55 protein-coding genes, 3 pseudogenes and 1 riboswitch (1 of these 59 running past the window's edge) are annotated in these 55,205 nt (G+C 71.4%); of the genes and pseudogenes, 31 read left to right on the top strand and 27 right to left on the bottom strand.

Going from position 1 to position 55,205, the window contains the following annotated elements:
* Positions 1–64 precede the first annotated feature (64 nt).
* Both ACH54P_RS43265 and ACH54P_RS43260 read left to right on the top strand, forming a co-directional pair.
* Positions 65–1,510 carry an alpha/beta hydrolase gene (locus ACH54P_RS43265; RefSeq protein WP_489909092.1) on the top strand — a complete coding sequence of 482 codons (1,446 nt, stop codon included), beginning with the start codon at positions 65–67 and terminating at the stop codon, positions 1,508–1,510.
* 85 nt (positions 1,511–1,595) lie between these two features.
* Positions 1,596–3,560 (top strand): ATP-binding protein, encoded by a 1,965-nt coding sequence (locus tag ACH54P_RS43260; RefSeq protein WP_489909091.1) that lies wholly within the window; start codon positions 1,596–1,598, stop codon positions 3,558–3,560.
* A gap of 3 nt (positions 3,561–3,563) precedes the next feature.
* Here ACH54P_RS43260 and ACH54P_RS43255 read toward each other — a convergent pair.
* The 3 genes and pseudogenes from ACH54P_RS43255 to ACH54P_RS43245 all read right to left on the bottom strand — a co-directional run.
* A pseudogene (locus ACH54P_RS43255) lies at positions 3,564–3,971 on the bottom strand (transposase); the annotation flags it as partial.
* Positions 3,972–4,001: 30 nt separating this feature from the next.
* Positions 4,002–5,234 (bottom strand): styrene monooxygenase/indole monooxygenase family protein, encoded by a 1,233-nt coding sequence (locus ACH54P_RS43250; protein WP_489909090.1) that lies wholly within the window; start codon positions 5,232–5,234, stop codon positions 4,002–4,004.
* A 63-nt stretch (positions 5,235–5,297) separates the two neighbouring features.
* Complete coding sequence (locus ACH54P_RS43245; RefSeq protein WP_489909089.1) at positions 5,298–6,632, bottom strand: aminotransferase-like domain-containing protein; 1,335 nt, start codon at positions 6,630–6,632, stop codon at positions 5,298–5,300.
* A gap of 62 nt (positions 6,633–6,694) precedes the next feature.
* Here ACH54P_RS43245 and ACH54P_RS43240 point away from each other — a divergent pair, with 62 nt between their 5' ends.
* The 3 genes from ACH54P_RS43240 to ACH54P_RS43230 all read left to right on the top strand — a co-directional run bounded on the left by ACH54P_RS43240 (position 6,695) and on the right by ACH54P_RS43230 (position 8,672).
* Positions 6,695–7,300, top strand: a complete 606-nt coding sequence (locus ACH54P_RS43240) for a DJ-1/PfpI family protein (protein WP_489909088.1) — start codon at positions 6,695–6,697, stop codon at positions 7,298–7,300.
* Between the two features lie 63 nt (positions 7,301–7,363).
* Positions 7,364–7,558: a hypothetical protein gene (locus ACH54P_RS43235; protein ID WP_489909087.1), complete on the top strand. Its 195-nt coding sequence runs from the start codon at positions 7,364–7,366 to the stop codon at positions 7,556–7,558.
* A gap of 73 nt (positions 7,559–7,631) precedes the next feature.
* The gene (locus ACH54P_RS43230) at positions 7,632–8,672 is read left to right on the top strand and encodes a restriction endonuclease (RefSeq protein WP_489909086.1); all 1,041 of its coding nucleotides are present in this window, start codon (positions 7,632–7,634) and stop codon (positions 8,670–8,672) included.
* On the opposite strand, the gene ACH54P_RS43225 is transcribed toward ACH54P_RS43230, so the two are convergent.
* From ACH54P_RS43225 to ACH54P_RS43210, 4 genes are all read right to left on the bottom strand, one after another.
* Positions 8,651–9,880 carry a serine hydrolase domain-containing protein gene (locus ACH54P_RS43225; RefSeq protein WP_489909085.1) on the bottom strand — a complete coding sequence of 410 codons (1,230 nt, stop codon included), beginning with the start codon at positions 9,878–9,880 and terminating at the stop codon, positions 8,651–8,653. The two genes, ACH54P_RS43230 and ACH54P_RS43225, sit on opposite strands and share 22 nt — an antisense overlap.
* Positions 9,881–9,889: 9 nt before the next feature.
* Entirely contained in the window at positions 9,890–10,702 is an 813-nt protein-coding gene (locus ACH54P_RS43220) for a siderophore-interacting protein (protein ID WP_489909084.1), read from the bottom strand.
* Between the two features lie 63 nt (positions 10,703–10,765).
* Complete coding sequence (locus ACH54P_RS43215) at positions 10,766–11,101, bottom strand: hypothetical protein (RefSeq protein ID WP_489909083.1); 336 nt, start codon at positions 11,099–11,101, stop codon at positions 10,766–10,768.
* Positions 11,098–11,502, bottom strand: a complete 405-nt coding sequence (locus ACH54P_RS43210) for an SgcJ/EcaC family oxidoreductase (RefSeq protein ID WP_489916962.1) — start codon at positions 11,500–11,502, stop codon at positions 11,098–11,100. Before ACH54P_RS43210 ends, ACH54P_RS43215 begins: the two co-directional genes overlap by 4 nt.
* A gap of 178 nt (positions 11,503–11,680) precedes the next feature.
* On the opposite strand from ACH54P_RS43210, the gene ACH54P_RS43205 reads away from it, so the two are divergent.
* The gene (locus tag ACH54P_RS43205; RefSeq protein WP_489916960.1) at positions 11,681–12,295 is read left to right on the top strand and encodes a TetR/AcrR family transcriptional regulator; all 615 of its coding nucleotides are present in this window, start codon (positions 11,681–11,683) and stop codon (positions 12,293–12,295) included.
* Here ACH54P_RS43205 and ACH54P_RS43200 read toward each other — a convergent pair.
* The 3 genes from ACH54P_RS43200 to ACH54P_RS43190 are packed head-to-tail and all read right to left on the bottom strand — an operon-like array spanning position 12,292 to position 14,969.
* Entirely contained in the window at positions 12,292–13,212 is a 921-nt protein-coding gene (locus ACH54P_RS43200; protein WP_489909082.1) for an NADP-dependent oxidoreductase, read from the bottom strand. The genes ACH54P_RS43205 and ACH54P_RS43200 overlap by 4 nt on opposite strands.
* Before the next feature lie 60 nt (positions 13,213–13,272).
* The gene (gene hemW / locus ACH54P_RS43195; protein WP_489909081.1) at positions 13,273–14,505 is read right to left on the bottom strand and encodes a radical SAM family heme chaperone HemW; all 1,233 of its coding nucleotides are present in this window, start codon (positions 14,503–14,505) and stop codon (positions 13,273–13,275) included.
* Positions 14,506–14,552: 47 nt separating this feature from the next.
* Positions 14,553–14,969 carry a VOC family protein gene (locus tag ACH54P_RS43190; protein WP_489909080.1) on the bottom strand — a complete coding sequence of 139 codons (417 nt, stop codon included), beginning with the start codon at positions 14,967–14,969 and terminating at the stop codon, positions 14,553–14,555.
* Positions 14,970–15,077: 108 nt separating this feature from the next.
* On the opposite strand from ACH54P_RS43190, the pseudogene ACH54P_RS43185 reads away from it, so the two are divergent.
* From ACH54P_RS43185 to ACH54P_RS43130, 12 genes and pseudogenes are all read left to right on the top strand, one after another.
* Positions 15,078–15,622, top strand: a pseudogene (locus tag ACH54P_RS43185) (TetR/AcrR family transcriptional regulator).
* 37 nt (positions 15,623–15,659) lie between these two features.
* Positions 15,660–15,770: a putative leader peptide gene (locus ACH54P_RS43180; protein WP_489909079.1), complete on the top strand. Its 111-nt coding sequence runs from the start codon at positions 15,660–15,662 to the stop codon at positions 15,768–15,770.
* Positions 15,771–15,878: 108 nt separating this feature from the next.
* Positions 15,879–17,573, top strand: a complete 1,695-nt coding sequence (locus ACH54P_RS43175; protein WP_489909078.1) for a nitrite/sulfite reductase — start codon at positions 15,879–15,881, stop codon at positions 17,571–17,573.
* Complete coding sequence (locus ACH54P_RS43170; protein WP_400876472.1) at positions 17,570–17,719, top strand: eL43 family ribosomal protein; 150 nt, start codon at positions 17,570–17,572, stop codon at positions 17,717–17,719. Before ACH54P_RS43175 ends, ACH54P_RS43170 begins: the two co-directional genes overlap by 4 nt.
* Positions 17,716–18,411, top strand: a complete 696-nt coding sequence (locus tag ACH54P_RS43165; protein WP_489909077.1) for a phosphoadenylyl-sulfate reductase — start codon at positions 17,716–17,718, stop codon at positions 18,409–18,411. Before ACH54P_RS43170 ends, ACH54P_RS43165 begins: the two co-directional genes overlap by 4 nt.
* Before the next feature lie 11 nt (positions 18,412–18,422).
* Positions 18,423–19,343 carry a sulfate adenylyltransferase subunit CysD gene (gene cysD / locus ACH54P_RS43160; RefSeq protein WP_489909076.1) on the top strand — a complete coding sequence of 307 codons (921 nt, stop codon included), beginning with the start codon at positions 18,423–18,425 and terminating at the stop codon, positions 19,341–19,343.
* Entirely contained in the window at positions 19,343–20,605 is a 1,263-nt protein-coding gene (locus tag ACH54P_RS43155) for a sulfate adenylyltransferase subunit 1 (RefSeq protein ID WP_489909075.1), read from the top strand. The genes cysD and ACH54P_RS43155 overlap by 1 nt, the downstream gene beginning before the upstream one ends.
* Positions 20,602–21,339 (top strand): sirohydrochlorin chelatase, encoded by a 738-nt coding sequence (locus ACH54P_RS43150; RefSeq protein WP_489909074.1) that lies wholly within the window; start codon positions 20,602–20,604, stop codon positions 21,337–21,339. Before ACH54P_RS43155 ends, ACH54P_RS43150 begins: the two co-directional genes overlap by 4 nt.
* A gap of 195 nt (positions 21,340–21,534) precedes the next feature.
* A complete protein-coding gene (locus tag ACH54P_RS43145) occupies positions 21,535–22,164 on the top strand; it encodes a cyclase (RefSeq protein WP_489909073.1) in 630 nt (209 codons plus the stop codon).
* Positions 22,165–22,259: 95 nt separating this feature from the next.
* The gene (locus ACH54P_RS43140) at positions 22,260–23,033 is read left to right on the top strand and encodes an enoyl-CoA hydratase family protein (RefSeq protein WP_489909072.1); all 774 of its coding nucleotides are present in this window, start codon (positions 22,260–22,262) and stop codon (positions 23,031–23,033) included.
* 316 nt (positions 23,034–23,349) lie between these two features.
* The gene (locus ACH54P_RS43135; RefSeq protein ID WP_489909071.1) at positions 23,350–23,673 is read left to right on the top strand and encodes a trypco2 family protein; all 324 of its coding nucleotides are present in this window, start codon (positions 23,350–23,352) and stop codon (positions 23,671–23,673) included.
* A gap of 17 nt (positions 23,674–23,690) precedes the next feature.
* Entirely contained in the window at positions 23,691–27,911 is a 4,221-nt protein-coding gene (locus tag ACH54P_RS43130) for a tetratricopeptide repeat protein (RefSeq protein ID WP_489909070.1), read from the top strand.
* A 115-nt stretch (positions 27,912–28,026) separates the two neighbouring features.
* Here the strand turns inward: ACH54P_RS43130 and ACH54P_RS43125 are convergent, their stop codons facing one another.
* Positions 28,027–29,340: an MFS transporter gene (locus ACH54P_RS43125; protein ID WP_489909069.1), complete on the bottom strand. Its 1,314-nt coding sequence runs from the start codon at positions 29,338–29,340 to the stop codon at positions 28,027–28,029.
* Between the two features lie 102 nt (positions 29,341–29,442).
* Here ACH54P_RS43125 and ACH54P_RS43120 point away from each other — a divergent pair, with 102 nt between their 5' ends.
* A complete protein-coding gene (locus ACH54P_RS43120; RefSeq protein ID WP_489909068.1) occupies positions 29,443–30,420 on the top strand; it encodes an Lrp/AsnC family transcriptional regulator in 978 nt (325 codons plus the stop codon).
* Here ACH54P_RS43120 and ACH54P_RS43115 read toward each other — a convergent pair.
* Genes ACH54P_RS43115 through ACH54P_RS43105 form a run of 3 tightly spaced genes read right to left on the bottom strand, consistent with a single transcriptional unit; the run spans position 30,395 to position 31,424 of the window.
* Positions 30,395–30,754, bottom strand: coding sequence for a barstar family protein (locus ACH54P_RS43115; RefSeq protein ID WP_489909067.1), 360 nt, complete (start codon positions 30,752–30,754; stop codon positions 30,395–30,397). The two genes, ACH54P_RS43120 and ACH54P_RS43115, sit on opposite strands and share 26 nt — an antisense overlap.
* The gene (locus tag ACH54P_RS43110) at positions 30,751–31,209 is read right to left on the bottom strand and encodes a guanyl-specific ribonuclease (RefSeq protein WP_489909066.1); all 459 of its coding nucleotides are present in this window, start codon (positions 31,207–31,209) and stop codon (positions 30,751–30,753) included. Before ACH54P_RS43110 ends, ACH54P_RS43115 begins: the two co-directional genes overlap by 4 nt.
* An 11-nt stretch (positions 31,210–31,220) precedes the next feature.
* Positions 31,221–31,424, bottom strand: a complete 204-nt coding sequence (locus tag ACH54P_RS43105) for a hypothetical protein (protein WP_489909065.1) — start codon at positions 31,422–31,424, stop codon at positions 31,221–31,223.
* A 59-nt stretch (positions 31,425–31,483) separates the two neighbouring features.
* Between ACH54P_RS43105 and ACH54P_RS43100 the strand changes: the two genes are divergently transcribed.
* From ACH54P_RS43100 to ACH54P_RS43090, 3 genes are all read left to right on the top strand, one after another.
* A complete protein-coding gene (locus ACH54P_RS43100) occupies positions 31,484–32,449 on the top strand; it encodes a quinone oxidoreductase family protein (RefSeq protein WP_489909064.1) in 966 nt (321 codons plus the stop codon).
* A gap of 149 nt (positions 32,450–32,598) precedes the next feature.
* On the top strand, positions 32,599–33,645 hold the full coding sequence (locus ACH54P_RS43095) for an alpha/beta fold hydrolase (protein WP_489909063.1): 1,047 nt from the start codon (positions 32,599–32,601) through the stop codon (positions 33,643–33,645).
* Between the two features lie 91 nt (positions 33,646–33,736).
* A complete protein-coding gene (locus tag ACH54P_RS43090; protein WP_489909062.1) occupies positions 33,737–35,185 on the top strand; it encodes an amino acid permease in 1,449 nt (482 codons plus the stop codon).
* Between the two features lie 81 nt (positions 35,186–35,266).
* On the opposite strand, the gene ACH54P_RS43085 is transcribed toward ACH54P_RS43090, so the two are convergent.
* The gene (locus ACH54P_RS43085) at positions 35,267–35,629 is read right to left on the bottom strand and encodes an aldo/keto reductase (RefSeq protein ID WP_489909061.1); all 363 of its coding nucleotides are present in this window, start codon (positions 35,627–35,629) and stop codon (positions 35,267–35,269) included.
* 154 nt (positions 35,630–35,783) lie between these two features.
* Positions 35,784–36,833, bottom strand: coding sequence for an NAD(P)H-dependent flavin oxidoreductase (locus ACH54P_RS43080; RefSeq protein WP_489909060.1), 1,050 nt, complete (start codon positions 36,831–36,833; stop codon positions 35,784–35,786).
* A gap of 127 nt (positions 36,834–36,960) precedes the next feature.
* Here ACH54P_RS43080 and ACH54P_RS43075 point away from each other — a divergent pair, with 127 nt between their 5' ends.
* The 5 genes from ACH54P_RS43075 to ACH54P_RS43055 all read left to right on the top strand — a co-directional run bounded on the left by ACH54P_RS43075 (position 36,961) and on the right by ACH54P_RS43055 (position 40,869).
* Positions 36,961–38,733, top strand: coding sequence for a beta-N-acetylhexosaminidase (locus tag ACH54P_RS43075; RefSeq protein ID WP_489909059.1), 1,773 nt, complete (start codon positions 36,961–36,963; stop codon positions 38,731–38,733).
* 67 nt (positions 38,734–38,800) lie between these two features.
* Complete coding sequence (locus tag ACH54P_RS43070) at positions 38,801–39,331, top strand: hypothetical protein (RefSeq protein ID WP_489909058.1); 531 nt, start codon at positions 38,801–38,803, stop codon at positions 39,329–39,331.
* Between the two features lie 23 nt (positions 39,332–39,354).
* Positions 39,355–39,771, top strand: a complete 417-nt coding sequence (locus ACH54P_RS43065; protein ID WP_489909057.1) for an HIT family protein — start codon at positions 39,355–39,357, stop codon at positions 39,769–39,771.
* A gap of 40 nt (positions 39,772–39,811) precedes the next feature.
* A complete protein-coding gene (locus ACH54P_RS43060; RefSeq protein WP_489909056.1) occupies positions 39,812–40,258 on the top strand; it encodes a pyridoxamine 5'-phosphate oxidase family protein in 447 nt (148 codons plus the stop codon).
* Positions 40,259–40,284: 26 nt separating this feature from the next.
* Positions 40,285–40,869 (top strand): hypothetical protein, encoded by a 585-nt coding sequence (locus tag ACH54P_RS43055; protein WP_489909055.1) that lies wholly within the window; start codon positions 40,285–40,287, stop codon positions 40,867–40,869.
* Between the two features lie 72 nt (positions 40,870–40,941).
* Here the strand turns inward: ACH54P_RS43055 and lepA are convergent, their stop codons facing one another.
* Positions 40,942–42,783, bottom strand: a complete 1,842-nt coding sequence (gene lepA / locus ACH54P_RS43050; RefSeq protein WP_489909054.1) for a translation elongation factor 4 — start codon at positions 42,781–42,783, stop codon at positions 40,942–40,944.
* A gap of 115 nt (positions 42,784–42,898) precedes the next feature.
* On the opposite strand from lepA, the gene ACH54P_RS43045 reads away from it, so the two are divergent.
* Complete coding sequence (locus tag ACH54P_RS43045; protein WP_489909053.1) at positions 42,899–43,519, top strand: class I SAM-dependent methyltransferase; 621 nt, start codon at positions 42,899–42,901, stop codon at positions 43,517–43,519.
* Here the strand turns inward: ACH54P_RS43045 and ACH54P_RS43040 are convergent.
* Together ACH54P_RS43040 and ACH54P_RS43035 are read right to left on the bottom strand one after the other, a co-directional pair.
* Positions 43,516–43,889, bottom strand: a pseudogene (locus tag ACH54P_RS43040) (VOC family protein). The gene ACH54P_RS43045 and the pseudogene ACH54P_RS43040 sit on opposite strands and share 4 nt — an antisense overlap.
* Before the next feature lie 23 nt (positions 43,890–43,912).
* The gene (locus tag ACH54P_RS43035) at positions 43,913–44,776 is read right to left on the bottom strand and encodes a DMT family transporter (RefSeq protein WP_489909052.1); all 864 of its coding nucleotides are present in this window, start codon (positions 44,774–44,776) and stop codon (positions 43,913–43,915) included.
* A 328-nt stretch (positions 44,777–45,104) separates the two neighbouring features.
* On the opposite strand from ACH54P_RS43035, the gene rpsT reads away from it, so the two are divergent.
* A complete protein-coding gene (gene rpsT, locus ACH54P_RS43030) occupies positions 45,105–45,365 on the top strand; it encodes a 30S ribosomal protein S20 (protein WP_013228460.1) in 261 nt (86 codons plus the stop codon).
* Between the two features lie 265 nt (positions 45,366–45,630).
* On the opposite strand, the gene holA is transcribed toward rpsT, so the two are convergent.
* Positions 45,631–46,611: a DNA polymerase III subunit delta gene (gene holA, locus ACH54P_RS43025; protein ID WP_489909051.1), complete on the bottom strand. Its 981-nt coding sequence runs from the start codon at positions 46,609–46,611 to the stop codon at positions 45,631–45,633.
* Between the two features lie 147 nt (positions 46,612–46,758).
* Positions 46,759–46,892, top strand: a riboswitch (SAM riboswitch).
* Between the two features lie 13 nt (positions 46,893–46,905).
* Here holA and thrC point away from each other — a divergent pair.
* Positions 46,906–48,171, top strand: coding sequence for a threonine synthase (gene thrC / locus ACH54P_RS43020; RefSeq protein WP_489909050.1), 1,266 nt, complete (start codon positions 46,906–46,908; stop codon positions 48,169–48,171).
* 42 nt (positions 48,172–48,213) lie between these two features.
* Here the strand turns inward: thrC and ACH54P_RS43015 are convergent, their stop codons facing one another.
* From ACH54P_RS43015 to nadD, 7 genes are all read right to left on the bottom strand, one after another.
* On the bottom strand, positions 48,214–50,586 hold the full coding sequence (locus tag ACH54P_RS43015) for a ComEC/Rec2 family competence protein (protein WP_489909049.1): 2,373 nt from the start codon (positions 50,584–50,586) through the stop codon (positions 48,214–48,216).
* On the bottom strand, positions 50,583–51,299 hold the full coding sequence (locus tag ACH54P_RS43010; protein ID WP_489909048.1) for a ComEA family DNA-binding protein: 717 nt from the start codon (positions 51,297–51,299) through the stop codon (positions 50,583–50,585). Before ACH54P_RS43010 ends, ACH54P_RS43015 begins: the two co-directional genes overlap by 4 nt.
* Before the next feature lie 165 nt (positions 51,300–51,464).
* Positions 51,465–52,322 (bottom strand): DegV family protein, encoded by an 858-nt coding sequence (locus ACH54P_RS43005; RefSeq protein WP_489909047.1) that lies wholly within the window; start codon positions 52,320–52,322, stop codon positions 51,465–51,467.
* Positions 52,323–52,326: 4 nt separating this feature from the next.
* The gene (octT, locus tag ACH54P_RS43000) at positions 52,327–53,055 is read right to left on the bottom strand and encodes a diglucosylglycerate octanoyltransferase (protein WP_489909046.1); all 729 of its coding nucleotides are present in this window, start codon (positions 53,053–53,055) and stop codon (positions 52,327–52,329) included.
* Positions 53,056–53,058: 3 nt separating this feature from the next.
* The gene (locus ACH54P_RS42995; RefSeq protein WP_489909045.1) at positions 53,059–53,673 is read right to left on the bottom strand and encodes a histidine phosphatase family protein; all 615 of its coding nucleotides are present in this window, start codon (positions 53,671–53,673) and stop codon (positions 53,059–53,061) included.
* Positions 53,670–54,065, bottom strand: a complete 396-nt coding sequence (gene rsfS, locus ACH54P_RS42990) for a ribosome silencing factor (RefSeq protein WP_489909044.1) — start codon at positions 54,063–54,065, stop codon at positions 53,670–53,672. The genes ACH54P_RS42995 and rsfS overlap by 4 nt, the downstream gene beginning before the upstream one ends.
* 59 nt (positions 54,066–54,124) lie before the next feature.
* A complete protein-coding gene (nadD, locus tag ACH54P_RS42985) occupies positions 54,125–54,718 on the bottom strand; it encodes a nicotinate-nucleotide adenylyltransferase (protein ID WP_489909043.1) in 594 nt (197 codons plus the stop codon).
* A 173-nt stretch (positions 54,719–54,891) separates the two neighbouring features.
* Here nadD and ACH54P_RS42980 point away from each other — a divergent pair, with 173 nt between their 5' ends.
* Positions 54,892–55,205, top strand: the 5' end (the start) of a protein-coding gene (locus tag ACH54P_RS42980; protein WP_489909042.1) for a RecQ family ATP-dependent DNA helicase. 1,798 nt of this gene lie beyond the right edge of the window; 314 of the gene's 2,112 nt are visible here — the first part of the coding sequence; it begins with the start codon at positions 54,892–54,894; its stop codon lies off the right edge, out of view.

Raw genomic sequence — 55,205 nt, 5'->3', positions numbered from 1 at the left:
CCACCCCGGTTCCGGGGGTGCGCACCAGCGCGCCCCCGGTCCCGGCGGCGGGACGATCGGGGCCATGAATTCTCCGAAACTCCGTGCCGCGCTGGCTCTGGGGGCCGCCGCGAGCGTGGTCGCCTTGAGTGCGCCCGCAGCCGCGGCGGGCCCCGCCGGAATCGTCTGGGAATCCGCGTGCGCCGCCGGGTACCAGTGCGGCCACCTCGACGTCCCGCTGTCCTATCAGGACTCTTCGGCGGGCACGGTGTCGATCGCCGTCGGCCGGTTGCCCGCCACCGACCAGGCCCGCAAGCTGGGCACCATCTTCTACAACCCCGGCGGTCCCGGCTCTTCCGGCCGCTTCGCCCCCGCGTTGACGCCTTTCCTGCACGCGCGTTACGACATCGTCGGGTTCGACCCGCGCGGCGTCGGCGCGAGCTCGAAGATCCACTGCTTCACCGATCCTTCGCAGCTCGAGGTCCTGCAGCGGGCGCTCGGCACGTTCCCGCTGACCCGCGAGGCCGAGCGGCAGCAGATCGCCGACACCCGCACGGTCACCGACCTCTGCGAGCAGAACGCGGGCCCGCTGGCGAACCACCTGTCGACCGGCACGATCGCCCGCGACCTCGACCGCCTGCGGGCGGCGTTCGGCGAGCCGAAGCTGCGGTACTACGGGAAGTCGTACGGCACCTACCTCGGCGAGACGTACGCCAACCTGTTCCCGGGCCGCGTCGGCTCCCTGGCGCTCGACGCCGTCGACGACCCGGTGCGGTGGACGTCCGGCACCGCACCGATGAGCTACCGCCTGCGCGGCTTCGAGGACGGACCACGGGCTCTGGAGTCCTTTTCGGACGCCTGCGGCTCGCGGTGCGCCTTCGGCTACGACGAAATCCTCGACCGGCTCGAACGCGGCCCGATCACGGTGACGGACACGGCCGGACGCCAGGTCGTCGTCACCTACCAGGGCGCGATCAGCCGGATCCACAACTTCCTGACCGACGCCCAGGCGGCGCCCCGGCTGGCGGCGTTCCTCCAGGCACTGGCCGACCCGGCGAGCCGGGCCCCCGTGGCGGACGGCGGCCCACCCGACGTCGACTCGATGCTGGGCGGCGGCGCCACGCTCTGTTCGGACGCGGCGAACCCGCGTGATCCGGCGGCCTGGTGGGACTACGCCCAGCGCGCGGACCAGGTCGGGCGCGGCTTCGGACCGTACGACGTCTACAAGACGCTCCCGTGCGCCACCTGGGACGTCGCGGACACCGGCCGCTTCACCGGACCGTGGAACCGCCCGACGGCACCGGTCCTGCTGCTCGCCAACCGCCAGGGCGACCTCGAGACGCCGTACGCGGGCGCCCAGCGAACGGAACGGCTGCTGGGCAACGCCCGCCTGCTGAGCCTGGACACCTACGGCCACGGTTCGCGCGGCAAGAGCGCCTGCGTCGACGCGTGGCTCGACCGCTACTTCGTCACCGGCGCCGTTCCCGCGTCCGGCACGCTCTGCGCTCCGGATCGAGGTCCCTTCGGCTGATCGTCCGGACGGCCGGCCTTCCGCTACAGTGGCCCCTGGAAGTGATGCGCGTCACGCCGGGAGGCCGGCCGGTCAGGGGAGGACCATGCCGTCGACACCGCAGCAGCTGCCACCGGACGTGGCCCGGTTCACCGGCAGGCTGTCCGAGCTGGGCAAGCTGAACACCACGGAGGCGCACGGCACAGCCGTCGTCATCTCGGCGATCGCCGGCGCTCCCGGAATGGGCAAGACCTCGCTGGCCGTGCACTGGGCCCACCAGGCGCGGGACCGCTTCCCGGACGGCGAGCTCTACGTGAACCTGCGCGGCTTCGACCCCGGCCCGCCGGTTTCGCCGGAACAGGCGCTGAACGGCTTCCTGCACGCGCTCGGCCTGGAGAGTGAGCAGATCCCGCGCACGCCGGAAGCGATGAGCGGAATCTACCGCTCACTGCTCGCCGACCGCCGGATGCTGGTGCTCCTGGACAACGCGGCCACCGCCGAACAGGTCCGGTCGCTCCTGCCCGGCTCTCCCACCTGCATGGTGATCGTGACCAGCCGGAACCGGCTGTCGGGACTCGTCGCCCGGGAGGGGGCCCAGCGCATCACCCTGGACGTCCTGTCGCACACTGAAGCGACGTCGCTCCTGCGAAGCATCATCGGCAGCAGCCGCGTCGACGAGGAGCCGGCCGCGATCGCCGCCTTGGCGCAGCGATGCGCTTATTTGCCCTTGGCGTTGAGGATCGCGGCGGAGCGGGTGCTGTGCCGGGCGCACGTCCCGATCTCGCACCTCGTCACCGAGTTGTCGTCGGAGCACGATCGCCTGGACGCGCTCGCCTCGGACGACGACGAGGCCACCGCGGTCCGTGCGACCTTTTCCTGGTCCTACCACGCGCTCAACCCGGAGGCGGCACGGATGTTCCGGCTGCTGAGCCTGAACCCCGGCCCCCACATCTGCCTGCCGGCGGCGGCCGCACTGGCGGACAGCACCGAAAAGGCGACCAGGCGGCTGCTCGACACGCTCGTCAGCGTGCACCTGCTCAGCGAAATCGAGCAGGACAGGTTCCAGTTCCACGATCTCCTGCGCGACTACGCCGCGGAGTGCGGTGCCAAGGGGCGCGAATACGACGAGGCGACCACGAGACTGCTGGAGTGGTACCTGCACAGCGCCCACAGCGGGTCGTTCAGCCTCTACCCCCAGCATCCCGTTGTCCCGCTCGCGCCGCTCACCACCCGCATCACGCCCGTGGTCATCAAAGACCGCCCCGCGGCGATCCGGTGGTTCGACGCCGAATACCTCAACCTGATGGCCGTCATCCGCAAGGTCGCCGACCACGGCAACCACACCGTCGCCTGGCAGCTGCCGAACATCATCGACTGCTACCAGTGCGAGCGCGACTACATCGACGACCGGTTCGAAGTCCATCGGGCCGGGCTGGCCGTCGCCCGGAAAATCGGGCACAAGATGGCGATGAGGTGGGCACTCGGCCACCTCGGCGGCGCTTACGAGGATGTGGAGCGCGAGGACGAAGCCGTATCCCTGGACATCGAAGCGCTGGCCATCGCCCGCGAGATCGGCGACCGCTGGGGAGAGGCGAACTCCCTGCTCGGCATCGGCCGCCTGCACCTGCGGCAAGGTCGGCTGGACCAGGCCGAGGACGTCTTCAACGAAGCACTGGCCGCCTATCGCGAAGTGGGCCACCTTCGCAACGAAGCCATCGCCCTGGTCAATCTGGCCAAGCTGTTCCACCACCAGAACCGGGACGATGAGGCCTTCGACTACCTGGCGATGGCTCTCGAAATACAGAAGACCATCGGAACCGCCGACAGCGAAGGGTGGATCCTGAACGTCTTCGCCCAGCTCTGCGTCGACCTCGACCGGCTCGACGAAGCCACCGCCCACCTGCGGAAGGTCTTGAAGATCAGGCGGGGATCCGGCCGGCCACGCCTCATCGCCGACGCACTCGACTCGCTCGGTCGGGTACTGGAACTCAACGGCGACCCGGCCGAAGCTCGCCGGTGCCGGCTGGAGGCACTCGAGATCTTGGAGCGCCTCGACTCTCCCGCGGGCTAAGGGTCAGTTCAGGATGAGTTCGCGGAGGCAGATAAGCGAGCTGGCCAGGTTGAGGATGGCTCGGTGCACGTCGGCTCGTCGTTCGGTGCGGCTGCGCAGGCGCCGGAAGCTTTGAGCCAAGCGAACGTGCGTTCCACGGGCCAGCGGATCGTGCCGAGACCGGAGCCGTGCTCGACGCCGCGGCGGGCGATGAGCGGTGTGTTGCCACGGGCGCGGACCAGGCGACGGTACTTTTCGTGGTCGTGGCGACGGTGGGCGTAGAGCCGGCGAGGACGGCGCCGTGGCTTGCCGACGCTTCCCCGGATGGCGGGAATGGGCGTCGAGCAGCGGGATCAGCTGGGTGACGTCATGGCGGTGGCCGCCGGTCCTCACGCATGCGCGGATTTCGGAAAGCCCCGTGGCGGCACAAAGACGACACGCCGACTCATTCTGAGCCGACCTCTAACTGCCACTCACGACAAGCCGAGCCGTCGCCTCTTGGAGGTACGCCATCGCCGCTTCCGGATCACCCAGCCAGCCCTCGTAGTCGGCCGGGTTCTCGAAGAGGTGCGCGAACCGGTGCGCCACTTCAGGTACCCGCTGCGCGGTGTCCAAAGTGGCCAGAACGTGCTCCGGCGGCGGGGCCAGGAGGTCGTTGTTGAAGCGCGTCGCGTGCCGGGCGTGCCGCCAGTACCGGACGAAGGCGTCGCGCATGAACTCCTCGTCGAACGGCCGGTCGGCACGCTCGACGATCGCCTCCTGGTACGCCTGGGCCGCGCGGGCGGCCATGTTGGCGCCCTGGCCGCCGACGGGGTCGTTCGTCACCGCGGTGTCCCCCATCGCGAGCACCTTCCGCCCGGACGGCAGGGTGCCCACCGGGTGCCGCACCACCGGCGTGATCCGACCGTGCAGCATTTCGGTCGGTGCCACCGGGTGCGCGTCGTCGAGCAGCCGTCCCTGCCACGGGTAGTGCGCGCGCAGGAGGTTCCGCGCCGTCTCGTAGTGCTGGTCGACGTCGGTGACGCCGTCCCAGACGTCCATCGGGCCACCGGGCGTGGCGAAGAAGCCGATGCCGTGCACGGGGCCGTGCACCGAGAGCACCGGCAGGAGGAAGAACTCGCCGACCGGGGCCATCCCGAAGGTCAGGCCGGGGACTGCGGCCAGCTCGCCGGCGACGTACAGGATCCCGATCGCGCGCTGCGGTTCGCGGTAGGGCGAATGCTCGTCGTCACGCGGGAAGAGCGCGTCGAACTGCGGTCCGCGGCCGGCCGCGACCACGAGGAGCTCGAATTCGCGGGCGCACTCGTCGAGGTCGGCCGGGGTGACCCGGCGGATCCGCAGGTCGCCGCCGAGGCGTTCGAACTCCGCCATCCAGTCCGAAACCTTGACGCGCTGGTCGACCGACTGGGCCGGCCGGTCGAGCGCGACGCGCCAGGACATCGCCGGCTGGGTGTTTTCGCCCGCCGCGGCGAAGGCGACTTCGCGGATCGGCGGCGCTTCCCAGAAGTTGATCCCCAGCTCGCGTTCCCGCCGGAGAGCGGGGTCGAACACGCACTGGTTGGAGACGAGCCGGCCCCGGCGCACGTCGTCGGCGGAGCGCTCGGCGAACACCGTGACGGCGTAGCCCCGTTGCCGCAGCCCGATGGCGAGGACCAATCCCGCTTGCCCCGCTCCGACGATCCCGATCCGCCGCATGGCCGCCCCTCCCCGGAAACCCTTCGCCGCCAACGTACACCGCCCGATCGGGCGGCCGGCCGGTCAGCGGCGGGCGTCGAGATCGACCTCGTGCCGGACGACTTCCAGCGCGTCGCGCAGCTCGGTGAGGCCGACGGAACCGAGGGCCAGCCGGAGCGCTTGCGGCACGGTGGGCGTCGTCGCGAAGGGTTCGGCGGTCGAGACGGCGACCCGCTTGCGCGCCAGCGAGCCCGCGATCCGGTCCGGGCGCGAATCCGGGGCCAGGGGCAGCCACAGGAAGTACGAGGAGGGGTGCGCGACGAACGGCAGCCCGGTCAGCACCTCCGCGGCGACGGCCTGCCGGCGGCGGGCGTCGTCGCGCTTGAGCGTCTCGAGGCGGTCGACGGTGCCGTCGTCGAGCCACCGGCGGGCGATCGCCGCGACCAAGGCGGGGGTGTTCCACGCAGTGGCCCGGATGGCCCGTTCGATCGGCGGGACGAGCGGGACGGGCGCGGCCACGAACCCGATCCGCAACCCGGTCGCGACGCTCTTCGACAGCCCCGACACGTAGACGGTGATGTCCGGCGCGAGCGTCGCCAGCGGCGGCGGCGCGTCCTCGGCGAGGTAGGCGTAGGAGGCGTCCTCGACGATCGTCAGCCCGTGCCGGCGGGCGATCGAGACGAGCCGCGCGCGCTGGGCGTCGTCGAGGACCCAGCCCAGGGGGTTGTGCAACGTCGGCATCGCGTACACGGCGCGGACCCGGCGCCGTCGGCACAGCCGGTCGAGGGCGTCGAGGTCCGGCCCGGTCCCGGTCGAAGGGAGTGGCGAAAGCTCCAGCCCGAGCGTGCGGGCGAGCACCCGGAACCCGGGGTAGGTGACGGCGTCCACCGCGACGACGTCGCCGGGCCGGAACAGCGCCATGGCCGTCACCGCGAGGCCGTGCTGGGCGCCGCTGACGATGAGCACGCGTTCGCGGCCGGCGTCGAGCCCGCGCCGCCGCAGGTGCCGGGAGACGGCGGCGCGGTCGTCGACGCGCCCGCGGTGCGGCTGGTAGCGCAGCAGCGCGTCGAGGTCGCCGGCCGTGGCGAGGTCCCGCAGCGCTTGGCGCAGCAGGTCGGCCTGGCCTCCGACGGAGGGGTAGTTGAAGCTGAGGTCCAGGGCGTCGGCAGCCACCGAGCGTTCGCCGGCTCCCTCGCCGGACGCGGCGGGGTCGCGGACGAAGGTGCCCCGGCCCTGCTCGCAGCTGACCAGGCCCATGGCTTCGAGCTCGGCGTACACGCGGGACGCGGTGACCACGGCAATGCCCTCGTCGGCGGCCAGCCGCCGGTGCGTGGGCAGCCGCGTCCCGGCCGGCCACCGCCCGGCGCGGATTTGCGCGGCCAGCGCGTCGACCACGGTCTTGTACTTCGGCACCCGCACGACCGGATTGTAGGCAGGACAATTCTTGGACTGTCCTGCCTCGCCGGTCGTAGCGTGCGCCCATGCACATCGCGATCCTCACCTTCGACGGCTACAACGAACTCGACTCCCTCATCGCGCTCGGCATCCTCAACCGCGCCGGCTTGCGGGTGTCGATCGCCGGCCCGGCGCCGCGGGTGCGTTCGATGAACGGCGTCACCCTCGACGCGATGATCGACCTCGACGAGGCGTGCACGGCCGACGCCGTCATCGTCGGCAGCGGGGCCCGCACCCGCGAGGTTGTCGAGGACCCGGCCATCATGGAAACGCTGCGCCGGCTCGATCCCGCCCGGCAGCTGCTGGCCGCGCAGTGCTCGGGCACGCTCGTGCTCGCCAAGCTGGGTCTGCTGGCCGACGTGCCGGCCTGCACCGACCTGGTGAGCAAGCCGTGGGTCGCCGCCGCCGGCGTCGAGGTGCTCAACCAGCCGTTCTTCGCGCGCGGCAACGTCGCCACCGCCGGTGGTTGCCTGGCGTCGACGTACCTCGCCACGTGGATCATCGCCCGTCTCGACAGCCTCGACGCGGCCGAGAGTGCGATGCACTACGTCGCGCCGGTCGGCGAGAAGGAGGAGTACGTCGCGCGGGCTTTGCGCATCGTGACGCCGTACCTGGAGCCGGTCCGTTCCTGAATCCCTTTCCCGCCAAGGAATGGCCGGAGATCGCTAAGGTGGCCCGGTCGCTTTCGGAGCCGGGTGGCAATCGGCCGTTACGAAGCCACGGCCACGGCTGGGGTGGCGGAGATCGCGATGGCGGTCACCCCGGCATGGCGCCGAGCAGGCCTGCCTTCGGCTTCGGTGCGGCTGCTGGGCGAAGCGGCATTGTCCCGCGGCTTCGACCGCTTCACGGCGGTGTATTTCGCGGACGACAAACCGGTGTCGGTGCGGTGAAGTATTTGCCGACGCGTCGTGACGGCGGTTGATTCATGGATCCGGACCAGTTCCCGCACAGAACGGCACCGGCATGGACATCGCGGAGCGCGCGCAAGCACTCGCCCTGAAGATCCGCAAGCACAAGGAAGGCATCGAAACCGAAGAGGCGACCAAGAACGCCTTCGTGATGCCGTTCATCAGCACTGTCCTCGGTTACGACGTGTTCAACCCGGCCGAAGTGATCCCCGAATTCACCGCCGACGTGGGGACCAAGCGGGGCGAAAAGATCGACTACGCCATCGTGCACCACGGGCAGGTGTACGAGTTCTACACCGATCTCGACGCGCCGAACCGGATGGACGCCAAGCCGTTCCTCGTGCTGGACTTCGCCGACATCGACGACACGCTGCTGCCCGAACTGGCCAAGCTGACGAAGGAATCCTTCGACCTCGACTCGGTCATCAGCGCCGCCGGCGAGCTGAAGTACATCGGCCAGCTCAAGCGCATCCTCGCGGCGCAGTTCAAGGAACCCGAGGACGAGTGGGTGAAGTTCCTGACCACGCGGGTCTACGAAGGAGCGTTCACCCAGCGCGTCCGTGAGCAGTTCGGCCCGCTGGTGAGCAAGGCGACCCGGCAGTTCTTGAACGAGCAGGTCAACGACCGGCTGAAGAACGCGCTCGGTGGCCCCGACGCCTACGTGAGCGTGTCGGGCGGCAGCACTTCGCAGCCCGGGGACCAGTCCCAGCCGCTGCCGGCCGCCGAGACCGATTCGGCTGACGACGGCGAACGAGTGGTCACCACCGAGGAAGAACTCGAGGGCTACCGGATCGTCCGCGCCATCGTCTGCGCGGAGGTCCCCGCCGCCCGGATCGCCGCACGCGACACCAAGACGTACTTCGGCGTTCTCCTGGACGACAACAACCGCAAGCCGATCGCCCGGCTGTGGTTCAACCGCTCGAAGAAGTACCTCGGCGTCTTCGACGAGAACAAGGTCGAGACCCGCTTGCCGATCACCGCGGTCGAGGAGATCTACCGGCACGCCGACCACCTGCGCCGCACCGTTGCGAGGTACCTCGCCGCGGGGCAGGTGGCCGAAGCGGCCGTGACCGCTCAGTCGACCAGCGCCTGGTAAACCAGCTGCCGCAGCTGGGGGCGCAGCCGGTGCGTGCTCGACGGCAGCAGCTGCGTGTAGAAACCCACCGTCAGGTCCTCGTCCGGGTCGACCCAGAACGCCGTCGAAGCCGCGCCGCCCCAGGCGAACTCGCCTGCCGATGACAGCGTCCGGGCCTTTACCGGGTCCTCCAGCACCGAAAATCCCAGCCCGAAACCGTGGCCGTCGAAGGGCATCTCCGCGAACAGCGGGCGGCCGAACGCCTCCAGGTCGACGTGGCCCGGCAAGTGGTTGCTGGCCATCAGGGAAACCGCGCGCGGGGACAGCAGGCGGACGTCGTCGAGGGCGCCGCCGCGCAGGAGCATCTCCGTGAAGCGCCAGTAGTCCGCCGCCGAGGAGACCAGGCCGCCGCCGCCGGAGAGGCAGTCGGGGCGGGACGTGCCCGTGCGGCCGAACGCGTCGTTGCGGACCGCGCGGCCCGAAGACGGATCCGGCACGTAGAGCGCGGCCAGCCGGGAAGCGGAAGGAGCCACGAAACCCGTGTCCGCCATGCCCAGCGGACCGAAGATGCGCGACGCGAAGAACTCGTCCAGCGAAAGCCCGGACACCACCTCGACGACCCGTCCGAGCACGTCCGTGGCGATCGAGTAGTTCCACTCCGCGCCCGGCTGGAACAGCAGCGGCAGCGAAGCCCACCGCTCACAGCAAGCAGCCAGGTCGAGGCCGGGCGGGGTGCCCCATTCGAAGCCGTTCGCGCGGTAGATCGCGTCCACCGGGTGGCCGTGGTGGAAGCCGTAGGTCAGGCCCGCCGTGTGGGTCAGCAGGTGCCAGACCCGGATCGGCGACGTGGCGGGCTCGGTCACCGGCTTCAACGCCGACCCCTTGACGAACACCCGCGGCGACGCGAACTCCGGCAGCCACTGGGCGATCGGGTCGTCCAGCTCCAGCAGGCCCTCTTCGGCGAGCATCATCACGGCGACCGACGTGATCGGCTTCGTCATCGAGAAGATGCGCCACAGCGTGTCGGTCTCCACCGGCAGCCCGGCTTCGACGTCGCGGTGCCCGCCGCTGCCGACGTGCACGATCCGGCCGTGCCTGCTCACCACCGCGAGCCAGCCCGGCAACCGTCCATTCTCGACATACCGGTCGAAGTGCGCGTCGATCCGCGAAAGCCGCGCCGCGTCGAACCCGGCTTCGGCCGGGTCGACGTCCACCTTGAGATCAGCCATGCGGCGAGGTTACTTCTCCTTCGCGCGCTCGGCCGCCTTCTCTTCGCGCCAGGCTTCGTCGTTCTTCCCGAGCCGCCAGTAGCCGGAGATCGACAGCAGCTCACGCCGCACGCCACGCTCGTCGAGCAGGTACCGCCGCAGGTCGCGGACGAACCCCGCCTCGCCGTGCACGAACGCCTGGACCACGCCGGAGCGCCACGGCAGGTCCCGCACGGCCGCGGCGACGTCGCCGCCGGACGCCCGGTGCAGCCAGGTGATCTGCGCGTCCGCCTTCGTGACCAGCGGCTGCTCCTCGTCGGCGTTCTCGACCAGGATCACGGCGTGCGCGGGGACGCCGGCGGGGAGGGCTTCGAGCGAAGACGCGATGGCGGGCAACGCGCTCTCGTCGCCGGCCAGCAGGTGCCAGTCGGCCTCGGTGCCCGGCGCGTAGGCGCCACCCGGCCCCAGCAGGAACAGCTCGTCACCCGGCTGGGCCGAGGCCGCCCACGGGCCGGCGATGCCCTCGTCGCCGTGGTGCACGAAGTCGAGGACGAGCTCCCCGGCCTGCGGGTCGAACGCCCGGACGGTGTAGGAGCGCTGGCGCGGCCAGTGTTCGCGCGGCATCGTCGCGCGGCACTCCTGGACGTCGAACGGCTCCGGGTACTCGACGCCGGGCACCTTGAACAGCACCTTCACGTACGCGTCGGTGAACGCGTTGGGCGCGAAACCGGCGATGCCCTCACCGCCCGCGACGATCCGGATCATGTGCGGGGTGAGCCGCTCGGTGCGCAGCACCCGCAGCCGCACCGCGGGACGCCCGGACCGCCGGGGTGCTTCAGCCATCGAGAACTCCAACCGTCGCTAAGGCTTACCTAACTCAGCCTACGCGCCGAAAACGACCCGCGGCTACTCAGGTGTACCCACTTCCTCGAGCAGCTGCGCAAAACCGGCAGCCGTGCGAGCGCGGAACCCGAAGAAGAACCGGTTGGCGAGGGGCACTCCCCAGCGCCCCCGGGCAGCCGCGTTGAGCACCCGGTGCTCGACGCGGGCACCGGCCGGATCCGCCGTGACGCGGTATTCGGCGCGGTACCACCAGCCGCCCTGCACCGCGAGGAACCCGCGCTCGCGGTCGACCTCCGTCCGCATCGGGTAGCCATCCCCGGTCACCCGGCGCCGCACCGCCTCGAACACCTCCCCCGGCGGCCGCGCGACGACCCCCGAGGCCTCCGCAAGCGTTTTCACGACCGCGGATCCGAGACGCGCGTGTTCTGGAACGCCGTGATCAGCCATTCGCCCGCCTCCCGCACGAGCACGAAGCTGACCGTGGACTCGCGGCCAGGATCAGCGGTGCCGGTCAGCGAGGAGCCACCGCCCACGACGGCGACGGCGACGTCGGGCCGGACGAACCGCACCTTCGCCTCGGCGCCGATCCGTCCGGTGAGCTTCATGCCCTTCAGCGGACCCTCGAACAGCGCGCGGTGCGCGCTCTCGATCCGCTCGCGCCCCGGGAGGTTCATCCCGAAGTACGTCACGTAGTCCGCGTCCTCGGTAAAGAGCCGCCCGTAGGCGGTCGCGTCCCCGTCGTTCCAGGCCTGGGTCAGGCGGCCGAGGACGGCCCGGACGTCGGCTTCGGCAGTGGTCACAGCCATGGGATCCCCTTTTACGAACGTCGTTCGTTCTACGAACACCGTTCTACTCACGAACGTTGTTCGCGTCAAGTACAGTGTTCGCGTGACCGTTCCCCCGCCGCCGTGGCGCCGCGCCCCGCGCCGGCGCGCCGCGAAGCCCGCGCTGTCCCAGGAACTCGTCGTGAAGACGGCCCTGGACGTCCTGGCGAAGGAGGGGCTCGGCGCGGTCACCATGCGGCGGGTCGCGCAGGAGCTGGAGACGGGACCCGCGTCGCTGTACGCGCACGTGTCCAACAAGGACGAGCTGGCGGAGCTGATGCTCGACGCCGTGCTCGCGGACGTGCCGCTGCCCGAGCCCGACCCGGCCCGCTGGGACGAGCAGGTGAAGGACCTGGTCCGCGCCCAGATCCGGGCGATGGTCGCCCACCCCGGGATCGCCCGGGTGGCGTGGCACATCGCCGTGCCGGTCAACCCGAGCTCGCTGCACCTGGGCGAGGCGATGCTGGCCCTGCTGCGCGCGGGCGGGCTGGACCTCAAGCGGGCGACGTTCGCGGGCGACGCCTTGGCGCTCTACGCCAAGGCGTACGCCTACGAAGCGAGCGGCTGGACCTGGGGCGAGATCGACCCGGCCGAGGTCACCGAGCGCGGCGAGCAGATGCTGGCGTACATGCGGTCACTGCCGGCCGAGTCGTTCCCGAACATGCTGCGGATCGGCGAGTTCTTCTCCGCCGAGACGGCGGCCGAACGCCTCGAGTTCGCCCTCGACATGTTCCTCGCCGGCCTGAAGGTGCTCGCGGCGAAGAACTAGGGCCGCAGCACGATCTTGCCGCGGGTGTGCCGCTTCTCCAGGTCCCGGTAGGCCTCGCGCACCTCGTCGAGCGGGTAGACGCGCGCGATCGGCACCTCCAGCAAACCCTTGTCCACCAGCGTCGCCAGCTCGCGCAGGACGTCCGCCGACGACGCGGCCGCGTTGCCCTCGGCCTTGACGTTGTACTTCCCGGCCGCGGCGAAGTCGATGATCGTGTCGATCCGGCCGGGGTGGATGCCCAGGTGCAGGGCCAGCTCCACGTACCCGGACCCGAAGGTGTCGACGAACGCGTGCACGCCGTCCGGGGCGGCTTCCTTGATCCGCTCGAGGACGCCGTCGCCGTAGGCCACCGGGATGACGTCGAGCTCGCGCAGCCACGCGTGGTTGGCCTCCCCCGCGAGCCCGATCACCGTCGCTCCGGCCAGTTTCGCGAGCTGGACGGCCAAGGAGCCGACCCCGCCGGCGGCGCCCGAGACGACGACCGTGTCGCCTTCTCGCGGGCACACCGCGCCCACCGCGGCGTAGGCGGTGGTGCCGGCGACGAACAGCGAACCGGCCGCCTCCCACGAAACCCCGTCGGGGCGCGGCGTCAGGTTCGGCGCCTCCGCCAGGACGAAGTCGGCGTGGCTGGAGCGCGTGTCGACGAAGCCGATCACCTCGTCGCCGACGGCGATCTCCTCGACGCCGTCACCGAGTTCGGCGACCACCCCGGCGAAGTCGCTGCCCTGCCCGGAGGGGAACGTCGCGGGGAAGCGCTCGTGCAGGAACCCCTGCCGGATGGCGGCTTCACCCGGGTTGATCCCGGCGGCCCGCACCTCGACGAGCACCTGGCCCGGCCCCGGCACCGGCCGCGGGACGTCTTCGACCCGGAGGACGTCCACGTCGCCGTACTCGTCGAACCTGATCGCGCGCGCCATGGGCCCTCCTCGAAAGTCGTTGCTGACTGCAACCAACAACGACCCGCGGAGTTTTAATCCCTAGCCGGCGAGCCGGCGGACCACGCCGTCGGCGAGCAGCCGCCCGCGGTCGGTGAGCACCGCGCGGCCCCGGGAGTCCAAAGCGGACGGATCGAGCAGGCCTTCGGCCGCGGCCGCGCGGGCTTCGGCGAGCCCGGGTTCGTCGAGCACGTCGAGCGGGAGCCCTTCGGCGACGCGCAGTTCGAGCATGATCCGTTCGAGGTGCTGGTTGTCGTCGGTGAGCACTTCGCGCCCGCCCGCGGGCGAGTCGCCGGCGGCGAGCAGCGCGGCGTAGCGCGCCGGGTGCTTGACGTTCCACCAGCGCACCCCGCCGACGTGGCTGTGCGCGCCCGGACCGGCGCCCCACCAGTCGTCCCCGCGCCAGTAGCCGAGGTTGTGGCGGCAGCGGGCCTCTTCGGACGCCGCCCAGTTCGACACCTCGTACCAGCGCAGCCCGGCCGCCGACAGGGTGGCGTCGATCATCTCGTAGTCCGCGGCCAGCACGTCGTCGTCCGGCGCGGGCAGCTCGCCGCGGCGCACGCGGCGAGCCAGGGCCGTGCCCTCCTCGACGATCAGCGCGTACGCCGACACGTGGTCGACCCCGGCCGCGAGGACGGCGTCGAGCGTCGCGCGCAGGTTGTCGGCGCGCTCCCCCGGCGTGCCGTAGATCACGTCGAGGTTGACGTGGTCGAACCCGGCCGCGCGCGCCTCGGCCGCGGCCTGGCCCGGCCGGCCCGGGGTGTGCACGCGGTCGAGGATCTTCAGCACGTGCCGCGCGGCCGACTGCATGCCCAGCGAAACGCGGGTGTAGCCGGCGTCCCGGATCCCGGCGAAGAACTCCGGCGACGTCGATTCCGGGTTCGACTCCGTCGTCACCTCGGCGCCGGGCGCGAGCCCGAAGACGTCGCGGACGGCGTCGAGGACCGAGCGGAGCCCGTCCGCGCCGAGCAGCGACGGCGTGCCGCCGCCGACGAACACGGTGTCGGCGGCGGGCGGCACGACCAGCACGCGCGCGGCCAGCTCCAGTTCGCGCCGCAGCCCTTCGAGCCAGGACTGCGGCGACGAGTCCGAGTCGAGCTCACCCGCCGTGTAGGTGTTGAAGTCGCAGTAGCCGCAGCGCGTGGCGCAGAACGGGACGTGGACGTAGACGCCGAACGCTCTGCTGCCGAGCCCCTTCAGCGCGCTCTCCGGCAACGCCGGATCGATCGGGGTGGCGGGGTCGGGACGCAGCACGGGCACGCTCGAATTGTCCACCCCGTGACGCTCGGTCGCCCTCAGGGGCCGATCGGGTCAACACCCCGTCACGACACCGGGAGGTTCGCCGCCGCCCAGTCCGGGTCGGGCGGGATCATCTCGATGACGTCGAGCAGCACGCCGTTCGGGTCCGCCACGTAGAAGTGCCGCTGCCCGTAGACCTCGTCGACGACCGGCGTCACGAGCTCGACACCCGCATCTTCCAGCCGCTTCGCCTCGGCCCTGGCGTCCTCGACGACCAGCCCGAACATCAGCCCGGCCGTATCCTGCGCGCGGTACGCCGGCGGGACCGACTCGTGCCCGCGCCGCACGAAGCTGATCTCGTAGCCCGGCGCACCGGCGTTGACGCTGGCGAACCACTCCAGCTCGACGGTCACCGGCAGCCCGATGACGTCAGCGTAGAAGCGGGTGGTCGCGGCGACGTCGTCGACCAGGTACCCCGCCCCGAATCCCTTGACCTGCATCCCCCACACCTCTCATTCAAACCACTGTATGCGTAGTACTCTAACCATAGTGGTCTAAATCGGGCAAGGAGCAATTCACCGCGGCAGAACACCGAACGGCGGACGGCGCTGGGCGACGCGGCCATCGAAGTGCTCGCCCGGGACGGCGCACGCGGGCTCACCTCCCGCGCGGTGGACACCGAGGGCGGGTCCCGCCCGGGACGACGTCGAACTACTTCCGCAGCCGCGACCAGCTGCTGGCGGAGGCCGGGGAACGCGTGCACGTCCGGCTGTCCGCACCGGAGGAGGTCATGGCCGACCCGCGGGCGGAAGAGCCGTCGACCGGCCGGGTCGCCGCGCTGCCCGGCGACCTGATGACCCGGCTGACCACGCGCCGCTGCTCCTGCCTCGCCCTGCTCGAGCTCCGGCTGGAGGCGAACCGGCGCCGGGAGCCGGCGGCGGCGCCGACCGCGACCGTGCGGGAGAGCTTCGAGATCAGCGTGGGCTTCCACGAAGCCGCCGGCCTGCCCGGCGGACGGGTCGAAGTCCTGCTGCTCTACTCGGCCCTCACGGGCCTCACCGTCGAGCGGTTGACATTGCCGGAAGCCTTCGCCGGGTACCCGGACGCGCAGGTCGTGGGCCTGCTGGTCGACCGCATTCTCCCAGGCGAGTGACCCTCCTCCCACCATTCGGGCAGGCCTGGACCACATTGTGGACGCGTGGCACGCTGACGCCGTGACTCATGCCGGTGTTTCCCTCGTGGCCCGCCGCCACGTCGACCTGCTGCGGGTCGCCAGCGCCCTCTGCGTACCCGTTCGCTGACTCCCCGCCCCACCACCTGCCACGAATTCTGGACAGCCGGCGCCGGAGGACACACCCGCGAGCCGGTGGTCCTCCGCTGCCACGAAAAGCCTCTCGGAGGACGCCCCCATGGCCACGCCCACGCGCCAGACCCCCGCCCGCCCCGCGCGCGCCAAGCAGAAGCGCGGTGAAGGGCAGTGGGCGCTTGGTTACCGGGAGCCGCTGAACCCGAACGAGCGGTCGAAGAAGGACGATCACCCGCTCAACGTGCGGGCGCGGATCGAAAACATCTACGCCCACCGCGGGTTCGACGCGATCGACCCCGGCGACCTGCGCGGCCGGTTCCGCTGGTTCGGCCTCTACACCCAGCGCAAGCCGGGGATCGACGGCGGCCGCACCGCGACGCTGGAGCCGGAAGAGCTCGACGACCGCTACTTCATGCTGCGGGTGCGGCTCGACGGCGGCGCGCTGACCACCGAGCAGCTCACCGTGCTCGGGGAGATTTCGCAGGCGTACGCGCGCGACACCGCCGACATCACCGACCGGCAGAACATCCAGTACCACTGGATCCGGATCGAGGACGTCCCGGCGATCTGGGCCAAGCTCGAGAACGCCGGCATGACCACGATGGAAGCGTGCGGCGACAGCCCGCGCGTCATGCTCGGCTCACCGGTCGCCGGCATCTCGGCGGACGAGGTGATCGACGGCACCCCGGCGCTGGACGAGATCAAGCGCCGCTACATCGGCAAGCCGGAGTTCGCCAACCTGCCGCGCAAGTTCAAGACCGCGATCTCCGGCCAGGCCGACGTCGCGCACGAAATCCACGACGTCGCGTTCGTCGGCGTGAACCACCCGGAGCACGGGCCCGGCTTCGACGTCTGGGTCGGCGGCGGCCTGTCCACCAACCCGATGCTCGGGCAGCGCCTCGGCGCCTGGGTGCCGCTCGACGAGGTCCCGGACGTCTGGGAAGGCGTCATCTCGATCTTCCGCGACTACGGCTACCGGCGGCTGCGCTCCCGGGCCCGGATCAAGTTCCTGGTCAAGGACTGGGGTGCGGAGAAGTTCCGGCAGGTGCTGCAGGACGAGTACCTCAAGCGCGAGCTGATCGACGGCCCGCCGCCGGTGGACCCCGCCGTCCCGATCGACCACGTCGGCGTGCACCCGCAGGTCGACGGCAAGTTCTACGTCGGCGCGGCGCCGGTCGCCGGCCGCTCGTCCGGCGGCACGCTCGTCGCCGTCGCCAAGGCCGCCGAGCGGGCCGGGTCGAACCGGGTGCGGCTGACCCCGCAGCAGAAGCTCGTCGTGCTCGACGTGCCCGAGGCGCAGGTCGCCACGCTGTCGGCCGAGCTGGCCGAGCTGGGGCTGGAGTCGAAGCCGTCGCCGTGGCGGCGCGGCGTGATGGCCTGCACCGGCCTGGAGTTCTGCAAGCTCGCCATCGTCGAGACGAAGGCCCGCGCGCAGCAGCTCGTCGCGGACCTGGAGAAGTCCCTCGCGGACATCCAGGCGGACCTCGACACGCCGGTGAGCGTGCACCTCAACGGCTGCCCCAACTCCTGCGCGCGGATCCAGACCGCGGACATCGGCCTCAAGGGCCAGATCGTCACCGACGCCGACGGCAACCAGGTCGAAGGCTTCCAGGTGCACCTGGGCGGCGGGCTCGGCCTCGACGCCGGGTTCGGCCGGAAACTGCGCGGGCACAAGGTGACTTCGGACGAGCTGACCGGGTACGTCGAGCGCGTCGTGCGCAACTACGTGGCCGGCCGCGAACCCGGCGAACGGTTCCCGCAGTGGGCCGCCCGCGCCGAGGAAAGTGCCCTCCAGTGACCGAGCGCGCCACGCCGTACTACTGCCCTTATTGCGGCGACGAGGATCTGCGGCCGGAAGAGAACGGCGGCTGGCTTTGTTCCGCCTGTCGCCGGGTTTTCTCGGTCAAGTTCCTCGGCCTGTCCCTCCCGGAGGTTTCCCGATGACCGCCACAGCCGACTACAAGACCCTCGCCGAGCGCGCGTCGAAGGAGCTCGCCGACGCCACCGCGGAAGAAGCGCTGCGCTGGACCGTCGAGACGTTCGGCGACGACTTCATCGTCGCGTCCAACATGCAGGACGCCGTGCTCATCGACCTCGCCACCCAGGTGAAGTCCGATGTGGACGTTCTGTTCCTCGAGACCGGTTACCACTTCCCGGAGACGATCGGCACGCGTGACGCGGTGCAGGCCGTCTACCCGGGCGTCCGCATCGTGAACGCCCAGGCCGAGCAGAGCGTCGCCGAACAGGACGCCGAATACGGCGCCAAGCTGCACGACCGCGACCCGACGCTGTGCTGCAACCTGCGCAAGGTGGTGCCGCTGCGCAAGACCCTGGCCAACTACTCGGCCTGGGTCACCGGCGTCCGCCGCGTCGACGCGCCGACCCGCGCGAACACCCCCATCGTCACCTGGGACGACCGCAACGGCCTGGTGAAGGTCAACCCGATCGCGGCCTGGACCGACGACGAGTTCAACGGCTACATCGCCGAGCACGGCGTGCTGGAGAACCCGCTGGTCTCGATCGGCTACCTCTCGATCGGCTGCGCGCCCTGCACGGCGAAGGTCGCGCCGGGCCAGGACCCGCGCAGCGGCCGGTGGGCCGGGCAGAGCAAGACCGAGTGCGGACTGCACGGCTGAGGAAGGGACGCATGACGACCTTGGAGCCCGCGACCGACGCGGCACAGGACAACTTGGCGGCTTTGGAATCCGAGGCCATCCACATCTTCCGCGAAGTGGCGGGCGAGTTCGACCGGCCGGTGATCCTCTTCTCCGGCGGCAAGGACTCGACGCTGCTGCTGCACCTGGCGATCAAGGCGTTCTGGCCGGCGCCGGTGCCCTTCCCGCTGCTGCACGTGGACACCGGGCACAACTTCGACGAGGTCATCGAGTTCCGCGACCGCGTCGTCGAGCAGCACGGGCTGCGGCTGGTCGTCGCGAAGGTCCAGGACTGGATCGACGACGGCCGCCTGGAAGAGCGCGCCGACGGCATGCGCAACCCGCTGCAGACCACGCCGCTGCTGGACACGATCGCGGAGAACAAGTTCGACGCCGTCTTCGGCGGCGGCCGCCGCGACGAGGAGCGCGCCCGGGCGAAGGAGCGGATCTTCAGCCTCCGCAACTCCTTCGGCCAGTGGGAGCCGCGGCGCCAGCGGCCCGAGCTGTGGAACCTGTACAACGGCAGGCACCGCCCGGGCGAGCAGGTCCGCGTCTTCCCGCTGTCCAACTGGACCGAGGCCGACGTCTGGAACTACATCGCCCGCGAGAAGGTCGAGCTGCCGTCGATCTACTACGCGCACCAGCGCGAGGTGTACCTGCGCGACGGGATGCTGCTGACCGAGGGCCCGTGGGGCGGTCCCAAGCCGGGTGAAGAGGTCCGCGAGCGGACGGTGCGCTACCGGACCGTCGGCGACGGCTCGTGCACCGGCGCCATCGAATCCACCGCGGCCACCGTCGAAGAGGTCATCGCCGAGGTGTCGGCTTCGCGGCTCACCGAGCGCGGCGCCACCCGCGCCGACGACCGGATGTCCGAGGCGGCCATGGAAGACCGCAAGCGTGAGGGGTACTTCTGATGAGCTCGCTGTTGCGCCTGGCCACGGCCGGGAGCGTCGACGACGGCAAGTCCACCCTGGTCGGGCGGCTGCTGTACGACACCAAGTCGGTGCTCGCCGACCAGCTGGACGCCGTCACGCGCGCGTCCGTCGACAAGGGACTGTCCACCCCGGACCTGTCGCTGCTCGTCGACGGCCTGCGCTCGGAACGCGAGCAGGGCATCACCATCGACGTCGCCTACCGCTACTTCGCCACGCCGAAGCGGTCGTTCGTGCTCGCCGACACCCCGGGACACGTGCAGTACACGCGCAACACGGTGACCGGCGCGTCCACCGCGCAGCTGGCCGTGCTGCTGGTCGACGCGCGCAAGGGCGTGATCGAGCAGACCCGGCGGCACGCGGCCGTGCTGGCCCTGCTCGGCGTGCCGCAGCTGGTGCTGGCGGTGAACAAGATCGACCTGGTCGGCTACGACGAGGCGACGTTCACCGTGATCGCCGAAGAGTTCGCCCAGCACGCGGAGTCGCTCGGCTACGCGCGCGGCTCGGTCCTCGCGATCCCGGTTTCCGCGCTCGAGGGCGACAACGTCGCGACGCGCTCCGGGCGGACGCCGTGGTACACCGGGCCCAGCCTGCTGGAGCACCTGGAAGACGTGCCGGTCGCGCCCGACCCGCACGACTCCGCCCTGCGGTTCCCGGTGCAGTACGTGATCCGCCCGCGCACGCCGGAGTACCCGGACTACCGCGGCTACGCGGGCCAGATCGCCGCGGGCACCGTGCGGCCGGGCGACGAGATCGTCGTGCTGCCGCAGGGCATCCGCAGCCGCGTCGAACGCATCGACACCGCCGACGGTCCCCTGGCCGAAGCCGGCGCCGGGACGTCGGTGACGCTGCTGCTCACCGACGACATCGACATCTCCCGCGGCGACCTCATCGCCGCCGCGGACGCGCCGCCGCGGATCACCGACGAGATCACCGGCACGCTGTGCTGGCTGTCGTCGAAGCCGCTCAAGCCGGGCGCGCGGGTGCTCGTCAAGCACGGCGCCCGCACGGTCCAGGCGCTGGTCGGCGACCTGCACGCGCGGTTCGACGAGCAGGCGCTGTCCAGTGTGGACTCGCCGTCGTCGCTGGAGCTCAACGACATCGGGCTGGTCACGCTGCGGCTGGCCGAGGAACTGGGCGTCGACGACTACGGCGTCAGCCCGCGCACCGGCGCGTTCCTGGTGATCGACCCGAAGGACGGCGACACCCTCGCCGCGGGCCTGGTGGGTGAGCGCTTCTCGTGACGCCTCCCCTGGTCGCCGTCGCGCACGGCAGCCGCGACCCCCGCTCGGCGGCGACCGTGCGGGCGCTCGTCGACGTCGTGCGCGCGCAGGCACCGGGGCTATCGGTGTACGAGTCCTTTCTGGACCTGTCCGCACCGCTCGTCACGGACGTGCTCCGGTCGTTGTACGCGGCCGGCCACCGCACGGCGGTCGTGGTGCCGCTGCTGCTGGGCAGCGCGTTCCACGCGCGGGTCGACCTGCCCGCGCTGATCGAGGAAGTCACGTCGTCGTGCCCGGGCTTCGTCATCCGGACGTCGGACGTGCTGGGCGCCGACCCGGCCCTGGAAGCGGTCGCCCTGGACCGGCTGACGTCGGCGTCCCGCCGCCGCGGCACGGGCGTGCTGCTCAGCGCGGTCGGCTCGTCCAACGCTTCGGCGAACGCGGTGGTCGCTTCGCTGGCCGCGCGCTGGGAAGAGAAGCTCGGGCTCCCGGTGACGGAGACGTTCGCCTCGGCGGCCCAGCCGGACATCCCGGCGGCCGCCGGGCGGCTGCGCGCCCGCGGGGTGCGGCACCTCGTGGTGGCTTCGTGGTTCCTGGCGCCGGGGCTGCTGCCGGACCGGATCGCGCGGCTGGCCCGGGAAGCCGACCCGGGAGCGTTCATCGCGGAGCCGTTGGCGGACGACCCGCGGGTCGCGGACGTCGTCGTGGCGCGGTACGCCACCGCGGTCACCGACCTGCTGCGCCAGTACGCCTAGGCCACGCTCCGTGCGCTGAACCACCTGATCAGCACCATCGCGACCACCAAAAGGTGAGTTTCATTCACATTTGCTGTCACCGTGCGCGCATGGGAACGGTCAATCCTTGACGCGCTAGTTAACTTGCCGGTAACTCTCTAAGCGCTGCGCGGCTTTCGTTCCTCCCCTCCAAAAACCGCAGGTAGGTGGACACAGATGAAAGCACTTCACCTTTACCGGCTCGGCGCCCTCGCCACGGTCGCGGCCCTCCCGATCGCCCTCGCCAGTCCGGCCCACGCGGCCACCAGCGTCACCTTCGACTGCCAGGCCGACGCTCCGATCGTCGGGCCCCAGCAGGTGTCGCTGAACCAGGACACCGACGTCACCGCGCCGCCGACGGTGGCGCCCGGCGCCGCCTTCGACGTGGTCATCGACCCGGCGCCGAACACCGTGCCGAGCGAGGTCAGCGGGAACAAGGTCAAGAACATCAACACCTTCGCGCTGAAGTTCCCGATCCCGGCCAACTCCTCCTACGTCGGCGCCGACCTCGCCGGCGGCTCGGGTCTCGGCCCGACCCCGCCGACGATCTCCGTCGCGAACGGCGTCGCCACCCTGAGCTTCCCCGGCCCGATCGCGGGCGGCGCGACCTTCGAACTGCCCACCGTCACCGCCCACCTGACCGCCGGCCAGTCGGGCACCATCGAGACCAGGCTGTCCGGCACCGGCTACAGCGACCCGGGCCTGACGTTCAAGGCGGTGGCGAGCACCTTCATCGGCGACATCACCGCCCCGACGTCCTGCTTCCCCAATCCCAGCCCGGTCTTCACCACGACCACCATCGGCTGAACCGCGAGGAGGTCACCCCCACGGACGGGTCCGCGCCCGTGGGGGTGGCCCGCGTAACACCGGTGGCGCGCGGGGAATGTGCGAAGGTGTCGGTCATGGCTGACGAACTGGTGCACTACGACGTGGTGGGCGGCACCGCCACGATCACCCTGGACTCCCCGCACAACCGCAACGCGCTGTCGGCGCAGCTGCGCCGCGAGCTGTCGGACGCGCTGGCCGCCGCGGCCGCCGACGACGCCGTGCGCGTGGTCGTGCTGACCCACACCGGGCCGGTGTTCTGCGCGGGGATGGACCTCAAGGAAGCCCGCGGCGCCGGCGCGGGCGACCAGGGCGTCAACGAGTTCCCGAAGATCCTCGACCAGCTGTGGACCAGCCCGAAACCGGTTGTCGCGCGGCTGGCCGGCCCCGCGCGGGCCGGCGGCATCGGCATGGTCGCCGCGTGCGACATCGCCGTGGCCGTCCCGGAAGCGACGTTCGCCTTCTCCGAGGTCCGCATCGGCGTGGTGCCGGCGGTCATCTCGCTGACCGTGCTGCCGAGGCTGAACCCCCGCGCGGCGCACGAGCTGTTCCTGACCGGCGACACGTTCGACGCGCGCCGCGCCGTCGAGATCGGCCTGCTGAACTCGGCCGTCCCGGCCGAGGAGCTCGACGCCGAGGTCACGCGGTTCGTCAAGGCGCTGGCCCAGGGCGGCCCGAAGGCGCTGGCCGAGACGAAGGCGCTGCTGAGCCGCCCCCGCCCGGCGACGCCGTCGGAAGGCTTCGAGGAGATGCTCGGCCTCTCGGCGAAGTTCTTCGCGAGCGAGGAAGGCCAGGAGGGCATTCTGGCCTTCGCCCAGAAGCGCAAGCCGAACTGGGTCCCGCAGGACTAGACCGTGACGCGGGCCGTACTTCGGCGACGTGGCGCCTTCAGGAATTCGGAGAAACTCCGAGGTACCTGAAGGCGCTACTCATACCACGGGCACATTCGGTGCGTCCACGCCCGAGGCGGCGTTGGTCGCTCCGACGCCACTGGCCAGCGTAGGAGATCGTTTGTCTCGACGCTTTCGTGTCAGATGGGTGACTTGCGTCATGGCACGCTCGAACGCGGTCACCATGCGGACCGCGTACAGCGCACTTCAGAAGCGTGGTGTAACAGAGCGCATCAGACGACGACTTCCCCGGAGAGCATCTTGCGGGAGGGCATCCATGGACGAGCAGTGGGTGGAGTTGGCGGATGCGATCGGAGTCCTGCGTGAGCAGTTGGTTGCAGCGCAGGCAGTCGGTCGCCGAACAGCTGCGGGTCAGTCGTTGACATTCGCCGTGGGAAAGGTGTCGATCGAGCTCGCGGGTGAGCTGAAGAAGATCGCGGGAGGCTCCGGCGGTGTCAAGTTCTGGGTTGTCGCCGCTGATCTGAAGGGTGAGCGCACAAGCGGCGCGTCACACAAGGTCACGGTGGAGCTGGTTCCACACACCCTGCAGGGGGGACCATTCATCGTGGCTGATGACGCAGACGCGCCGCCGCCGAAATAAAGATCGGGCGGCGAACAGTGCGACGAGAGGTCGAGATATACGGCGACTGGCCAGAACACCCTCCTGACCGGAAGCGATGGACATGTGGGTCCGGGTTTCTCATCGCCGCAAGGTTGGTGCTGACAGCAGCGCACGTCGTGTGCCCGAACCGTGCGGCGCTGGCGAACGTACTGGTTCGTGCAGAGTCGAGGGAGCTGGTCTCGGCCCGCGTCGTCTGGCATCGCTGGCACGACTCGCTTGACGTTGCCCTGCTGGTAATCACCGACCCGACGTGGGTGGAGCCAGTGTGGCGCCATCCGGTGCGGTGGGGGCGGCTCGTTACCGATCGCCCCGGCCAGATGTGCGAAGCGATCGGTTTCCCGAAGGTGGTAGCGACCCCACGGACTCGAGACAGCCATCACGCGGTCGGCGTACTCAATCCCGGCGCGTTGGTCAAGTCGGGTATGTACGCGATGGAAGTGACAAACCCTCCGTCACCAGCAGGAGTGGATGGCTCCGAGTGGGCCGGGATGTCTGGCGCGGCAGTGCGCTGCCCAGGCCGGACCGAGCTGATCGTCGGTGTTGTCGCGCAGGATCCGAGCGGCTTCGACAGCCGTCGTCTGGTCGCCACGCCGACCAGCGCGGTCACCGCGGATTCGCAGTTCTCCGAAATCGTCGCGGAACATACGACCCGCAGGCCGATGGCCGAGCCGGTGGAGTTGGCGGTTCTGGCCGAAACAGTCAGCACTCCGGAATCGCCGGCGGAACTGTTGCGCGCCGACGCCGCGACCGCCCCCTTTCGACCTCGCCCCGAGCTAGCCCTGTTACAGGACTGGTGCGAAGCCGCTGCATGGTCTGGTATCCGACTGGTGACCGGCGTCGGCGGTCAAGGCAAGACTCGCCTAGCCCGCCATCTCTCCACATGGCTTGCCAGCCGCGATTGGGCCACCGTGATGCTCAGCGAACAAGCTGGTGCCGACGATCTCAAGGTACTTGCGCATGTCGCCGTGCCGACGCTGGTGGTGGTCGACTACGCCGAAGGCCGCACGGCTCAACTCGACCCGCTGCTGGACGCGCTGAACCGAGCCGAAGCCAAGGTGCGGCTGTTGCTGCTGGCCCGCACGGCAGGTGCATGGCGGACCGAGCGGGTCACACCGGCCGCGCACCTGTCCGTCCTCGCCGACCAGCGGATCGTCATGCCATTGAGCGCTGTCGAGCACGACCGCCACGGACGGCGCCGAGCATGGCGCGAGGCTCTCGTTGCGCTCGCGCGCAAACTGGCTACCCTCGACGGGTATCAACACGTCCCCTGGTTGGAACTGACCAGCAGGGTGGTCGCGCCGGAGCTGGACGACGACGAGCGTTTCCGGACCATTCTCGCTGTCCAGATGCACGCCCTCGCGGCACTGCTTCACGCTGGCGACCCCACACCTGCGCCAGCATCGGATCGGCGGGACGCGCAGGCAGTGCTTCTGGAACACGAGGCTCGTTACTGGTCGCGAGTCGCCGACCGGTTCGGCATCGCTCTCACTCCGGCCGTCCGACGTTCCTTGGTGGCTGCCGCCACCCTGTGGGGAGCCAGGACACCCGACGAGGCCCGCCAGGTGGTGGCCGCCACGGCGAATCCGGCGAGCGCTGACCAGACCGCCAACATCGCCGACTGGCTCGCCACGTTGTACCACGACGGTCAACGCTACTGGTCCGGCCTCCAACCCGATCCGCTGGGCGAATATTTGCTCGGCACCACCCTGAGCCAGCATGACGGCTACGCGATCTTGGCGGCCGGGACACAAACCGCCACATCGGCCGGACAGCTGGAACAGGCGCTCACTGTGCTTGGCCGCGCCCATCCTCAGCATCCACACCTGGTGGCAGTCATAGCAGAGGTCGTACGGAAGTCCGGAGTGGCCGGTGCCCGAGCCGCAGTCGTGGTCGCACCCCGACTCGCTCAGGCGCACCCACTGCTGGCAGCGCTCGACCTGTTCGTGCGTGCCGCCGATGCTCGGCAACTCGAGGTCCTGGCCGCGACGTTGCCGCGCTTTAGCCTGCTACTGGGTCAAACAAGTCTTGCTGTCGCTACGGTCCTCACCCGACTACGGCGCGCCGCCGCCGAATCCGACCGCGACGCCCACCTGGCCGACCTCGCCGGTTCTGTGAATAATCTCGCGGTCCGGTTGAGTGAGGCGGGGCGGCGAGCTGAGGCACTGCAGTTGGCTGAAGAAGCCGCCGACCTCTACCGGGAGCTGGCCCGGAACGACCGCAATACCTATTTGCCCGACCTTGCCATGTCGGTGAACAACCTCGCTGCGGATCTGGCTGCAGCGGGACGCGGACCCGAAGCCCTCGCAGCCGCGGACGAGGCAGTGACGCTACGACGCGAATTGGCTGCACACAACCGCGACACCTACCTACCCGACCTAGCTGCCTCTGTGGGAAACCTCGCGGTCTACTTGGCAGGAGCTGGTCGGTGGATCGATTCCCTTGCGGCCGCGGACGAAGCAGTGAAGCTGCGCCGCGAATTGGTCGCGCACAACCGCGACGCCCACTTACCCGACCTCGCCGGGTCGGCAAGCAACCTGGCAAACACGTTGGCGTTGGCTGGAAAGCGCGTCCAGGCGCTGGCGTTGGCCGAAGAAGCCACCAACTTGTACAGAGAGCTGACCCGGAACAACCGCGACGCCTACCTGCCCGACCTCGCTATGTCGATCAGCAACCTGTCGAACCGGTTGGCAGGAGCCGGCCGCCCCGCTGAGGCGCTGGCGTCGGCCGAAGAAGCCACCAACTTGTACAGAGAGCTGACTCGGAACAACCGCGACGCCTACCTGCCCGACCTCGCAAAGACCATGAACAATCTCGCGATCCGTTTGTCGGAGGTCGGCCGACGAGCCGGCGCCCTCGCAGCTGCCGAGGAAGCCATCAGGCTGCGCCGCGAATTGGTCGCGGACAACCGAGAAGCCCACCTGCCCGACCTCGCCACCTCACTGAACAACCTCGCGGTCCACTTGGCCGCGGCAAGCCGGCCAGCCGACGCCCTCGCAACCACCGAGGAAGCCGTCAGGCTGCGCCGCGAATTGGCCGCGGACAACCGAGAAGCCCACCTGCCCGACCTCGCCACCTCACTGAACAACCTCGCGGTCCACTTGGCCGCGGCAGGCCGGCCGGCCGACGCCCTCGCGGCCGCAGAAGAAGCAGTCAGCTTGCGCCGCGAATTGGCCGCGGACAACCGGGACGCCCACCTGCCCGACCTCGCCACCTCACTGAACAACCTCGCGATCCAGTGGGCCGCGGCAGGCCGGCCGGCCGACGCCCTCGCGGCCGCAGAAGAAGCAGTCAGCTTGCGCCGCGAATTGGCCGCGGACAACCGGGACGCCCACCTGCCCAGCCTCGCTATGTCCCTGAACAACCTCGCGATCCGGTTGAGTGAGGCGGAGCGGCAGGATCAAGCACTGCCGCTGGCCAAAGAGGCCACCGACCTCTTCCGGCAACTGACCCGAGACAATCGCGACGCTCACCTGCCCGACCTCGCCCTGTCGGTGAGCAATCTCGCGAGGCGGTTGAGTGATGCGGAGCGAGAGGATGAGGCGCTGGCGGCCGCAGAAGAAGCAGTCAGCTTGCGCCGCGAATTGGTTGAAGAAAGCCGCAACACCCACCTCCCCGACCTCGCCGCCTCAGTGAACTACCTCGCGATCCGGTTGAGTGAGGCGGAGCGACGGGATCAAGCACTGCCGCTGGCCAAGGAGGCCACCGACCTCTACCGGGAACTCGCCCGAGACAATCGCGACGCCCATCTGCCCGACTTCGCCGGCTCACTGAACAACCTCGCGATCCGGTTCAGCGACGCGGACCGGCCAACTGAGGCGCTCGCGGCCGCAGAAGAAGCTGTCGGCCTGCGCCGCGAATTGGCCGCAGACAACCGCGAAGCGCACCTGCCCGACCTTGCCGACTCACTGAACAACCTCGCGGTCCGGTTGGGTGAGGCAGCCCGGCTCACCGAGGCGCTCGCGGCCGCGGAAGAAGCTGTCGGCCTGCGCCGCGAATTGGCCGCAGACAACCGCGAAGCGCACCTGCCCGACCTTGCCGGCTCAGTGAACAACCTCGCGATCTACTTGGCTGTAGCAGGCCGGAGAGACGATTCCCTGTCATCAGCCGAGGAGGCCCTCGACCTCTATAGAGAGCTGGCTCTAACGACGCCTGATCGGTTTGGTTCACAAGTAGAACGCGCCGTCAAAATGGTCGAATTACTGACCGGTATCAACTGAGCCGAAGGCAGACTCCGCGTCTGATGAAAGTATGGCGTGTTCAGCGCGTCCAAGGCAGCCAGTGTGGCCTTCCGTGCGTCTCACCCACCGAAGGCCGCACTGGGGCGTTTGAGCGTCAGACCGGCTTGGTGACGCGGGCCCGCTCGCGCGGAACCAGCGCGAGCAGGCCCGTCACCCCGCCGCACACCGCGGCGACTACGTACACCGGTGTCAAACCCCCGGCCTGGTAAGCGATCCCGAGCACCGCGACGCCGAGCGTCTGCCCGAACTGCCGGGTCGTCGTCAGGATCCCCGCGGCCATCCCGGCGCGGCCGGGCGGGGCCGCGGCCGCGATCGCCGACCCCGTCGCCGGCCCCGCGATCCCCACGCCGATCCCGGTCACGGCGAGACCGGCCGGCACGCCGAGAACCAGCTGGAGCACGCAGCCGAACGCCCCGAGCAGCACGCCCGCGCCCAGCAGCACCCGCGGCGGCAAGCGGTGCAGCACCTTCCCGGCGAAGGTCGACGTCAGGAACGACGCCACGGCCAAGGGCGCCAGGGCGAGCCCTGCCGCGACCGGTCCCAGTGCCCGATCCGTCTGCAGCCACAGCGACACGTAGACCAGCGCGGCGAACGTGAGCGTCGACGCCGCCGCGCACGCCACCAGGGTCGCGAACCCGCCGTCGCGGAACAGCCGCAGGTCCAGCAGCGGGTGCTCGCGGCGGCGCTCGGTCACGACGAACCCGGCGAACGCCACCACCGAGACGGCCAGCGCCCCCACGGTGACCGGCGACGGCCAGTGGCCCTCGCCGCCGAGGGTGAGCCCGTGCACCAGGCTCGCCGCGGCGAGCGCGAACCACGCGGTGCCCGCGAGGTCGAACCGGCCGCGCCAAGCCGGGGTGTCGGGCCGCAGCGCGCGCAGGGTGAACACCGCGGTCAGCAGCGCGAGGGGGACGTTGACGAAGAAGATGGCCGCCCACCCGAAGTACTCGGTCAGCACGCCGCCGACGAGCGGACCCGCCGCCGCGCCGAGGCCGTTGACGGCGAAGAAGACGCTGATCGCGGTCCCCCGCTCGCGCCCTTCGTAGGAGGCGGCCAGTATCGCGAACCCGGTCACCGCGAGCGCCGCACCGCCGATGGCCTGCACCCCGCGCGCGGCGATCAGCGTTCCGATGTCCGGCGCCAGGCCGCAGGCCAGCGACGCCAGGCCGAACACGGCCAGCCCGCCGAGGAACACCCGCCGCAGCCCCCACCGGTCGGCCAGCGAGCCCGCCGCGAGCATCAGCACCGCCAGGACGAGCGTGTAGCTGTCGGGCACCCACTGCAGCTGCCCGACCGACGCCGTCAGGCCGGCGCCGATCCGGGGCAGCGCCACCGTCACGACGGTGGTGTCGAGCAGGAACAGGAACGAGCCCGCACAGACCGCGATCAACGGCCACCACTTGCGCATCGAATCTCCCTTCGCAGGCCTCGAAGGGTGCGGTCACCGCGTCGATCACCTCCAGGCAAGTCGACAAATCCGCCGGATACCGTCATCGCCTACGCTCAACGCATGGAAACCGTCACGCTCGACGACGTCGACCGAGGTCTGGTCCACGCCCTGCAGCTCGACGGCCGTGCCCCGATGCGCACGATCGGCCAGGTGCTGGGCGTCTCGGAAAACACCGCGGCACGGCGGTACCAGCGGCTGCGGACCGCCGGCGTCCTCCGCGTCACGGGCGCGGTCAGCGGCGGCGAAGCCGGCTATCCGACGTGGACCCTGCGCCTGCGCACGGCTCCGGACGCCGGAGCGGCCGTCGCGGACGCGCTGGCCGACCGGCCCGACGTGTCGTGGGTGCACCTGCTCTCCGGCGGCACCGAGATCTCCTGCACCGTCCACGCCCCCGACACGACCGGGCGCGACAACCTCCTGCTGCACAAGCTGCCGCGGGCGAGCCGCGTCACCGCCGTCTCGGCCCACGAACTGCTGCACACGTTCGCGCTCCCGGACGGCTGGCGCGGGCTGCACTGCCTGTCACCCGAGCAGGCCGAGCGGCTGCGCCCGCCGAAGCCCGAGGGCGCCGGCCTCCCGCCGGAGCCGGACGACCAGCCGCTCCTCGACGCGCTCGCCCACGACGGGCGCGCGTCCTACACCGCGCTGGCGAGGGTCACCGGCTGGTCCGACTCCGCCGTGCGGCGCCGGATGGAGGTGCTGCGGCGGCACGGCACGCTGACCTACCACCTCGACGTCTCCCCGGCCCGGCTCGGCTTCCGCTCCGAGACCCGGCTGTGGCTGACCGTGTCCCCCGCGAACCTGGCCGAGGTGGGCGAGGCGCTGGCGAGCCACCCGGAGACGTCGTTCGCCGTCGCCACGACGGGGACGACGAACCTGACGGCGATGGTGAACTGCCGGGACGGCCGCGACCTCTACCGGTACCTCACCGACCGCGTCGCGGGCCTGCGCGGCGTGCGGACCCTGGAGAGCGCGCCGGTGATCCGCACGGTCAAACGCGCGGGGACGCCGCTCAGGCGTCCGGCAACACGACCGTGAGCCGCCACGAACCGGCATTGGGCCCCAGGGCGCGCTGGGCGTCCGAAAGCACGCTGCGGATCGCCAGGTACGTCTTCGGCTCCGCCTTGCGCAGCGCCTCCGAGCCCGGCCAGATCAGGACGTGCTCCCCCGGCGGCAGCCACGACAGGTCGGTCAGGCAGTCGTAGAGCGCGTCGAGGTTGTGGCCGAAGTAGTCCGGAAAGGACAGTGCCTCGGCGAACGCGGTCAGCGTGCTGGTCTTGTCCACGGTGGGCCGCGAGTTCACCAGGTGCGGGTACGCGCCCCTCGCGAAGGCCTGTTCCGCGGCGGCCTTCGCCTGCTCCCCGGCGCTCATCGGGCCGGGTCCACGACGACGAACGACGCGTAGTGGTCGCCGGTGTAGTACAGCTCGCGCGCCTGCCCGGTGATCAGCCGCCGCGCGCCGCGGTCGGCGCTGCCCGGCGTCTTCACCGTGTACTCGTGGTAGTAGCCGGACTTCTTGGCGGGCAGGCGTTTCTCGCGGTTCTCGAACACGACGTCGTCGTTGCGCGGGTACGGGTACGGCCCGCCCTTTTCGATCAGCTTCCACGTGTCCCCGGCCTGCGGCGGCAGCGCGGAAAGCGCCTCCACCGGCAGCCCGGAGTCGGCGCCCGGCACGGCCGCGCCGCCCTTGGCGGGCGCACTGGCCGAGGTGCCCGGCGCGGGGGACGACGGCGAGCCGTCGCTGACGACGTCCTTGACCAGCCAGCCCCCCAGCACCAGCACGAGGAGCCCGATCAGCGCGGCGGTGATCCGCCTTCGGTTGAACATGGTGCGCGAGCCTATGCCGACCCGTCGGAGGACTCGTCGTCACGCCCCGGGGTCAGCCGCCGGGCGAACAGCCCGACGAGCTTGTCGAGCACCCACGCGGCGGCCAGGCACAGCGGCACGACGACCACCATGACCAGCACGAACTGGACCGGGAACCACGCCTGGGCGAGCCACAGCTCGACCCCGTCCCACCAGTCGGCAAGCCCGTTGAACACGGTGTGAGCCTACGCGCGCTCTGCTGCCCCCGCGTGCCAGGGGCGGTACGTTGCAGGACATGTTCGCCGTGTACGCGCAGGAACCCAACGCCGACAGCCCGCTGGACTCGCTCGTCGTCGGCGAGCGACCCGAACCCGACGTGCCGGACGGCTGGGTCCGCGTGCACGTCAAGGCGGCCAGCCTCAACATGCACGACCTCTGGACGCTGCGCGGCGTCGGGATCAAGCCGGACCAGTTCCCGATGATCCTCGGCTGCGACGGCGCCGGCACCCTCGACGACGGCTCCGAGGTCGTCATCCACTCGGTGGTCAACGCGCCGGGCTGGCAGGGTGACGACACCCTCGACCCGAAGCGCACGCTGCTGACCGAGAAGCACCAGGGCACCTTCGCCGACCAGGTCGTCGTGCCGGCCCGCAACGTCGTCCCGAAGCCGGCCGCGCTGAGCTTCGCCGAGGCCGCCACCATGGGCACGGCCTGGCTGACCGCCTACCGGATGCTCTTCGTGAAGTCCGGGCTGCGGCCGGGCCAGACGATGCTCGTGCAGGGCGCTTCCGGCGGTGTCTCGACGGCGCTGGTGCAGCTCGGCCGCGCGGCGGGGTTCCGGGTCTGGGTGACCGGCCGCACCGAGGAGAAGCGCGCGCTCGCCGCGAGCCTCGGCGCGCACCAGACGTTCGAGTCGGGTGCCCGGCTGCCCGAACGCGTCGACGCCGTGTTCGAGACCGTCGGCAAGGCGACCTGGTCGCATTCGGTCAAATCGCTCAAGCCGGGCGGCATCATCGTGGTCTCGGGCTCGACCAGCGGCCCCGACGCGAACGCGGAGCTGCAGCGCGTCTTCTTCCTCCAGCTGCGCGTCTCCGGGTCGACCATGGGTACCCGCGACGAGCTCGCGGACCTGCTCGCCTACCTCGACCTGACCGGGGTGCGGCCCCAGATCGGCGCGGAACTGCCGTTCTCCGAGGCCCCCAAGGGGTTCCGGGCGATGCTCGAAGGGGACACCGCCGGCAAGATCGTCTTCACCCGCTAGACCGGCGCTGAGCTGGGCGGATCGGTGATCCGCCCGGCTCGTCGCCGTCCGCCGGCTACCTGGTGAATCTTTGACGTACTCACTTCGAGATCTGGTCGTTAGCACCGAAACTCGACCAAAACCCAATGCTGGCAAGCTAATCTGTAGCTATGACCGCGACGAAGCGGCCCACTCCGGCTGGACCGGACGGCCGGCCCAGCGACCCGGACCCGATCCGGGTCTCCTTCCGGCGCTACGCCGGCGTCCGCACCCGCGTTCTCGAGGTCGGCGACCCCGTCCAGGAACCGGACCAACCCGCTTCGCGCCGCTCGCTGCGCCGCCGGGCCGCCGGGCCGCACCTGCGGCCCACGGCACCGCGGCTGGTGCTGCTGCACGGCTACTGCGACAGCGCCGACACGTGGCGACCCGCCCTCGAACAGCTCGCGGCCGCCGGGATTCCGGCGGTCGCGGTCGATCTGCCCGGTTTCGGGGACGCGCAGCCGCTGCGGCCCGGTCCGATGCTGCCGCAGCTCGACGCGTTCACCACCGCCGTCGTCCGCGAGCAGGCCGTGCTCGGCTCGGTCGTGCTGGCGGGGAACTCCCTCGGCGGCACCATGAGCCTGCGCGCCGCGCAGAACAGCCGGCTGCCGATCTCGGGGGTCGTGTCGATCGCCGCGCCCGGGTTCGTCGACTCGTGGCTGATCCGCACGGTGGCGCGCTATCCGCTGCCGCTGCGGCTGTACTCGGCGCTGCCGGTCCCGGTGCCGGGTTTCCTGGTGCGCAAGGTCGCCGAGCAGGTCGTCCCGCGGCTGCTGTACGCCGACTCGGGCGCGGCGGACGCGACCCAGGTGCAGCGCTTCACGGCGCTGTTCCCGGACTACCGCGCGACCAAGAGCCGTCTGGAGGAGGCCCGCCAGCTCGTCGCCGAGCTCGCCGACGCCTACCGCCTCGACTCGGTGAAGGTGCCGCTGCTGGTCGTCGCGTGCGGCAAGGACAAGCTCGTCACGGCCGCGTCCGGGCGGCAGCTGCACACGCTCGTCCCGCACAGCAGGCTGCTGGTCCGCGAGGACTGGGGGCACTGCCCGCAGCTGGACGACCCGGTGGAGATCGCGGAGCTGCTCACCTACTTCGCCGCGAGCGCGGTCCGGACCACACAGGCCCGGCGGGCCGCCGCGACGGCGTCGGAGGCCGTGAGCGAGGACACGGCGGCCGGCTGAGCCGCTCACGCTGTAGCCGTGCGGAGTTGGCGGTAGGTTCCCGCGTTGGGTCCGTGACCCGGGCCCTCCACCGACCGTTCGGGAGACGATGATGTCCGCTCCAGGAGGCCTGGGCAGCAGCTCCGGCATCTTCCGGCGCAAGCCGATCGACCAGATCCAGGACCCCGCGGAAAGCGGTGGCCTGAAACGCACCCTGGGCCTGTGGCAGCTGACCGCCATCGGCATCGGCGGCATCATCGGCGCCGGCATCTTCGCCCTGGCCGGCAGCGTCGCGCACGGCGACGACGCGGCCGGCATCCCCGGCGTCGGCCCGGCCGTGCTGATCTCGTTCCTCATCGCCGGCGTCGCGAGCGCCGCGGCCGCGTTCTCCTACGCCGAGTTCGCCGGCCTGATCCCCAAGGCCGGTTCGGCCTACACCTACGGCTACGCGGTGCTCGGCGAGGTTGTCGGCTGGTTCATCGGCTGGGACCTGCTGCTGGAGTACACCGCGATCGTGGCCGTGGTGGCGATCGGCATCTCCGGCTACTTCAGCTTCCTGCTCGGCCAGCTCGGCCTCGACCTGCCCGCCTGGATGCTCGGCGCGCCCGGCACCGGGCCGGGCCACAAGGTCGACCTGTTCGCCGCGCTGCTGTGCCTGCTGATCGCGTACCTGCTCAACCGCGGCATCCGCAGCGCCGCCCGGTTCGAGACGGCGATGGTCGGGATCAAGGTCCTGATCGTGCTGGTGGTCATCCTGGTCGGCTTCTTCTACGTCAAGACCGGCAACTACACGCCGTTCGCGCCCGCGGGCTTCGGCGGCGCGGTGACCGGCGCCGCGACGGTCTTCTTCGCCGTCTTCGGCTACGACGCCATGAGTACCGCCGCGGAGGAGTCGAAGGACGCGCAACGGCACATGCCGAAGGCGATTCTGTACTCGCTGGCCATCTCGATGGTGCTGTACGTGCTGGCCTGCCTGGTGCTGACCGGCATGCAGAAGTACACCGAGATCGACCCGAAGAGCGGCTTCTCGACGGCGTTCAAGTCGGTCGGGCTCTCCGGCCTGGCCACGGTGATCGCGATCGGCGCGATCGTCGGCATCCTCACCGTCCTGTTCACGTTCCTGATGGGCGCCACCCGCGTCGGCTACTCGATGAGCCGCGACGGGCTGCTGCCGCCGTGGCTCGGCAAGACCAACCCGAAGCGGCAGGTGCCGAGCCGGATGACGTGGATCCTCGGCGGGGCGTCGGCGATCATCGCCGGGGTGCTGCCGATCGGCGAGGCGGCCGAGCTGACGAACATCGGCATCCTGCTCGCGTTCGTCGTCGTCTGCGTCGCGGTGATCGTGCTGCGCTACAAGCAGCCCGACCTGCCCCGGACGTTCAGGACGCCGGGCATGCCGGTGGTGCCCGCGATCGGCATCGTGTTCTCGCTCTGGCTGATCACGTTCCTGCAGCCGGCGACCTGGATCCGGTTCGCGATCTGGTTCGCCATCGGCATGATCGTGTACTTCGCCTACAGCAAGCGGCACTCGCTGCTGAACCGCACCGGGTCGGGCAGCTAGACGAGCAATGCGCAAGCCCGGGTGGGGCCGCGCCCCTTCACGGCCCATCCGAAGAGCCGGCCGTAGTAGACGTCGAGCCGGTTACGCAACACTCGTCCAGGCCGCCGCGCGCTCGGCGAGCGGGCGGCGGCGCAGGCCCGGGTCGTGCACGGCCGGCGGCTGGTAGTTCTGGTCGAGCGTGCCGATGTTGGTGCCGGGCGGCACGATTTCGTCGATGCGGTCGAGGACGCCGTCGGTGAGCCGGACCTCGACGCCGGCCAGCAGGTTGTCGAGCTGGGGCATGGTCCGGGGACCGAGCAGCGCGCTGGTGACGCCGGGGTGGGCGATGACGAAGGCCATCGCGAGGTGGGTCATCGGCAGGCCCGCTTCGGCGGCCAGCGGAACGCGGCGACCTCGGCGCCGAGGACCTCCTGCACGCGATCGCGTTGTTGTGCCGGCCCGCACCCGGCCGCGAGCCGGGGCACGGCAGGCGCATGGTCGCCGTCCTCGTCGACGGCCTCCGCTACGGCGCCGGCTGAAGGGCGTCGGCGAGGCGCCTGGTCGTCGTCGTGAGCCAGTTGCCGTCTCCGGTCACCACCCGGACCTACGCAGTACCCGTCTAGCGGATCCGGTCGAGGCGGGCGGCGGCGGCGCGCGCCTCGACCTTCAGCCGCTCGAGGATGACGGCGGCCGACGCGTCGTAGGCGAGCGGATAGGTCTGGCCGGCCCACAGCGAGATCGCTTCCGGGTCCCCGGCCTTGGCCGACGCCTTGCGCACGGGGCCCGCGAGGTGGTTCAGCTGCGGGTACGCGGCCGGCGCGCCTTCGGACAGCTCGTCCATGAACCGGTTGACCAGCCCGCGCGCCGGGCGTCCGCTGAAGGCGCGCGTGAAGGCCGTCTCGCGCTCGGCGAGCGCCAGGGCCTTGCGGTGGGCTTCGGACGTTCCGGCCTCGTCGGCGCGCAGGAAGACCGTGCCCAGCTGGGCGGCGACGGCGCCCGCGGCGAGCACGGCCGCGACGTCCGCGCCGTGCACCAGGCCGCCGGCGGCGATCAGCGGCAGGTCGACGCGGGCGGCGACGAGCCGCAGCAGGGCGAGGACGCCGTATTCGGCGCCGCCCCCGGGCAGGCGCGGGTTGTCGGTGAAGAGGCTTCGGTGGCCGCCCGCCTCGAAGCCCTGCAGGACCAGCGCGTCGGCGCCGAGGTCCGCGGCCCGCTGGGCGGCCTCCGGAGTGGTCACCGTGACGACGACCTTGCTGCCCGCCTCCTTGAGGCGCAGCACCTCCGACGGCGAAGGCGGCCCGAAGGTGAACGAGACGACGGGGACCCGCTTCTCGAGCACGACGTCCAGCTTCGCCGGGTACGCGTCGTCGTCCCACTTCGGTTCGCCGAGCTCGACGTCGTACTCGCGGGCGAAGGCCTCGAGCCGCTCGCGGTGCGCGGAGACGTCGGCGCCGGTGTCCGGCTGCGGGACGAAGAGGTTGACGCCGAACGGGCGTCCGGTCAGCTCGGCGGTCCGGTCGATCTGGGCCGTCAGCGCCGCGGGCGTGAGCATGCCGGCGGAGAGGAAGCCGAAGCCGCCGGCCTCGGTCACCGCGGCGACCAGCTCGGGGGTGGTCGGCCCGCCCGCCATCGGCGCGGCGACGACCGGGAACGTCAGCTCGTCGAACATGCCTGCGAGCGTAGTCCCGGCTCCGCGCCGAGGACCACCCGAGTTGGTCTAGACCATAGCGGGAGAAAATGCGACGATCCGGGCAGGTGCGACGGCGATGTCGCGCCCTTCCCGCCAGGAGGTCCCGGTGAAGACATCCCGAGCGCGGCGTCTCGGCCGCGCGCTCGCCGTGCTGGCCCTGATGGGCGCCAGTACCACCGCCGCCCAGCTCACCCCGGCCGCGGCGGCCACGCCGGCGCTGCAGTCGATCGTGCCGGTCCCGGTGTCGGTGACGCCGGCGGCCGGAGTCGCCTTCCCGCTGGTCTCGACGACGAAGATCGTCACCGAGGCGGGCTCGGCGCCGGCCAAGCAGGTCGGCGACTACCTCGCCGGGGTGCTGCGGCCGTCGACCGGCTTCGCGCTGCCGGTGTCCGACGCCCCGGCTTCGGTGCCGTCCGACAGCATCGCGCTGCTGCTGAGCGGCGCGCCCGCCGCCGTCGGCGCGCAGGGCTACCAGCTCGTGTCGACGGCGTCGTCGGTGACCGTGCGGGCGTCCACCGCCGACGGGCTCTTCGCCGGCGTCCAGACGTTGCGGCAGCTGCTGCCCGGGCGCGTCGAAAGCCCGTCGGCGCAGGCCGGGCCGTGGACCGTGCCGGGCGCGACGGTCCTCGACTACCCGCGCTTCGCCTACCGAGGCGCGATGCTCGACGTCGCGCGGCACTTCCACCCGGTGTCGACGGTGAAGCGGTACCTCGACCAGCTCGCCCAGTACAAGATCAACAACCTGCACCTGCACCTCGCGGACGACCAGGGCTGGCGCATCCAGATCGACAGCTGGCCCCGCCTGGCGACGTACGGCGGCAGCACCCAGGTCGGCGGCGGCGCGGGCGGCTACTACACGAAGGCGCAGTACACCGACATCGTGAACTACGCGGCTTCGCGCCACATCACGATCATCCCGGAGATCGACATGCCGGGGCACGTGAACGCGGCGCTGGCGTCGTACGCGGAGCTGAACTGCAACGGCGTGGCGCCGGCGCTGCGCACGGACACGGCGGTCGGCTACAGCTCGCTGTGCATCTCGAAGGACATCACGTACACGTTCGTCGCCGACGTGCTGCGCGAACTGGCGGCCCTGACCCCGGGCCCGTACCTGCACATCGGCGGCGACGAAGCGTCGGCGACGTCGCAGGCGGACTACCTGACGTTCATGAACAAGGTGCTCCCCCTGGTGGCGGCGACGGGCAAGTCGGTGGTGGGCTGGCACGACATCGCCAAGGCTTCCCTGCCGGCTTCGGCGTCCCCGCAGTTCTGGGGAACGTCGACGTCGGACGCGGGCGTGTCGACGGCGGTTTCCCGCGGCAGCAAGGTGATCCTGTCGCCGGCGAACAAGGCGTACCTGGACATGAAGTACAACAGCTCGACCCCGATCGGCCTGTCGTGGGCGGGCTACATCGAGGTCCAGGACGCATACGGCTGGAACCCGGGCGCCTACCTGTCGGGAGTGGGCGAGTCCGCGGTCCGCGGGGTGGAATCACCGCTGTGGACGGAAACGGTGGTGACGCCGTCGGACATCGACTACCTGGCCTTCCCGCGGCTGGCAGCGCACGCCGAGCTGGGCTGGTCCCCGTGGGCCACGCACGACTGGACGGCGTTCCGCACGCGGTTGGGCGCGCAGGCGCCGCGCTGGGTGGCGCAGTCGATCAACTTCTACCGCTCGTCGCAGGTCGCGTGGGACACCGGAGGGACAACGAACCCGGGCACGTGCACGGACCCGGCGTGGAGCGCTTCGCAGGTGTACACGGGCGGAAACGTGGTGTCCCACAACGCCCACAAGTGGACGGCGAAGTGGTGGACGCAGGGAGAGGAACCGGGAACCACGGGCGAGTGGGGAGTGTGGACCGACAACGGCCCTTGCTGAGTGAGCGGGGTCCGGGTCTGCCTTAGGGTGGGCCCGGACCCGTCCGGCGCCGGTGAGGAGCAAGCCCATGGAAGTCACCGGTGTGACCGCCACCGACGCCGGGATGTCCGGGCTCTGGTCACCGGCGTCGTTCGCGGACATCGTCGACTACGACACCTGGGAATCGGCCCTGCTGGAGGACGAGGACATCCGGCGGCACATCACCGCGGGCGCCTTCGTCCCGCTGAACATCGGCGGCGACGGAGCGTTCCAGGCCCTCGCCCGGATCGGTTCGGCCTCGGCTCCGGCCGAGCTGACCGGACGAGAACGCCGGTATCTCCTCGTGTCCTCGGAGCCGTACCTGTTCGCCACGCCCGGCGACGCGAAGATCAGCGGCATCGAGCACGTCGGCGCGGAGCCCGACGCCGGCCTGCACGTCCCGCTGCCGCCCGGCCGCTGGAGCGTGACGATCGCCTTGATCGAATGGGATGCCGAGCCCGGCCGGAAAACCCGCGACGGACAGCCCGCTCCGACGGCCCTGCCCGACTTCGTGCTGCTGATCAACCCGGATGAGGGAGCGGGTCAGCACCGGACCGAAATCCAGACGTTCGAACCGTGACGGCCAAGCGTCAGTCTCGAGCCATGCCGTGCCCGATCTGTGCCAAGCACCGCGGTGCCGGGCCGCTCGTGAGCCCGGTCGTCTGGGCCGGTGACCAGGTTGTCGTGACCCACCGGCCCGGCACCTTCCCGGGTTACCTCTTCGTCGAACCCCGGCGGCACGTCGCGAGCCTCGATGCGCTCACCGAACAGGAGGCCCTGGCCGTCGCCCGAGCGGTCTGGGTGGCCGCCCGGGCTCTGCGGGCCGAACTCGATCCCGAGTCCGTGCACTCCGCCATCGCCGGGCGCGGGTCGGCGCGGGCGCACTTCCACCAGCACGTCTTCGTCCGGCACCGGGGCACTCCGGCCGAGCTCGGGTGGATGGACGTCGTCTGGCCCGGTGCGCCGCGCGACGACCCCGCGGCGCTGTGCGGACGGTTAGCACCGCACTTCACCCGGTGAAACCGGAACACCGGGCTCCCCGGCCGGGTTAGGTTGGGGCATGAGCGCTGATCTGGAGCAGGTTCGCACGCTGTCGCTGCAGGAGCACGGCCTCGCCACCGTCGCCACCACGCGCGCGGACGGCACCGTCCACGCCTCCGTCGTCAACGCCGGCGTCTTCGAAGACCCGGTGACCGGCGCCCCGGGCGTCGCCTACGTCGCCGTCGGGCGGGCGCACAAGCTCGCGCTGCTGCGGCGGGCCGGGCACGCCACCGTGACCTTCCGCCGCGGCTGGAACTGGCTCTCCGTCACCGGCGCCACCCACCTCATCGGACCGGACGACCCCGACCCCGCCTTCGACCCCGCGGGCCTGCCGAAGCTCCTGCGCGACGTCTTCACCGCCGCCACCGGCACCCACGACGACTGGGACGAGTACGACCGCGTCATGGCCGAAGAGCGGCGGGTCGCGGTCTTCGTGACGGCGGACCGGATAATCGGCAACCCCTGACCCACCCGGCCCCAGGAGTCGTCCCGTTGTCCGAGTCCCCACCTCAGGTCACCACCCCGGTGAAGGTCCTGCTCGGCCTGCTCGTCCTCGCCGACGCCGGGTTCGGCGCCGCGCTCGGCTCCGGGCTGGTGCGCGGCCTCTCACCGTGGCTGATCGGTGCCGCCTACGCGGCGACCGTGGTCATCGCCGTCGTGGCCTACCGCGCGTCCCGCGCCCGCGTGCTCAAGCGCGGCCTCGACGGCCTGCGCGACCTCACGCTCGGCGACGAGGGCATCCGCCTGCCCGCGGGCACGCTCAGCACCCGGCTGGTGCCGTGGGCGATGATCTCCGACGTCACCGCGCGCCGCTCGGCCCGCTTCGGCGACGGCTACCTGCGCGACGCCCTCTGGCTCGACCTGGTCACCGGCGAGGGCGTCGAGAGCTCGGTGCAGTGCTACGCGCCGCGCGGCAAGCTCGAACCGGCGCCGCCGCGAAGACGGCAGTTCGAGCAGACCGCGATCCTCGACCCGGCCCTGTTCAACGCGGTGATCGAGCGGCTCCGGCGGGAGATCCGGCACCGCCAGCTGCACGGCCAGACTCGCGCCGCCGCTCCCCGTTTCCGTCGCCGCTGACCGGACCCGTCGCGCCGCACGGACGAAAACGGCGGCCGCGGGAGTCCCGCGGCCGCCGTTCCCTCCGAAGCGTTACTTCTTGTTCTTGCCGGAGTCCTCAGTGGACAGTGCGGCGACGAAGGCTTCCTGCGGGACCTCGACCCGGCCGACGGTCTTCATCCGCTTCTTGCCTTCCTTCTGCTTCTCCAGCAGCTTGCGCTTGCGCGAGATGTCACCGCCGTAGCACTTGGCGAGGACGTCCTTGCGGATCGCGCGGATCGTTTCGCGGGCGATGATCCGGGCCCCGATGGCTGCCTGGATGGGCACCTCGAAGTTCTGCCGCGGGATCAGCTCGCGGAGCCGGTTCACCATGCGGTTGCCGTAGTTGTAGGCGTCGTCCTTGTGCACGATCGCGGAGAACGCGTCGACGCCCTCGCCCTGCAGCAGGATGTCCACCTTGACCAGGTCCGCCGCCTGCGTGCCGGCCTCTTCGTAGTCCAGCGACGCGTAGCCGCGCGTACGCGACTTCAGCGTGTCGAAGAAGTCGAAGATGATTTCACCGAGGGGCATGTTGTACCGCAGCTCGACCCGGTCCTCGGAGAGGTAGTCCATGCCGAGCAGCTGGCCGCGCTTGTTCTGGCACAGCTCCATGATCGTGCCGATGAACTCCGACGGCGCCAGGATGCTGACCTTGCTGACCGGCTCCAGCACCTTGTCGATCTTGCTCCCGGTCGGCCAGTCCGACGGGTTGGTGACGTGGATCTCCTTGCCGTCGTCCAGCACCACGTCGTAGACGACGTTCGGCGCGGTGGAGATCAGGTCGAGGCCGAACTCGCGCTCGAGCCGGTCGCGCGTGATCTCCAGGTGCAGCAGGCCGAGGAAGCCGCAGCGGAAGCCGAAGCCCAGCGCCACCGACGTCTCCGGCTCGTAGTCGAGCGCGGCGTCGTTGAGCTGGAGCTTGTCCAGCGCCTCGCGCAGCTCGGGGTAGTCGGAACCGTCCACCGGATACAGGCCGGAGTAGACCATCGGCTTCGGCTCGCGGTAGCCCGCCAGGGCCTCCTTCGCGCCGTTCCGCTCGGACGTCACGGTGTCGCCGACCTTCGACTGCCGGACGTCCTTCACGCCGGTGATCAGGTAGCCGACCTCGCCGACGCCGAGCCCCTTGCTGGCCTTGGGTTCCGGCGAGATGATCCCGACCTCGAGCAGCTCGTGCGTGGCGCCGGTGGACATCATCTTGATCCGCTCGCGCGGCGTGATCTTGCCGTCGACGACCCGGATGTAGGTGACGACGCCGCGATAGGTGTCGTACACCGAGTCGAAGATCATCGCGCGGGCCGGCGCGTCCGCGTCGCCCTGCGGCGCCGGGACCGTCTTCACGACCTCGTCGAGCAGCGCGCCGACGCCCATGCCGGTCTTGGCCGAGACGCGCAGCACGTCGTCGGGCTCGCAGCCGATGATGTGGGCCAGCTCACCCGCGTACTTGTCCGGGTCGGCCGAGGGCAGGTCGATCTTGTTGAGCACCGGGATGATCTGGAGGTTGTTCTCCAGGGCGAGGTAGAGGTTGGCCAGCGTCTGGGCCTCGATCCCCTGCGCGGCGTCGACCAGCAGGATCGCGCCTTCGCACGCCTCCAGCGCCCGCGAGACCTCGTAGGTGAAGTCGACGTGGCCGGGGGTGTCGATCATGTGCAGGACGTGGTCCTGCCCGTCGACCTGCCAGGGCAGCCGGACGTTCTGCGCCTTGATCGTGATGCCGCGCTCGCGTTCGATGTCCATCCGGTCGAGGTACTGAGCGCGCATGGCCCGCTCTTCCACGACGCCGGTGAGCTGCAACATGCGGTCGGCCAGGGTGGACTTGCCGTGGTCGATGTGCGCGATGATGCAGAAGTTCCGGATGAGCTCCGGAGGCGTGAAGGTGGTGTCGGCGAACGTCGTCACTCGAATGAGTCCTCGGAAAGTCGGGGATGGCCACCTCTATGCTCCCATGGCGCTCCGGGTGCGGGTGGGGGTCATCCCCGATGCGAGCCCACGGGATCCGTGGTGCCCTCGAAGTATGAGCACTTCGCACCAGCCGGCACCCCCTCCCCAGCCGGGCCCAGGCGGCTTCGACCGCGTCCTCGACCGTGCCTTCGGCCACCCTTCCGGTGCGCTCGGCCGGCTCGGCGGCTGGGTGATGGCCCGGGGCAACGCCGCCACCGAACACCGCATCGTCGACCTCGCGAAGATCGAGCCGGACGAGACCGTCCTGGTCGTCGGGCCGGGCCCCGGCATCGGCCTCCAGGCCGCCGCCGCCCTGGCCGGGCGCACCATCGGCGTCGATCCCTCCCCCGAGATGCTCGCCCTGTGCCACGAGCGCTGCGGCGACCGGGCCGAACTGCGCGAGGGGTCGGCCGCGCACACCGGCGAGCGCGACGGATCCGTCGACGTCGTCCTGACCGTGAACAACGTCATGCTGTGGGACGACCGCGCGGCCGGGTTCGCCGAACTGCTCCGGGTGCTGCGCCCCGGCGGGCGGCTGCTGCTGTCCGCGCACGAGAAGTGGCTGCCCGTGAGCAGGCACGTCCTGGCCGACGAAGCCGCCTCCGCGGGCTTCGCCGACCTGCAGACGTGGACCTGGGAACCGCCCGGCTTCGCCGCGCTCGCCGCGCAGCTGCGGGCCGTCAAGCCCGCCTAGCGGGTGTCCGTCCGGATCGGGTGGCCTTCGGGCACCTCGACCAGCACGATGCGCGTGCCGTCCGGGTCGGCGATCCAGGCCTCGTCGAGGCCCCAGGGCTCGCGCTGGGCGTCCCGCACCGGCTCCAGCCCCTTCTCCTTGAGACCGGCGACGGTGCCGGCCAGGTCCCGGACCTGCAGCCAGAGCACCAGGTCGGGCGACGAGCCCGCGTCCCCCGGCCGGAGACCTCCAGGGAGCCGTGCCCGAGGAAGAACACGGTGCCGCCGGGGAACTCGCGCTCCACGGCCAGGCCCAGGGTGTCGCGGTAGAAGGCGGTGCTCGCGGCGGCGTCGCGCGGGCGGATCAGCAGCCTGCTCTTCAGGACTTCCATCCGACCATCCCTACCGGACGCGCTCAGGCCGCCGCAATCGCGGCGATGCCGGACAGCACGATCACCGACCCGGTGAGCCGGCGGACGACGTCGTGTTCGCCCAGCACCAGCCACGCGGCGAGGCCGCCGAGCACGATGCTCAGCTCGCGGGCCGGCGCGACCAGGCTCACCGGCGCCATCGTCAGGGCGAACAGCACCAGGATGTAGGCGACCGGCGACAGCAGCCCGACGAGCAGCACCTCGCGGCGCTGCTCCCGCCAGATCCGGCGCACCTCGGCGCGGCCGGTCAGGGCGGTCGGCGCGAGCAGCACGCTCTGGATGACCGAGCCGAGGCCGAAGTAGACGACCGGCGGCACGCCGAGGCCGGTCACCGAGTGCGCGTCCCAGAGCGTGTAGCCGGCGATGACGGCGCCGGTCAGGAGGCCGTAGAGGATGCCGGCCCTGACCGCGTGCGGGTCGCCGCTCTGGCGGCCGGTGCTGATCACCAGCACGCCGGCGATGACCAGGAACGCGCCGAGCAGGCCGAGCGGGCCGGGGCGTTCCCCCAGCACCAGGACGGCGGCCAGCACCGACAGCAGCGGCCCGGTGCCGCGCGCGACGGGGTAGACGACGGAGAGGTCGCCGACGCGGTACCCGCGCTGCAGCACGATGCCGTAGGCGACGTGCAGCACCGACGTGCCGGCCGCGGCGAGCAGCCAGCTCCACTGTGGACGGTCTCCGCCCGCGACGAGCAGCACGACCGTGATCGGCAGCAGCACGACGGCCCCGACGGTGTAGTAGAGCCAGACGAACTGGGTGCCCCCGGAGGAGATCCGCTTGGCGGCGAGGTTCCACGCGGCGTGCACGACGGCGGCGACGAGGACGAGGGAGAGGGCGGTGGCGTTCATGGGACCCCTTACGGGTTTTCGCACGCGCGAAAACCGGGTCCTCCAGGCTTTTGCCCCGTCAGATGAACGGCAGGCCGTCCGGACCCGCCGATGGTGCCGCTCGGACCAGACCCACCGGTCCTGGTTGTCGTCGTACGGGCCGCGCGGACCGGCGGCGGAACCCTAGGCACTACCGCGGTCCACGGTACTCCCGGCTCCGGACGCCCGCGGCCCGGCTGTTAAAGTGGTCGCTCGCTGCCCGTGCGGCATTCCGTCATGGAGGAAACCCGCTTCCGCGGGGCCACTTCAGCGCGGCGGCGATCTCACCGAGTGAAACAGGAGTTGCCCTATGGCCAACATCAAGTCGCAGATCAAGCGCATCACGACGAACGAGAAGGCGCGTCAGCGCAACCAGGCGATCCGGTCCTCGGTGAAGACCGCGATCCGCAAGGTCCGCGAAGCCGCCGAGGCCGGCGACAAGGCCAAGGCCGTCGAGCTGCAGCGCGACGCCGCCCAGAAGCTGGACAAGGCCGTCTCGAAGGGCGTCATCCACGCCAACCAGGCCGCCAACAAGAAGTCGGCGCTCGCGAAGCGCGTCAACGCGCTCTGAGCTGATTGATTTCTGAGAAAGCCCCGGCTTCGGCCGGGGCTTTCTTCATGTTTGCGGGGTGGCGCAGACCGGCTGGGAGCGGCCCGCCGAGGCTCAGCGGGCCGCCAGCGATGGCCTCGCGCTCGCCGCGCCCGGCGGCAGCGGCGAGCTGAGGGAAGTTCTCCGGCCCGACGCGAAGGCCTCGCGGCTTGCTGGGCCCGGAGACCCGCGGTGAGCTGCAGCAGGCGCTCAGCCTGACATCAGCCGAGGCTTCGCGAGCCGTCGGTCAGCGGTCGCCCTTGGCGGCTGCCACCTGGAGGACCGCTCGCTCCAAGGCGTAGTTGGGGTCGGCCGCCACGCCCTTGACCTCGGCGTTCAACCTCGCCACCACGCGCATCGCCGTGGCCAGGCCGTCCTGGTTCCAGCCGCGCGACTGGCCCTGGGCCTTGCGGACCTTCCACGGCGGCATGCCCAGCTCGCCGGCCAGCTGATTCGGGTTGCCGCGGCCCGCTCCGGAGACCCGGGCGATCGTGCGGACCGCGTCGGCCAGGGCGTCGGCCACCAGAACGTGCGGGACGCCCAGCTGCATCGCCCAGCGCAGCGACTCCAGCGCCGCCGCGCGGTCGCCGCTGACCGCCTTCTCCGCGACCGCGAACCCCGTCACGTCGGCGCGGCCGCGGTGGTAGCGGTGGACCGCTTCGGCGTCGATGGTGCCGCCCGTGTCCGCGACCAGCTGCGTCGCCGCCGAAGAGAGTTCCCGCAGGTCGGAGCCCACGGCGTCGATCAGCGCGGCGACCCCGGCCGGGTCGATCTTGCCGCCCACCCGGCGCACCTCGTGCCGCACGAACTGCTCCCGCTCGGCGGGCTTGGTCAGCTTCGGGCACTCCGTCACCTCGGCGCCGGCCTTCTTCAGCGCCGCCGGGAGGGACTTGCCCGCCTTGCTGCGGCCGCCGCCGGTGTGCACCACGACGAGGACGATCCCGTCCGCGGGGTCCTTCAGATAGGCCGCCACGGCGTCGGCCAGTTCCTGCGAGATGTCCTGCGCCGCTTCGAGGACGATCACGCGGCCCTCGCTGAACAGCGACGGGCTGACCAGTTCGGCCAGCTCGGGCGCTGTGAGATCCGACACCCGCGCCCGGGTCAGCTCGGCCGTCGCGTCCATCGCGCGGGCGGCGGCCAGCGTCTCGCGGACGGCCCGCTCGATCAGCAGTTCTTCCTCGCCCAGCACCAGGTGCAGCGGGGCCGGGGCGGTGGCTTGCGCGGTCACCGGTGAATCCTCTCACTTGCTCAGTCGTGCGCCCGCTCCGGTGATGTGGAGCGGACACCATGGCAAGGCTCGAGCGCCGTGTCGTACGGTGTAACCGAGGCGGCCCGCCCCGGATCATCCGGCGTGCGCGCACCGACAACTGAATACCGCTCATCCAGAGGGGCAGAGGGAACGGCCCGACGAAGCCCCGGCAACCGGCGTACAGCCCGTCATCCCGCGATCGCGGGGTAGCTGACGACCACGGTGCCAATTCCGGCCCGCTCCGGCGGGGCAGATGAGGAAAGGAACCTCGCGATGACCGCAACCCTCGGCACGACCTCCACCACGAAGACCCCGGATCTCGGTCCCGCCGTCGAACTGGTGTCGAAGGAAGAGGGTCACCGGCAGCCGCTCGCCCCCGAGTTCGTCTCCGCGGAGGACTTCTCGCCGCTCGAGGTCGCCTACGACTTCGGCCGCGTCCGCCGCGAAGACATCGAGGCCGGCCCGAAGAACATCTGGCGCTACAAGAAGCTCCTCCCGGTCCCGTCCAACGTCGAAGAGATCCCCAACACCGAGCCCGGCGCGACCCGGCTGGTCCGCGCCGACCGCCTCGCCAAGGAGCTCGGCCTCAAGCGCGTGTGGGTCAAGGACGACACCGGCAACCCGACGCACTCCTTCAAGGACCGCGTCGTCGCCGTCGCGCTGGCCGCGGCCCGCGAGTTCGGGTTCGAGGTGCTCGCCTGTCCGTCGACCGGCAACCTGGCCAACGCGACGGCCGCCGCCGCGGCCCGCGCCGGCTGGCGGTCGGTCGTGCTGATCCCGAAGACCCTCGAGCGCGCCAAGATCCTCACCACCGCGGTGTACGACGGCGACCTCATCGCCATCGACGGCAACTACGACGACGTCAACCGCCTGGCCACCGAGCTGGCCGGCGAGCACCCGAAGTGGGCGTTCGTGAACGTGAACGTCCGGCCGTACTACTCGGAAGGCTCGAAGACGCTCGCCTTCGAGGTCGCCGAGCAGCTCGGCTGGCGCATCCCGCCGCAGATCGTCGTGCCGATCGCCTCCGGTTCGCAGCTCACCAAGGTGGACAAGGGTTTCCGCGAGCTGGGCCAGCTCGGTCTCGTGGAGGCCAGCCCGTACAAGGTGTTCGGCGCGCAGGCGACCGGCTGCTCGCCGGTGTCGGCCGCGTTCCGCGCCGGCCAGGACGTGGTCCAGCCGGTGAAGCCGGACACGATCGCCCGTTCGCTGGCGATCGGCAACCCGGCCGACGGCCCGTACGTGCTCGACATCGTCAACCGCACCGGCGGCGCGATCGAGGACGTCACCGACGAAGAGGTCGTCGAAGGCATCCGGCTGCTGGCCCGCACCGAGGGCATCTTCACCGAGACGGCCGGCGGGGTCACCGTCGCCACGGCGAAGAAGCTGGTCGAGACCGGCAAGCTGGACCCGGACGCCGAGACCGTGCTGCTGATCACCGGCGACGGCCTCAAGACCCTCGACGCGATCGAGAACCACGTCGGCCCCAAGGCGACCCTGCCGCCGTCGGCCGCCGCCGTGAACGAGGCACTCGGCTACTGATCTCCGCCCGAGCCGGGGCGGGCCACCCGGCCCCGCCCCGGCTCACCGGCGCGGCGGGCCGCGCGGCTCACCCCGGCGGACGATCGCCGTTCCGGCGACCACTGCGGTGTCGCCGTCCTGGTCGGTGCGGGTGACGAGCGCCCCGAGCGCGGCCAGGCTGTCCATTGTGGACCGGTTCGGGTGCCCGTAGGTGTTGCCCGCGCCCACGCTGACCAACGCCACCCGCGGCGCCACCGCCGCGAGGAACGCCGGCAGTGAGTAGCGACTGCCGTGGTGAGGGACCTTCAGCACCTCCGCTTCCAGGTTGCCGACGTCGGCCAGCAGATCGGCCTGCGCCGCCAGTTCGACGTCACCGGTCAGCAGCACGCGGCCGGCCGGGGTTTCCGCTCGCAGCACCACCGAACTGTTGTTGATCGTGGTGCCGTCCTGCTGCCCGGCCGAGCGGGCCGGTACGTACCGCGGGCCGAGCACGTCGAGTGAGAGCCCGGGCCACTCCAGGCGCTCCCCCGGGTTCAGTTCCACCAGCGGCACCGCCTGCCGGGCGGCCTCCGCCGCGACCTGCCGCCACGCCCACTCCGGCGCCCGCCCGGGCCCGACGGCGATCCCGCCGACCGCCCGGCCCTCGAAGACCGACGCGAGCCCGCCGATGTGGTCGGCGTGCAGGTGGCTCAGCACCACGAGCGGGATCCGGTCGACGGCCAGCCGGTGCAGGCACTCGTCGACCGGCCCCGGCTCGGGCCCGGTGTCCACGACGACGGCCCGTCCCGGCTCGGCGGTCGCCAGCACGACGGCGTCGCCCTGGCCGACGTCGCACTCCACCATCGCCCAGTTCCGCGGTGGCCACGCCGGCGCGAACACCCGGACCGGCACGAACACCAGCAGCGCGCCGACGACGAGCACCGCCATGAGCAGCCGCACCCGCCGGTGCCGGGCCGCCAGGACCAGCACCGCGAGGACGGCGGCCGCGAGCAGGCCGCCCGTCCAGCCGCCGGGCCAGGCGACGACCGCACCCGGGGCCCGCGCGCCGTGCCGGGCGACCGTGATCAGCCACCGCGCCTCCGGGCCGGCCAGGTGCACCAGGACCTTCCCGGCGCCCGGCCACCACGGGCCGGTGACCGTCGCCAGCACGCCGAGCACCGTCGCCGGCGCCACCACGGGTGCGGCGAGGACGTTGGTGAGCACCGAAACCAGGCTCACCGAGCCCGCCATGCCCGCGAGCACCGGCGTCGTCACCAGGAAGGCCGCCAGCGGGATCGCCAGCCCTTCGGCGACCCCGGGTGGGACGCCGCGGCGGACCATGGCTCCGGCCCAGCGGGGCGCGAGCAGGACCAGCCCGGCGGTGGCGACCACCGACAGCGCGAAACCGAAGTCCGTGGCCATCGCCGGATCCGCCACCACGAGCACGCACACCGCGAACGCCAGGGCGGGCAACGCCGAGCCGCACCGTCCCAAGGCCAAGGCGAGCAGCGCGACGGCCGCCATGACGCCGGCGCGCAGCACGCTCGGCTCCGGGCCGACCAAGACGAGGAACCCGGCCAGGCACGTCCCGGCCGCCACCGCCGACAGCCGGGGCCCGAGCCGGAGCAGCCGGAGCAGGAGCAGCACCGCCCCGCAGGCCACGGCGAGGTTCCCGCCGCTGACCGCGGTGAGGTGGGCGAGGCCCGCCGTGACGAACTCCTGCTCGACCCGCGGCGACAACGCGCTCGTGTCCCCCAGGACCAGGCCCGGCAGCAGGCCGGCGGGTTCGTCCGGGAGGTCCTGGCACAGGTCGTGCAGGCCGGCGCGCAGCCCGGCCGCCGCCCGCTGCCACCACGGCGCCGGGCCGGGCTCTCCCGGCGGGCCGCGCACGGACAGCACCGCGACGGTCAGGTCCGAGCCGCGCGGCGGCATCAGCAGGCCGGTTGCCGCGACCTCTTGGCCGGGCACCAGCAATGCCCACCGCGCGACCGGCGCCAGCAGCAGGACGCGCCCGGACGACTGCACCGGCCGGCCGTCGACGGACGCCGCGCGCACGTCGGCCGCCAGCACGACCGACCGGGCCCCGGCCTGCCGATCGGCGTACCCGGCGCTGCGCACGGGCTTCGGGCGTTCGGCGACGACGACCCGCAGCGCGGCAGGAAGCCCTTGGGCCGACGCGGCGCGCAGGTCGTCACGCTGCGCGTCGCGGATCCGCCAGGCGACCGGACCGGCCGCGACAAGACCCAGGACCAGCAGGGCCGCCGCGGCGTCGAGGGCACGAGGTCTTTGGCGGGTCCGCCAGAGGATCAGCCCAGCGACCGCTGCCGAGGTCAGACCGACTGCCACGGACGTCCACCAGCCGAGGAGCAAGCCTGCGAGCGCGGCCAGCCAGCACGCCAGAGCCGCCGGGACCAGACGCATGTCCTGCCGGGTGTCGGTCGCGGGAAGGGTGCTCATCCCACCGTCACCTGCTCCCGCAACCGCGCGAACTTGCTTTCTCCGATGCCGTCCACGTCGCGGAGTTGCTCGACCTTCGTGAAGCCGCCGTGGTCCGTGCGCCACTGGACGATTCGCTTGGCCATCACCTCGCCGACGCCGGGGAGGGTGTCCAGCTGGTCCGGGGTGGCCGCGTTCAGGTCGACCTTGCCGCCCGCCGCCGAGGGGGCACCGGGAGCTGGTGCGGGGGCCGGGATGCCGACCGCCAGCTGCTCGCCGTCGGTTACCTTGCGGGCCAGGTTCAGCGCGCCGAGGTCCGCGCCCGGGTCGGCTCCGCCCGCCGCGCGCAGGACGTCCGCGACCCGGGCGCCCTGGGGCACCGTGATCAGGCCCGGCGACCGGACGCGGCCGATCACGCTGACGACGAGGCCGGGCGGAGGTGCGGCCCGCGCCTCGGCCGCCGGTTTGGCGCTGGGCAGGGCGGGCGGTGGCTCCGGCACCGGACGGCCGCCGAAGAGGGCGACCGAGCCGAGGACGATCACCACGACCGCCGCGAGGACACCGGCGAACGCCCACCGGCGGCGGCCGGCCGGAGCCGATCCGCCCGGCAGCCAGCGCCGGACCAGCCGGCCGCCGGGGCCGACCGTGCTCTCGTCCGGCGAGAGCTGGTCGGCCAGCCAGGCGAGCCGGTCGTTGACGGGGAGGCCCGGATCCCGGGCGGGCTGCTCGAACACACGATCGACGTTAGGGCCCGCGGGGAGGCGTCCGACAGGGGTGCCGCCGCGTTCTGTGGACAACCGGGGTGCTGTGGACGGATCCCGCCGGCCCGGGCCGGGACCGGCCGTTTCCGTCGTACCCGGGTGGCATGCTGGAGGGTTCGGCGCGCCGCCCGGCCGGGGCTAGCGGCGGGCCGGGACCGTGCGCTGGACGACCACGCCCAGCACGCCCGGACCGGTGTGCGCCCCGATCACCGCGCCCAGCTCGGAGACCACGCACCCCGCCGAGCGCGGGACGGCCTCCTCCAGCCGGTTCGCGAGCGCGACCGCCCGTTCCGGCGAGGCGAGGTGGTGGACGGCGAGCTCGACGTCGCCGTCTTCCGCGGCCTGGGCGGCGAGTTCGACCAGCCGCGCGATCGCCCGGTTCATGGTGCGGACCTTCTCCAGCGGGAGGATCCGGCCGTCGGACATGTGGAGCACCGGTTTCACCGCCAGCGCCGTGCCGAGCAGCGCCGCCGCCGGGCCGATCCGGCCGCCGCGGCGCAGGTGCTCCAGCGTCTCCACGACGAACAACGTCGACGAGCAGCCGGCCGCCGTCACCGCCGCGGCCTCGACTTCCGCCGCCGAAGCTCCGCGGCCCGCCGCGGCCGCCGCGCGCAACGCGGCGAACCCGAGCCCCATCGCCGTGGTGCGGGAGTCGACGACGCGGACCCGGTCCGGGCCGACCTCCTGCGCCGCCAGCACCGCCGCTTCCCAGGTGCCCGACAGCTCGCGCGACAGGTGCACCGACACGATCGCGTCCGCGCCGTCGGCGAGCGCCGCGCGGTACTCCTTGACGAATTCGGTGGGCGTCGGCCGGGACGTCGTGACGATCTTGCGCTGGCTCATCGCCTCGGCGACCGCCGCCGGGCCGGTCTCGACACCGTCGAGGGAAACCACGCCGTCGACCAGGACGTGCAGCGGCACCACCCGGACCGCGTGCCGCTCGGCGAAGCCCTCCGGCAGGTGGGCGGTGGAATCCGTGACTACGGCGACCGACACGCCGTCAGCCTACGTGGCCGGGGGCCAGCACCGGCGCCATCAACACGGACATCGCCGCGCCCACCGCCGCGTGCCCCGGCCAGCCCCAGTGCATGCCGTCGGGGTTGCCCGCGCCGCTGAGCACGTGCTCCCCCACGACGGCTTCGAGGTCCAGCAACGGAACTCCCGCCCGGGTCCCCCAGGCCGCCATCGCGGCCGCCGCGGCCGGGCGTGCGGTGTGGACGTTGCCGTACGCCGCCGCGCGGTGCACGGACGGCAGCATGCCGAAGATCGGCAGTTCGGGCCGCAGGACGCGCAGCGCGCCGACCGCCGTGTCGAGGTACTGCACGGTGAGCTTGGCCGGCAGCACCGCGGGACGGCCGCGGAACGCGACCGACAGCCGCGGCTGCGCGGCGAGGTAGGCCTTGCGCACCACCCGCCGCACCGGGTCGGGCCGCAGGTACCGCAGCCCGGTGCGCAGGTAGGTCGGCAACGGCGAAGGCAGCGTGTCCATGCTGCCGACCGCCAGCACGACGGCGTCGACGTGGTGGAGGTCGGCCCAGACGCGCGGGTCGCCGGTCAGCGACCACCAGGCGTCGCGCGCGGTCCAGCCGATCCCGGCGACCAGGTCGGCGGTGCCGCCGAGCGCGGCGGCCGCGATGTTGGGCCACAGCCGCGGTTCGTCCGCGGCGCAGGGTCCCTCGGGACCGTGAAAGCTCAGCGAGTCGCCGAACACCAGCAGGCGGGGCCCCATCGGCTAGCCGTGCATCCCCGCGTTGTAGGCGTGCAGCCGCCACTTGCCGTCGCGCCAGCCCAGCTCGACCCAGTGGCAGTTCTGGATCCCGCCCAGCGACGGCCAGATCTCCACCGGCAGCTTCAGCAGCCGCGCGGTGAGCGCGATGATCAGTCCGCCGTGCGCGGCCAGCAGGACGGTCTCGCCCACCTCGGAGTTGGCCTGCTGCAGGTCCACGACCACTTCGCTCGCGCGGTCGGCGACGTCGAGGCGGTTCTCCCCGCCCGGCGGCGCCCAGGTCGCGTCCGTGCGCCAGCGGGCGCGCTCACCGGGGTAGGCCTGGTCGACCTCCGCGCCGGTGAGCCCCTGCCATTCGCCGAGGTGCGTCTCGCGCAGCCGCTTGTCGATCCGCAGCGGGACGCCGATCGCGTCGGTGAGCACGGTGGCGGTGTCGGTGGCGCGGCGCAGGTCGGACGCGATCACGAGGTCCGGCGAGAACCGGGCCAGCGCGGGCACCGCGAAGCGGGCCTGGTTCCAGCCGACCGGCGTCAGCGCCGAGTCGAGGTGACCCTGCATCCGCCCGGCGGCGTTGTAGTCCGTCTCGCCGTGGCGCCAGAGCACCAGCCGCCGCGGGCTCACGGGACGTCCGGGTCCTCGTCGGCGGGTGGCTCCTCGAGACCGGCCACCTCGATGCGGGGGCAGTCCTTCCACAGCCGCTCGAGGCCGTAGAACGTGCGCTCTTCGACGTGCTGGACGTGCACGACGACGTCGACGTAGTCGAGCAGCACCCAGCGCCCTTCGCGGGCGCCCTCGCGGCGGACCGGCTTGTGCCCGCCCAGCCGCAGCTTCTCTTCGACGTTGTCGACGATCGCGCCGACCTGGCGCTCGTTGGGCGCGGAGGCGATGACGAAGGCGTCGGTGATGACGAGCTGCTCGGACACGTCCAGCACGACGACGTCGCTGGCCTTCTTGTCCGCCGCCGCGTGTGCGGCCGCTACGGCCAGCTCTCGTGCCTCGGACGTGGCTGCCACGGTGCTCCTTCTCAGATCGGGTTCGCCCGAGAAGGGTACCCGCCGGGACCAGCCGCGCTTCAGTCGCTCTTCCGGTAGAGATCCTTCTTGGCGATGTAGCGCACGACGCCGTCGGGAACGAGGTACCAGACCGGCTCCCCGCGTTCGACGCGATCGCGGCAGCCGGTGGACGAAATCGCCATCGCCGTGACCTCGACGAGACTCACCTTGCCGCTGGGCAGGTGGTGCGAATTGAGCCGGTAGCCGGGCCGCGTGACGCCGATGAAGTGCGCGAAGTCGAACAGCTCGTCGGCCTTGTGCCAGGTCAGGATCTGCTCGAGCGCGTCGGCGCCGGTGATGAAGAAGAGCTGGTCGTCGGGGTACTCGGCGTGCAGGTCGCGCAGGGTGTCGACGGTGTAGGTCTGGCCGCCGCGGTCGATGTCCACGCGGCTGACCGAGAACACCGGGTTGGACGCGGTGGCGATGACCGTCATCAGGTAGCGGTCCTCGGCCCTCGTCACCTGGCGGCTGGTCTTCTGCCACGGCTGGCCGGTGGGGACGAAGATCACCTCGTCGAGCCCGAACCGGGACTGGACCTCGCTGGCCGCGACGAGGTGGCCGTGGTGCACGGGGTCGAACGTGCCGCCCATGACCCCGATCCGCCGTGGTGACATGACTCGAAAGCCTATACAGCGGAACCGGGAGCCGTCCGGTGCTGTTCGCCACCTCCCCCGACCGGGCAGGACTTGTGATTCAGGTCACATTACGGCCGGTATTCGACACGAACGGTCCGTTCGCGACGCCGCCGATTCCCGGTCTGTCGGTGCCATGGGGTAGACGTGGGGACGTGGACACCACCGGCACCACCCCAGCCCTCCGCGACCGCGCCGAAACCCTCCTCCGGGCACTGGCCGGCGACTCGGCGAAGCTGCGCGAAGACCAATGGACGGCCATCGAGGCCCTGGTCGCGCACCGGCGCCGCGCGCTCGTCGTGCAACGAACCGGGTGGGGCAAGTCCGCGGTGTACTTCCTGGCCACGGCCCTGCTGCGGGAACAGGGCAGCGGGCCGACCGTCATCGTGTCGCCCCTGCTCGCGCTGATGCGCAACCAGATCTCGGCGGCGGCGAGGGCCGGGATCCACGCGGCGACGATGAACTCCGC

It is taken from the genome of Amycolatopsis sp. N2S4-7 (genome assembly GCF_058119595.1).
Note: the sequence above shows the minus strand (reverse complement) of the source record. Positions and strands in the feature narration are given on the sequence as shown.

What these genes read in the sequence shown, in the direction of transcription:
- ACH54P_RS43045 (WP_489909053.1), top strand. Translation starts at nt 42,899, where the DNA reads ATGAGCACTTCGCACCAGCCGGCACCCCCTCCCCAGCCGGGCCCAGGC.
- ACH54P_RS43250 (WP_489909090.1), bottom strand. Translation starts at nt 5,234, where the DNA reads ATGCGGCGGATCGGGATCGTCGGAGCGGGGCAAGCGGGATTGGTCCTC.
- ACH54P_RS43065 (WP_489909057.1), top strand. Translation starts at nt 39,355, where the DNA reads ATGCCGTGCCCGATCTGTGCCAAGCACCGCGGTGCCGGGCCGCTCGTG.
- ACH54P_RS43240 (WP_489909088.1), top strand. Translation starts at nt 6,695, where the DNA reads ATGCACATCGCGATCCTCACCTTCGACGGCTACAACGAACTCGACTCC.
- ACH54P_RS43095 (WP_489909063.1), top strand. Translation starts at nt 32,599, where the DNA reads ATGACCGCGACGAAGCGGCCCACTCCGGCTGGACCGGACGGCCGGCCC.
- rpsT (WP_013228460.1), top strand. Translation starts at nt 45,105, where the DNA reads ATGGCCAACATCAAGTCGCAGATCAAGCGCATCACGACGAACGAGAAG.
- ACH54P_RS43260 (WP_489909091.1), top strand. Translation starts at nt 1,596, where the DNA reads ATGCCGTCGACACCGCAGCAGCTGCCACCGGACGTGGCCCGGTTCACC.
- thrC (WP_489909050.1), top strand. Translation starts at nt 46,906, where the DNA reads ATGACCGCAACCCTCGGCACGACCTCCACCACGAAGACCCCGGATCTC.
- ACH54P_RS43110 (WP_489909066.1), bottom strand. Translation starts at nt 31,209, where the DNA reads ATGTTCAACCGAAGGCGGATCACCGCCGCGCTGATCGGGCTCCTCGTG.
- ACH54P_RS43115 (WP_489909067.1), bottom strand. Translation starts at nt 30,754, where the DNA reads ATGAGCGCCGGGGAGCAGGCGAAGGCCGCCGCGGAACAGGCCTTCGCG.
- ACH54P_RS43230 (WP_489909086.1), top strand. Translation starts at nt 7,632, where the DNA reads ATGGACATCGCGGAGCGCGCGCAAGCACTCGCCCTGAAGATCCGCAAG.
- cysD (WP_489909076.1), top strand. Translation starts at nt 18,423, where the DNA reads ATGACGACCTTGGAGCCCGCGACCGACGCGGCACAGGACAACTTGGCG.
- ACH54P_RS43035 (WP_489909052.1), bottom strand. Translation starts at nt 44,776, where the DNA reads ATGAACGCCACCGCCCTCTCCCTCGTCCTCGTCGCCGCCGTCGTGCAC.
- ACH54P_RS43265 (WP_489909092.1), top strand. Translation starts at nt 65, where the DNA reads ATGAATTCTCCGAAACTCCGTGCCGCGCTGGCTCTGGGGGCCGCCGCG.
- ACH54P_RS43125 (WP_489909069.1), bottom strand. Translation starts at nt 29,340, where the DNA reads ATGCGCAAGTGGTGGCCGTTGATCGCGGTCTGTGCGGGCTCGTTCCTG.
- ACH54P_RS43080 (WP_489909060.1), bottom strand. Translation starts at nt 36,833, where the DNA reads ATGTTCGACGAGCTGACGTTCCCGGTCGTCGCCGCGCCGATGGCGGGC.
- ACH54P_RS43145 (WP_489909073.1), top strand. Translation starts at nt 21,535, where the DNA reads ATGAAAGCACTTCACCTTTACCGGCTCGGCGCCCTCGCCACGGTCGCG.
- ACH54P_RS43220 (WP_489909084.1), bottom strand. Translation starts at nt 10,702, where the DNA reads ATGGCTGAAGCACCCCGGCGGTCCGGGCGTCCCGCGGTGCGGCTGCGG.
- ACH54P_RS43140 (WP_489909072.1), top strand. Translation starts at nt 22,260, where the DNA reads ATGGCTGACGAACTGGTGCACTACGACGTGGTGGGCGGCACCGCCACG.
- ACH54P_RS43100 (WP_489909064.1), top strand. Translation starts at nt 31,484, where the DNA reads ATGTTCGCCGTGTACGCGCAGGAACCCAACGCCGACAGCCCGCTGGAC.
- octT (WP_489909046.1), bottom strand. Translation starts at nt 53,055, where the DNA reads ATGGGGCCCCGCCTGCTGGTGTTCGGCGACTCGCTGAGCTTTCACGGT.
- ACH54P_RS43175 (WP_489909078.1), top strand. Translation starts at nt 15,879, where the DNA reads ATGGCCACGCCCACGCGCCAGACCCCCGCCCGCCCCGCGCGCGCCAAG.
- ACH54P_RS43200 (WP_489909082.1), bottom strand. Translation starts at nt 13,212, where the DNA reads ATGGCGCGCGCGATCAGGTTCGACGAGTACGGCGACGTGGACGTCCTC.
- ACH54P_RS43225 (WP_489909085.1), bottom strand. Translation starts at nt 9,880, where the DNA reads ATGGCTGATCTCAAGGTGGACGTCGACCCGGCCGAAGCCGGGTTCGAC.
- ACH54P_RS43190 (WP_489909080.1), bottom strand. Translation starts at nt 14,969, where the DNA reads ATGCAGGTCAAGGGATTCGGGGCGGGGTACCTGGTCGACGACGTCGCC.
- ACH54P_RS43015 (WP_489909049.1), bottom strand. Translation starts at nt 50,586, where the DNA reads ATGAGCACCCTTCCCGCGACCGACACCCGGCAGGACATGCGTCTGGTC.
- ACH54P_RS43090 (WP_489909062.1), top strand. Translation starts at nt 33,737, where the DNA reads ATGTCCGCTCCAGGAGGCCTGGGCAGCAGCTCCGGCATCTTCCGGCGC.
- ACH54P_RS43120 (WP_489909068.1), top strand. Translation starts at nt 29,443, where the DNA reads ATGGAAACCGTCACGCTCGACGACGTCGACCGAGGTCTGGTCCACGCC.
- ACH54P_RS43070 (WP_489909058.1), top strand. Translation starts at nt 38,801, where the DNA reads ATGGAAGTCACCGGTGTGACCGCCACCGACGCCGGGATGTCCGGGCTC.
- ACH54P_RS43135 (WP_489909071.1), top strand. Translation starts at nt 23,350, where the DNA reads ATGGACGAGCAGTGGGTGGAGTTGGCGGATGCGATCGGAGTCCTGCGT.
- ACH54P_RS43155 (WP_489909075.1), top strand. Translation starts at nt 19,343, where the DNA reads ATGAGCTCGCTGTTGCGCCTGGCCACGGCCGGGAGCGTCGACGACGGC.
- ACH54P_RS43060 (WP_489909056.1), top strand. Translation starts at nt 39,812, where the DNA reads ATGAGCGCTGATCTGGAGCAGGTTCGCACGCTGTCGCTGCAGGAGCAC.
- nadD (WP_489909043.1), bottom strand. Translation starts at nt 54,718, where the DNA reads ATGTCACCACGGCGGATCGGGGTCATGGGCGGCACGTTCGACCCCGTG.
- ACH54P_RS43165 (WP_489909077.1), top strand. Translation starts at nt 17,716, where the DNA reads ATGACCGCCACAGCCGACTACAAGACCCTCGCCGAGCGCGCGTCGAAG.